This is a genomic window from Actinomyces sp. ICM39, assembly GCF_000282935.1.
Lineage (GTDB): Bacteria > Actinomycetota > Actinomycetes > Actinomycetales > Actinomycetaceae > Pauljensenia > Pauljensenia odontolytica_B.
The window spans coordinates 1-55,243 of record NZ_ALCB01000116.1 but is presented as its reverse complement, the minus strand read 5'-3'; the positions used below and the strand labels follow the sequence as shown (position 1 = coordinate 55,243).

Annotated in this window: 47 protein-coding genes, 1 tRNA gene and 1 pseudogene; 21 read left to right on the top strand and 28 right to left on the bottom strand. The window is 65.8% G+C overall.

Going from position 1 to position 55,243, the window contains the following annotated elements; translation table 11 throughout:
* From HMPREF1137_RS10445 to secA, 3 genes and pseudogenes are all read left to right on the top strand, one after another.
* Positions 1 to 252: pseudogene (locus HMPREF1137_RS10445) on the top strand (competence protein ComF); the annotation flags it as partial.
* Positions 253 to 426: 174 nt separating this feature from the next.
* Positions 427 to 1,071 (top strand): ribosome hibernation-promoting factor, HPF/YfiA family, encoded by a 645-nt coding sequence (hpf, locus tag HMPREF1137_RS07930; RefSeq protein ID WP_009054039.1) that lies wholly within the window; start codon positions 427 to 429, stop codon positions 1,069 to 1,071.
* A gap of 181 nt (positions 1,072 to 1,252) precedes the next feature.
* Complete coding sequence (gene secA / locus HMPREF1137_RS07925; RefSeq protein WP_009053984.1) at positions 1,253 to 4,099, top strand: preprotein translocase subunit SecA; 2,847 nt, start codon at positions 1,253 to 1,255, stop codon at positions 4,097 to 4,099.
* A gap of 86 nt (positions 4,100 to 4,185) precedes the next feature.
* Here the strand turns inward: secA and HMPREF1137_RS10440 are convergent, their stop codons facing one another.
* On the bottom strand, positions 4,186 to 4,680 hold the full coding sequence (locus HMPREF1137_RS10440) for an Rv3235 family protein (RefSeq protein ID WP_196792985.1): 495 nt from the start codon (positions 4,678 to 4,680) through the stop codon (positions 4,186 to 4,188).
* On the bottom strand, positions 4,677 to 5,375 hold the full coding sequence (locus HMPREF1137_RS07915; RefSeq protein WP_009054013.1) for a LysM peptidoglycan-binding domain-containing protein: 699 nt from the start codon (positions 5,373 to 5,375) through the stop codon (positions 4,677 to 4,679). The genes HMPREF1137_RS10440 and HMPREF1137_RS07915 overlap by 4 nt, the downstream gene beginning before the upstream one ends.
* Positions 5,376 to 5,515: 140 nt before the next feature.
* Between HMPREF1137_RS07915 and HMPREF1137_RS07910 the strand changes: the two genes are divergently transcribed.
* Positions 5,516 to 6,082, top strand: coding sequence for a hypothetical protein (locus HMPREF1137_RS07910; RefSeq protein ID WP_009053965.1), 567 nt, complete (start codon positions 5,516 to 5,518; stop codon positions 6,080 to 6,082).
* Here HMPREF1137_RS07910 and HMPREF1137_RS07905 read toward each other — a convergent pair.
* Entirely contained in the window at positions 6,076 to 6,288 is a 213-nt protein-coding gene (locus HMPREF1137_RS07905; protein ID WP_009054023.1) for a helix-turn-helix domain-containing protein, read from the bottom strand. The two genes, HMPREF1137_RS07910 and HMPREF1137_RS07905, sit on opposite strands and share 7 nt — an antisense overlap.
* Positions 6,289 to 6,433: 145 nt before the next feature.
* Between HMPREF1137_RS07905 and HMPREF1137_RS07900 the strand changes: the two genes are divergently transcribed.
* The 3 genes from HMPREF1137_RS07900 to HMPREF1137_RS07890 are packed head-to-tail and all read left to right on the top strand — an operon-like array spanning position 6,434 to position 8,729.
* Positions 6,434 to 7,072: an SAF domain-containing protein gene (locus tag HMPREF1137_RS07900; protein ID WP_231284067.1), complete on the top strand. Its 639-nt coding sequence runs from the start codon at positions 6,434 to 6,436 to the stop codon at positions 7,070 to 7,072.
* On the top strand, positions 7,069 to 8,256 hold the full coding sequence (locus tag HMPREF1137_RS07895; protein ID WP_009054037.1) for a CpaE/TadZ family protein: 1,188 nt from the start codon (positions 7,069 to 7,071) through the stop codon (positions 8,254 to 8,256). The genes HMPREF1137_RS07900 and HMPREF1137_RS07895 overlap by 4 nt, the downstream gene beginning before the upstream one ends.
* Before the next feature lie 2 nt (positions 8,257 to 8,258).
* Positions 8,259 to 8,729 (top strand): DUF6912 family protein, encoded by a 471-nt coding sequence (locus HMPREF1137_RS07890; RefSeq protein ID WP_034497396.1) that lies wholly within the window; start codon positions 8,259 to 8,261, stop codon positions 8,727 to 8,729.
* A 3-nt stretch (positions 8,730 to 8,732) separates the two neighbouring features.
* Here the strand turns inward: HMPREF1137_RS07890 and HMPREF1137_RS07885 are convergent, their stop codons facing one another.
* Both HMPREF1137_RS07885 and HMPREF1137_RS07880 read right to left on the bottom strand, forming a co-directional pair.
* On the bottom strand, positions 8,733 to 11,807 hold the full coding sequence (locus HMPREF1137_RS07885) for an AAA family ATPase (RefSeq protein WP_009054002.1): 3,075 nt from the start codon (positions 11,805 to 11,807) through the stop codon (positions 8,733 to 8,735).
* Complete coding sequence (locus HMPREF1137_RS07880) at positions 11,804 to 13,009, bottom strand: exonuclease SbcCD subunit D (RefSeq protein ID WP_034497389.1); 1,206 nt, start codon at positions 13,007 to 13,009, stop codon at positions 11,804 to 11,806. Before HMPREF1137_RS07880 ends, HMPREF1137_RS07885 begins: the two co-directional genes overlap by 4 nt.
* 101 nt (positions 13,010 to 13,110) lie before the next feature.
* Here HMPREF1137_RS07880 and HMPREF1137_RS07875 point away from each other — a divergent pair, with 101 nt between their 5' ends.
* Complete coding sequence (locus HMPREF1137_RS07875; protein ID WP_034497386.1) at positions 13,111 to 13,839, top strand: glutamine amidotransferase-related protein; 729 nt, start codon at positions 13,111 to 13,113, stop codon at positions 13,837 to 13,839.
* Between the two features lie 38 nt (positions 13,840 to 13,877).
* Here HMPREF1137_RS07875 and HMPREF1137_RS07870 read toward each other — a convergent pair whose 3' ends face one another.
* From HMPREF1137_RS07870 to HMPREF1137_RS07850, 5 genes are all read right to left on the bottom strand, one after another.
* Positions 13,878 to 14,282 carry a hypothetical protein gene (locus HMPREF1137_RS07870; protein ID WP_034497384.1) on the bottom strand — a complete coding sequence of 135 codons (405 nt, stop codon included), beginning with the start codon at positions 14,280 to 14,282 and terminating at the stop codon, positions 13,878 to 13,880.
* 106 nt (positions 14,283 to 14,388) lie between these two features.
* Positions 14,389 to 14,841, bottom strand: coding sequence for a hypothetical protein (locus HMPREF1137_RS07865; protein ID WP_009053976.1), 453 nt, complete (start codon positions 14,839 to 14,841; stop codon positions 14,389 to 14,391).
* Between the two features lie 100 nt (positions 14,842 to 14,941).
* Complete coding sequence (gene rsgA / locus HMPREF1137_RS07860; RefSeq protein ID WP_009054019.1) at positions 14,942 to 16,027, bottom strand: ribosome small subunit-dependent GTPase A; 1,086 nt, start codon at positions 16,025 to 16,027, stop codon at positions 14,942 to 14,944.
* Positions 16,027 to 17,379, bottom strand: a complete 1,353-nt coding sequence (gene aroA, locus HMPREF1137_RS07855; protein WP_034497382.1) for a 3-phosphoshikimate 1-carboxyvinyltransferase — start codon at positions 17,377 to 17,379, stop codon at positions 16,027 to 16,029. Before aroA ends, rsgA begins: the two co-directional genes overlap by 1 nt.
* Entirely contained in the window at positions 17,376 to 17,903 is a 528-nt protein-coding gene (locus HMPREF1137_RS07850; protein WP_009053998.1) for a DoxX family membrane protein, read from the bottom strand. The genes aroA and HMPREF1137_RS07850 overlap by 4 nt, the downstream gene beginning before the upstream one ends.
* Positions 17,904 to 18,101: 198 nt before the next feature.
* On the opposite strand from HMPREF1137_RS07850, the gene HMPREF1137_RS07845 reads away from it, so the two are divergent.
* The 3 genes from HMPREF1137_RS07845 to HMPREF1137_RS10690 all read left to right on the top strand — a co-directional run bounded on the left by HMPREF1137_RS07845 (position 18,102) and on the right by HMPREF1137_RS10690 (position 19,273).
* Entirely contained in the window at positions 18,102 to 18,734 is a 633-nt protein-coding gene (locus tag HMPREF1137_RS07845; protein ID WP_009054026.1) for a sigma-70 family RNA polymerase sigma factor, read from the top strand.
* Positions 18,731 to 19,030, top strand: a complete 300-nt coding sequence (locus HMPREF1137_RS07840; RefSeq protein ID WP_009054029.1) for a hypothetical protein — start codon at positions 18,731 to 18,733, stop codon at positions 19,028 to 19,030. The genes HMPREF1137_RS07845 and HMPREF1137_RS07840 overlap by 4 nt, the downstream gene beginning before the upstream one ends.
* A gap of 168 nt (positions 19,031 to 19,198) precedes the next feature.
* A complete protein-coding gene (locus HMPREF1137_RS10690; protein WP_370465157.1) occupies positions 19,199 to 19,273 on the top strand; it encodes a 50S ribosomal protein bL37 in 75 nt (24 codons plus the stop codon).
* A 385-nt stretch (positions 19,274 to 19,658) separates the two neighbouring features.
* Here the strand turns inward: HMPREF1137_RS10690 and HMPREF1137_RS10530 are convergent, their stop codons facing one another.
* On the bottom strand, positions 19,659 to 20,276 hold the full coding sequence (locus HMPREF1137_RS10530; protein ID WP_225904957.1) for a putative endonuclease domain-containing protein: 618 nt from the start codon (positions 20,274 to 20,276) through the stop codon (positions 19,659 to 19,661).
* Between the two features lie 1,155 nt (positions 20,277 to 21,431).
* Between HMPREF1137_RS10530 and HMPREF1137_RS07830 the strand changes: the two genes are divergently transcribed.
* A complete protein-coding gene (locus tag HMPREF1137_RS07830; RefSeq protein ID WP_009054052.1) occupies positions 21,432 to 22,316 on the top strand; it encodes an alpha/beta hydrolase in 885 nt (294 codons plus the stop codon).
* A 63-nt stretch (positions 22,317 to 22,379) separates the two neighbouring features.
* Here HMPREF1137_RS07830 and HMPREF1137_RS07825 read toward each other — a convergent pair whose 3' ends face one another.
* The 9 genes from HMPREF1137_RS07825 to HMPREF1137_RS07785 form a co-directional block, all read right to left on the bottom strand.
* Positions 22,380 to 23,081, bottom strand: a complete 702-nt coding sequence (locus HMPREF1137_RS07825; RefSeq protein WP_009053956.1) for a hypothetical protein — start codon at positions 23,079 to 23,081, stop codon at positions 22,380 to 22,382.
* A gap of 78 nt (positions 23,082 to 23,159) precedes the next feature.
* The gene (locus tag HMPREF1137_RS07820; RefSeq protein ID WP_009053961.1) at positions 23,160 to 24,029 is read right to left on the bottom strand and encodes a hypothetical protein; all 870 of its coding nucleotides are present in this window, start codon (positions 24,027 to 24,029) and stop codon (positions 23,160 to 23,162) included.
* Positions 24,030 to 24,295: 266 nt separating this feature from the next.
* A complete protein-coding gene (locus tag HMPREF1137_RS07815) occupies positions 24,296 to 24,850 on the bottom strand; it encodes a hypothetical protein (protein WP_009054021.1) in 555 nt (184 codons plus the stop codon).
* A gap of 248 nt (positions 24,851 to 25,098) precedes the next feature.
* Positions 25,099 to 25,905 carry a hypothetical protein gene (locus tag HMPREF1137_RS07810; protein WP_034497371.1) on the bottom strand — a complete coding sequence of 269 codons (807 nt, stop codon included), beginning with the start codon at positions 25,903 to 25,905 and terminating at the stop codon, positions 25,099 to 25,101.
* 36 nt (positions 25,906 to 25,941) lie between these two features.
* Positions 25,942 to 26,652 carry a hypothetical protein gene (locus tag HMPREF1137_RS07805; protein ID WP_009053982.1) on the bottom strand — a complete coding sequence of 237 codons (711 nt, stop codon included), beginning with the start codon at positions 26,650 to 26,652 and terminating at the stop codon, positions 25,942 to 25,944.
* Between the two features lie 7 nt (positions 26,653 to 26,659).
* Positions 26,660 to 27,370 carry a hypothetical protein gene (locus HMPREF1137_RS07800; protein WP_231284066.1) on the bottom strand — a complete coding sequence of 237 codons (711 nt, stop codon included), beginning with the start codon at positions 27,368 to 27,370 and terminating at the stop codon, positions 26,660 to 26,662.
* A gap of 47 nt (positions 27,371 to 27,417) precedes the next feature.
* Positions 27,418 to 28,080, bottom strand: a complete 663-nt coding sequence (locus tag HMPREF1137_RS07795) for a hypothetical protein (protein WP_009053968.1) — start codon at positions 28,078 to 28,080, stop codon at positions 27,418 to 27,420.
* Positions 28,081 to 28,098: 18 nt separating this feature from the next.
* On the bottom strand, positions 28,099 to 28,701 hold the full coding sequence (locus HMPREF1137_RS07790) for a GDSL-type esterase/lipase family protein (RefSeq protein ID WP_009053963.1): 603 nt from the start codon (positions 28,699 to 28,701) through the stop codon (positions 28,099 to 28,101).
* A 51-nt stretch (positions 28,702 to 28,752) separates the two neighbouring features.
* Positions 28,753 to 32,676 (bottom strand): multifunctional oxoglutarate decarboxylase/oxoglutarate dehydrogenase thiamine pyrophosphate-binding subunit/dihydrolipoyllysine-residue succinyltransferase subunit, encoded by a 3,924-nt coding sequence (locus HMPREF1137_RS07785; RefSeq protein ID WP_009054010.1) that lies wholly within the window; start codon positions 32,674 to 32,676, stop codon positions 28,753 to 28,755.
* Between the two features lie 266 nt (positions 32,677 to 32,942).
* Between HMPREF1137_RS07785 and HMPREF1137_RS07780 the strand changes: the two genes are divergently transcribed.
* From HMPREF1137_RS07780 to HMPREF1137_RS07765, 4 genes are read left to right on the top strand one after another with little or no spacing between them, the layout of a single operon-like run.
* Positions 32,943 to 34,271 (top strand): hemolysin family protein, encoded by a 1,329-nt coding sequence (locus HMPREF1137_RS07780; protein ID WP_009053959.1) that lies wholly within the window; start codon positions 32,943 to 32,945, stop codon positions 34,269 to 34,271.
* Positions 34,268 to 35,302 carry a hemolysin family protein gene (locus HMPREF1137_RS07775; RefSeq protein WP_009054045.1) on the top strand — a complete coding sequence of 345 codons (1,035 nt, stop codon included), beginning with the start codon at positions 34,268 to 34,270 and terminating at the stop codon, positions 35,300 to 35,302. The genes HMPREF1137_RS07780 and HMPREF1137_RS07775 overlap by 4 nt, the downstream gene beginning before the upstream one ends.
* 44 nt (positions 35,303 to 35,346) lie before the next feature.
* Positions 35,347 to 36,378 carry a M23 family metallopeptidase gene (locus tag HMPREF1137_RS07770; protein ID WP_009053991.1) on the top strand — a complete coding sequence of 344 codons (1,032 nt, stop codon included), beginning with the start codon at positions 35,347 to 35,349 and terminating at the stop codon, positions 36,376 to 36,378.
* A complete protein-coding gene (locus HMPREF1137_RS07765; protein WP_009054015.1) occupies positions 36,375 to 37,202 on the top strand; it encodes a glycerophosphodiester phosphodiesterase family protein in 828 nt (275 codons plus the stop codon). The genes HMPREF1137_RS07770 and HMPREF1137_RS07765 overlap by 4 nt, the downstream gene beginning before the upstream one ends.
* A gap of 69 nt (positions 37,203 to 37,271) precedes the next feature.
* Here HMPREF1137_RS07765 and HMPREF1137_RS07760 read toward each other — a convergent pair whose 3' ends face one another.
* The 6 genes from HMPREF1137_RS07760 to HMPREF1137_RS07735 all read right to left on the bottom strand — a co-directional run bounded on the left by HMPREF1137_RS07760 (position 37,272) and on the right by HMPREF1137_RS07735 (position 42,217).
* Entirely contained in the window at positions 37,272 to 38,036 is a 765-nt protein-coding gene (locus HMPREF1137_RS07760) for a hypothetical protein (RefSeq protein ID WP_009053979.1), read from the bottom strand.
* A complete protein-coding gene (locus HMPREF1137_RS07755) occupies positions 38,033 to 38,524 on the bottom strand; it encodes a hypothetical protein (RefSeq protein WP_231284064.1) in 492 nt (163 codons plus the stop codon). Before HMPREF1137_RS07755 ends, HMPREF1137_RS07760 begins: the two co-directional genes overlap by 4 nt.
* Positions 38,521 to 38,946: a hypothetical protein gene (locus tag HMPREF1137_RS07750; protein WP_196792981.1), complete on the bottom strand. Its 426-nt coding sequence runs from the start codon at positions 38,944 to 38,946 to the stop codon at positions 38,521 to 38,523. Before HMPREF1137_RS07750 ends, HMPREF1137_RS07755 begins: the two co-directional genes overlap by 4 nt.
* Before the next feature lie 14 nt (positions 38,947 to 38,960).
* Complete coding sequence (locus HMPREF1137_RS07745) at positions 38,961 to 40,034, bottom strand: glycine zipper (RefSeq protein WP_009053996.1); 1,074 nt, start codon at positions 40,032 to 40,034, stop codon at positions 38,961 to 38,963.
* A gap of 520 nt (positions 40,035 to 40,554) precedes the next feature.
* Positions 40,555 to 41,973 (bottom strand): sodium:proton antiporter, encoded by a 1,419-nt coding sequence (locus HMPREF1137_RS07740; protein ID WP_009053974.1) that lies wholly within the window; start codon positions 41,971 to 41,973, stop codon positions 40,555 to 40,557.
* A 168-nt stretch (positions 41,974 to 42,141) separates the two neighbouring features.
* Positions 42,142 to 42,217: transfer RNA gene (locus HMPREF1137_RS07735), tRNA-Arg, on the bottom strand.
* 100 nt (positions 42,218 to 42,317) lie between these two features.
* On the opposite strand from HMPREF1137_RS07735, the gene HMPREF1137_RS07730 reads away from it, so the two are divergent.
* Positions 42,318 to 42,773 carry a ribose-5-phosphate isomerase gene (locus HMPREF1137_RS07730; protein WP_009053994.1) on the top strand — a complete coding sequence of 152 codons (456 nt, stop codon included), beginning with the start codon at positions 42,318 to 42,320 and terminating at the stop codon, positions 42,771 to 42,773.
* A gap of 318 nt (positions 42,774 to 43,091) precedes the next feature.
* Here HMPREF1137_RS07730 and HMPREF1137_RS10280 read toward each other — a convergent pair whose 3' ends face one another.
* Positions 43,092 to 43,559, bottom strand: coding sequence for a hypothetical protein (locus HMPREF1137_RS10280; protein WP_133124165.1), 468 nt, complete (start codon positions 43,557 to 43,559; stop codon positions 43,092 to 43,094).
* A gap of 53 nt (positions 43,560 to 43,612) precedes the next feature.
* The gene (locus HMPREF1137_RS07725) at positions 43,613 to 44,872 is read right to left on the bottom strand and encodes an Nramp family divalent metal transporter (RefSeq protein ID WP_009054050.1); all 1,260 of its coding nucleotides are present in this window, start codon (positions 44,870 to 44,872) and stop codon (positions 43,613 to 43,615) included.
* A gap of 170 nt (positions 44,873 to 45,042) precedes the next feature.
* Between HMPREF1137_RS07725 and argS the strand changes: the two genes are divergently transcribed.
* The 4 genes from argS to HMPREF1137_RS07705 all read left to right on the top strand — a co-directional run bounded on the left by argS (position 45,043) and on the right by HMPREF1137_RS07705 (position 55,194).
* Positions 45,043 to 46,722 carry an arginine--tRNA ligase gene (gene argS / locus HMPREF1137_RS07720; RefSeq protein WP_009054043.1) on the top strand — a complete coding sequence of 560 codons (1,680 nt, stop codon included), beginning with the start codon at positions 45,043 to 45,045 and terminating at the stop codon, positions 46,720 to 46,722.
* Between the two features lie 4 nt (positions 46,723 to 46,726).
* The gene (lysA, locus tag HMPREF1137_RS07715; protein WP_009053972.1) at positions 46,727 to 48,127 is read left to right on the top strand and encodes a diaminopimelate decarboxylase; all 1,401 of its coding nucleotides are present in this window, start codon (positions 46,727 to 46,729) and stop codon (positions 48,125 to 48,127) included.
* Between the two features lie 376 nt (positions 48,128 to 48,503).
* Positions 48,504 to 50,618: an N-acetylmuramoyl-L-alanine amidase family protein gene (locus HMPREF1137_RS07710; protein ID WP_034497365.1), complete on the top strand. Its 2,115-nt coding sequence runs from the start codon at positions 48,504 to 48,506 to the stop codon at positions 50,616 to 50,618.
* Positions 50,619 to 50,856: 238 nt separating this feature from the next.
* Positions 50,857 to 55,194, top strand: coding sequence for a S8 family serine peptidase (locus HMPREF1137_RS07705; protein WP_009054041.1), 4,338 nt, complete (start codon positions 50,857 to 50,859; stop codon positions 55,192 to 55,194).
* The last annotated feature ends 49 nt before the right edge of the window (positions 55,195 to 55,243 follow it).

Here is a 55,243-nt window from a genome sequence, read left to right as displayed (position 1 = left end):
GGCGTGCGCGTGCGGGTGGTGGACGCGGTGCGCCTGCGCATCGGCGCAACCTCCCAGTCGGGCAAGGCCGGGGCGCAGCGCACGGTGGGGCGCATGGGGTCGATGCGCGCGCTCGCGGTTCCTCCGCGCGGTGTTCTTGTGGTGGCGGTGGATGACGTGGTGACGACGGGGGCGACGATCCGGGAGATGGAGCGTGTGCTGGGTGGGCTCGACGCGGTTGTGGCGATCTGCCGACCCGGACTTATCACATGACGCAGGTCACCGGCTGCGGTATGATGTGGCTACAGACTTTCGATAGCGTGAGCAGCAGGGACGCTCCTCACGTCAGTGCGGGAGGTGATAGCTCAGACCACGGTTCGGGCAGTGAGCACCGAACAATCCCCACCTGCGGGCAACGATGCCCGCCGCACACCATGGAGGAAACACATGGACATCACCGTCGTCGCACGTAATGCCGAGATTCACCCGAATTTCCGGGAATACGTGGAGGAGAAGGTTTCGAAGATCACTCAGTTCTACCCCCGCGCTCAGCGCGTCGATGTGGAGCTGACTCACGAACGTAACCCCCGCCAGGCCGACACCGCCGAGCGCATCGAGCTGACCGTTTACGGTAAGGGCCCGATCATTCGCGCTGAGGCTCAGTCCGCTGATCGCTACGCGGCCGTCGACATTGCCGCCGGCAAGCTCTACGAGCGCTTGCGCCGCCTGCGTGATCGCGTGAAGGACCACCGCCGTCGGTACCCGCGCGACCTGGCCGAAGCCGAAATCCTCGAAGCTCCCGTCGTTGAAGAGGTGGCTGCACCCGAACCCGAGGCTCCCAAGCCGCTGCGCAGCGCTGAGGACCTGAAGGTCGGAGAGGCCCGCGAGGAGCAGTGGGGTGATACCCCGATCATCGTCCGTCAGAAGGTGCACGAGGCCCCGCCGATGAGCGTGGACGAGGCCCTGGACCAGATGATGATGGTTGGCCACCCCTTCTTCCTCTTCGTCGACAAGGACACGAACCAGCCGTGCGTCGTCTACCACCGCCACGGGTGGACGTACGGCGTGCTTCGCTTGAACACGACAATCTGACGGTTGAAGGACCGCGGCGCCCCGGGCACCGTGCCCGGGGCGCCCCCGTGTGCGCTGTGAGCGTTAAATGCGTCCATGTTCGCGCGGGCGTTTCCACTTTGGGCAGTTAGTTCGTAAACTAATGGGTGGATTTGACTGTCCGCTCTACAAGGGGGCGGGCTATAGACGTCAGGAGCTATTCGTGTCGATTATTGACAAGATCCTTCGCGCGGGCGAAGGACGTATGCTGCGCAAGCTGGACCGGCTTGCGTCGCAGGTTGATGCCTTGCAGGAGGACTTCGAGGCTCTGACGGACGAGGAGCTGCAGGCTAAGACCCAGGAGTTCAAGGACCGCCTCGAAGAGGGCGAGACCCTGGACGACATCCTGGTCGAGGCGTTTGCGACGGTCCGTGAGGCCTCGTGGCGCATCCTGCGCATGCGTCCCTTCCACGTCCAGGTCATGGGTGGTATCGCCCTGCACCAGGGCAAGATCGCCGAAATGAAGACCGGTGAAGGTAAGACCCTGGTCGCGACCATGCCCTCGTACCTGCGCGCGCTGACCGGCAAGGGCGTGCACGTCGTGACGGTCAACGACTACCTGGCGAAGTACCAGTCGGACATCATGAGCCGCGTCTACAACTTCCTGGGCCTGACCTGCGGCTGTATCCTCGTGGGTCAGACGCCTGCCGAGCGCCGCGAGATGTACGCCTGCGACATCACGTATGGCACGAACAACGAGTTCGGCTTCGACTACCTGCGCGATAACATGGCGCAGGTGCCCGAGGATATGGTCCAGCGCGGCCACGCCTTCGTCATCGTCGACGAGGTTGACTCGATCCTCATTGACGAGGCCCGTACCCCCCTCATCATTTCGGGCCCCGCGGATGGTGACCTGAACCGCTGGTACGTGGAGTTCGCTCGCATCGCGCGTCTGCTGAAGCGCGACGAGGACTACGAGGTCGACGAGAAGAAGAAGACCGTTGGCATCCTGGAGCCGGGCATCGACAAGGTCGAGGACCAGCTGGGCGTGGAGAACCTCTACGAGGCCGCGAACACCCCGCTGATCGGCTTCCTCAACAACGCGATCCGCGCCAAGGAGCTGTTCTTCAAGGACCGCGACTACATTGTGGACGGCGGCGAGGTCCTCATCGTCGACGAGCATACGGGCCGTGTCCTGCCGGGCCGCCGCTACAACGATGGCATGCACCAGGCGATTGAGGCGAAGGAAGGCGTGGAGATCAAGGCTGAGAATCAGACGCTCGCCACGATCACGCTGCAGAACTACTTCCGTCTGTACCCCGAGGGCTCCCGCTCGGGCATGACCGGTACGGCCGAGACCGAGGCCGCGGAGTTCGCGTCGACGTACAAGATCGACGTCATCCCGATCCCCACGAACAAGCCGATGATCCGCAAGGACCAGTCCGACCTCGTCTACCCGACGGAGAAGGGCAAGCTGAACGCGATCATCGAGGACGTCGTCGAGCGTCACGAGGCCGGCCAGCCGGTTCTCATCGGTACCGCCTCGGTGGAAAAGTCCGAGCTGTTGTCCCAGATGCTCAAGAAGAAGCGCATCCCGCACGAGGTGCTCAACGCTAAGCAGCACGCCCGTGAAGCCGCCATCGTCGCGATGGCAGGCCGTAAGGGTGCGGTCACGGTGGCCACGAACATGGCCGGTCGTGGTACCGACATCATGCTGGGCGGTAACTCGGAGGTCATCGCTCAGAAGAACCTGGCTGCGGAGGGTATTGACCCGAAGGAGAACCCGGAGGAGTACCGCGAGGCGTGGCCCAAGGCTCTTGAGGCCGCGGAAGAGGCCGTCGAGGCCGAGCGCGAGGAAGTGCGCGAGCTGGGCGGCCTGTACGTGCTCGGTTCGGAGCGCCACGAGTCGCGTCGTATCGACAACCAGCTGCGCGGACGAAGCGGCCGTCAGGGCGACCCGGGCGAGTCCCGCTTCTACCTGTCGATGGAAGATGACCTGATGCGCCTGTTCAACTCGGGCATGGCCCAGCGCATCATGGCCTCGGGCGCATACCCGGAGGACATGCCCCTGGAAAACCGCATGGTGTCGCGCTCGATTGCGTCGGCCCAGCACCAGGTGGAGGCCCGCAACTTCGAGATCCGTAAGAACGTCCTGAAGTACGACGATGTCATGACGGGTCAGCGTGAGACCATCTACAGCGAGCGTCGCAAGGTGCTCGAGGGTGAGGATATGGGGCCGCAGATGCGTGCCTTCATGGAGTCCCTCGTGACCGGCCTCGTCGACGAGGCTATTGCCGACAAGGCCGTGGACGAGTGGGATCTGCCCACCCTGTGGGAGCACCTGCGCGCCTACTACCCGCCGTCGGTCACGATCGAAGAGGTCGAAGAGGAGCACGGCGGCGCCGCGTCCCTCGTGCGCGACGACCTGGTCAACGAGCTGGTCGGCGATATCCACGCCGTCTACGCGGACACCGAGGATCGCCTGAACGCCAACCCGCTGGCCCAGGCGCAGCTGGGCGATGAGCCCATGCGCACTCTCGAGCGTCGCGTTGTCATCTCCGTGGTGGACCGCCTGTGGCGCGAGCACCTCTACGAGATGGACTACCTGAAGGAAGGCATCGGCCTGCGTGCGATGGGTCAGCGTGACCCGCTCGTCGAGTACAAGGACGAGGGCGCGCAGATGTTCCAGGCGATGGTCGAGCGTATCCGCGAGGAGTCCGTCCAGCAGGTGTTCTCCTACGCCAAGCAGTTCGAGCGTGCGCTGGCGGCCGCTGAGGAGGAAGCCGGTGGCTCGATTGCCTCCGCGACCGTTGCTCCCGAGCAGGCCCCCGCCTCGTCCGAGACCGCCGAGCCCAGCGTTGAAGAGGTTGCTGCCGCCGAGTCCGCTACCTCCGAGGCCGCGCGCGAGGCCGTGGCTCACGCCCGTTCCGTCATGGGTAACGTGGGCCGCGCGAAGGCGCCGAGTCGCGTGAGCTACAGCTCCGCCGAGGGCACCGAATCGGCCGGGTCGTCGTCCGGTGGTAACCGCGCCGAGCGTCGTGCGGCCGCCAAGAAGCGTCGCCGCCGCTGAGCTGATTGCTACAGCATACGGGTGAGGGGTTCCTGCGGGAGCCCCTCACCCGTTTCTGTGCCGAAGGCCCGGCCTCGTCGCCTTGGTTAGGCGAGCTCGAGTGCCGTCATCATCCAGCGCCCGCGGTATTCCTCGAGGCGCAGGGCGAGCGCGTACGTGCGAGACGCGGTGGACACGATGACGGCTGCCTCGGTGGTTGCCGCATCAATCGGACACGTGCGCACATGGATTGGCCGTGTGCTGCGCGCACAGGGGGAGAGGTGGACGGTTGTGAGCGCGCCGTAGAGCTCGGGGAGGAGCCAGCGTCGCAGCTGCGGAGCCTGGCGTGCCCCAGTGACCACCTCGATGATTGCACGCGCAAGCGTGGCGGCCCACTGCTGGGCATCGGGCAGATCGCGCGGCGTGGGCGCATCCGTGCGCTGCGGCGTCTGCGAGAGTGAGTGACCGTGGGGAAGCGCCTCGTTACGACTCCAGCGGAAAGGCGCGGGCTGGACCGGACGGGTGGGGCTGGGACGCGTTGACGCCGCCCGTCTCAACCTCGGCTCGATGCTGCGAGGCCGGGGTGCGATTTGTGCGCTCATGGCAAGTCCTGGGGGAGTGTGAGTTGTTGGCCGGGATGGATGAGGTCCGGGTCGGGAATCGTGCCCGCGTTGGCCTCGTGAATAGCGCGCCACGTTGCGTCGATGCGGGTGTCGTCAGCTCCGGGATGCAGGGACGCGGCAATCGACCAGAGGGAATCGCCCGGCGCGACTGTGATCGAATCGGGGGAGGTCGATGCCGGTGCGGTGGAAGAATCCGGCGAGGCGCGCGGCGGCTCCTGGGTGGGCTCGCAGGGGTGTGGGCTATCCGCCCACGTGAGCGAAAGCCCCGGTGATGAGCTCTCTTGCGGAGCCGCTATCGAAGCAGCAATCGGTGCGGCGCTCACTAGCGCGGACCCGATGAGTGCGCTGGCACCTGCCCGGGCGAGCATCGAGCGCGCCAGCCTGGTTCCGCAGCGCGCGACGAGCGCGTGCGCGATGCGACGCACGGCCGGCGGTGCACCACGCAGCAGTGCGAGGTGGGCGCACGCCGAGCTGAGGAGGCTCCAGATCAGCAGGAAGAGTGCAAGCACACCGAGTATCCAGACAACCAGAGTCTCCGGGTGCTCGGGTTCGAGGGGAGGGGCGAGTCTGGTCAGGTAGAGCGAATCAAGGAAGGCCAGCGGGGTACCGACCAGCCAGAGAAAAGCATCGGACAGGTGTTCCTGACCCAGGGGAGTGCGTGAATCATCAGTCATGGTGAACTCTTCATCGAGTGAGACGGATTCGTTGCATCCAAGTATCCGCTTCGTTTCAGTATGTGTCAATACGTTTATTGAAATGATATAAAAATGTGATGTGGAGCGCTTTGTAGGCGGGGGTGTGGCATCGTAGGGGCATGGATATGTCAGCATTCATCGCCGAGCTGGAAGCGCGCTTCGACGAGCAGCGCGTGCGCGACCTTGAAGAACTTATCGATGAGCTCACGGATGCTGAGCGTGCGTCCGTGACCCTGTCGGCGCGGCTCGCTGGTGCCTCGGGCATCGTTACCCTTGCGTTGCGTGGCGGACGGGTCGTGTCGGGTCAGATCCTTGACTCAACACGAACGTGGGTGCTCATGCGTGGAGAAAATGGCGACAGCCTCGTCATGCTGTCTGCCGTCGTCGGCGCCTGGCCTCTGGGTCGTAGTGTCGCCCGAGAATCATCGATCAGGGGTGGGGTCGGTGTCGGGCATGTGCTACGAGAGCTGAGTGCGCGCGGAGTCGGTGTCGCCATTGAGTCCGACGGTGGGGACCACAGGGGGGTCATCGACGCGGTCTATGCGGACCACGTCGATGTCGCCCTGAGTGGGGCGGCCGTCAGCTTTGACGGCCGCGATGAGCAGGAAGGGGTGACCGTCTCGCTGGCACTCGCGGGGCTTCGTCGACTCCGCGTCATCGGCCAGCGATGGTCGACCGATTACTGAGTGTTTTCCGCCTTCTGACGCTCGCGCGTCGCGACGTATTGATCCTGGATGAACTGCTCCAGGACCGATTCTTCGATCCTCCACACGTGCTTGCCGCCGACCTGAATGGCCGGGAGCTCGCCGGAGGAAACGAGGGCGCGGGTGGCTGACATCGTGAGATTCAGGGTCTCGGCGACATCAGCGAGAGTGAGGAATCGTGTTGCCATGGCAACATGCTATCAGTTGACGTTGCTTCGTTTGATTGGTTTGAGTCGGCAATTTTTTACGTGTCATGTTGCCGATCAGATCGGTTGGTTGTGATGAATAGTGGGCAACCTACCGCTTTTTCGATTGAGCGTGCATCATAGAAGAGTGAAACGCGTCTCAGCTTCAGTGTCGATTCCGACGCGCGCCCCCGGCAAGGTGGACCGCCGATTCATTATCGGAGTGGTCCTCGTTATCGCGTCCGTGATCGCCTTCAGTGTCCTCAGTGGCTTCCTCCGGGGAGGAACCCGCGTCTACACCGTGACGACCACGATTGCGCCCGGCGATGCCATCACCGCCGACAACGTGCGTGAAACCGTCCTTCGCGTGGATGCCTCCGTCTATGCCCCAACATCCGAGGCTCCCATGGGGTCCGTCGCGACGCGTCAGCTTGCGCCCGGGCAGATCCTCATGCGCTCCGATATTGCGCAGGAGACAGCGGAAAGCGCGGGAGACACGGTTCGTCTTGCGGTGACCGTGACCACCGGCCTTCCGGATGAGGTGGCGGACGGCACCAAGATTCGTCTATGGACGGTGCCGACGCGAACGCAGGCCCAAGGAATCGCACCGGCGCGCGAAATCGAGGGAACCTTTACCTTCGTGCGCACGATTGAGGCGACCTCCTCATCCCAGACGAGGAGGGGACAACGCATCGAGATTCTCGCTAATTCCCAGTCTCTTCCGGTTCTCCTGGCCGCTCAAAGTTCCGCGGATGGACTGGCTGCAGTTCCCGTCGGTGCGCCATGAGTTCGGTTCACGGGGTCGTCATACTGGCTGATCAGAGATACGAAGCACCCCTCATCCAGGCGATACAGCGCCACGGCGATACCCTGGCGATTGTTCGACGCTGCGCCGACCTCGCCGAGGTGATCGCAGCGGCCCGCGCGGGCGTTGCGGACCTGGCCGTCATCGACGGCAGCGATCCGGACCTGACGGCCGAATCTATCCATGCGCTGCGCTCGTGTGGCATGGCGGTCGTCGCTCTAGCAGCGCACGCAGAACGGTCTCGGCTTGCGTCCCTCGGTGTCGCCTCCGTTGCGGCCCCGGGAAGTCCCGAACAGGTCGTCAATTCGCTCATCGCGGCCACGCGCAACGTCCGTGTTCATACCGCTGTATCCGACGAGCAGCCTCCGCCTCCGCCTCCTCCCTCGTCTCCGGGGACGGTCGTCGCCGTGTGGGGCACCAGTGGGGCACCCGGACGCACAACCATCGCGTGCGGCCTCGCGGCGATTCTTGCGCGCAGCGCACCGACCCTCCTCGTCGATGCCGACACCGCCAACCCGACGATTGCGCACCTCCTCGGGATGCCCGTCCAGGCCTCGGGCCTGTCGATCCTGGCGCGTACAGCCTCGCGTGGGCCCCTCACACCCCAGGACATCAACGTCGCCAGCGTCCTTCGCTCCGAGGGGCTGCGCGTCGTTACCGGCCTCGTGACCCCGCACCGCTGGCGCGAAGTCAGTCGTCCGAGCATCGAAACGATCGTCGGCGCACTGCGTCTGAGCGCCCGCTACTGCGTCATTGACGTTGCCTCCACGTCCCTGGAAAAAACTGCTCGGGGTGCCAACCGTGACGACGCTGCCCTCGGGGTGCTCGAGCGTGCCGACCGACTCGTGATCGTCGCGCGAGGGGATATCGTCGGTATCAACCGCCTCTCCTTCGTGGCGCGTTGGTGGGAGGATCATGGGCGTGATCTTCCGGTCGATATCATCGTCAACCGCGTGAGTACGGACGCGATCGGCCCGCACCCGGTCCCATCCTTACAAGCCGCGATCGGTGCCTTCATGCCTCATCGTCTCTTTCATGTCGTCGATGAAGACGCGGGCGTCGGGCGGGCTGCTCTGCGGGGCAAAGCGCTCGGCGAGAACGGCACGCGTTGCACCGCCTCCGACGCGTTGGAAGCCATTGTCGCGCAGTGGATGCCTACACTGTGATCATGCGCGTCTACGTTCCTGCCGTCCTGTCCGACCTGTCCGTCCTGCTGCCGCCCGTGCGCAGCGGGGTCCTGTGTGTGCCCGAGGCCGGCATGAGCGGCGAGGACATCGAGGTCCTCGAGGACGACGCCATTACCGAGGCGGCGCTGTCCTCCCTTGAGCTGGCACGCGAGACGGAGGGGGCGGGGCTGGCGCGCGTCGTCCTCGCCGTCGACACGCCGACCTCGACGACGCTGACTCCCGGCGAGCAGATCGAACCCCACATCTTCGAGGCCGCGGCCTTCGAATATACCTGGTCGGACGTGGCCGCTATCCTCGCGGACCTGCCCGACGCCTCGCCCGCGGTCCAGGCCGTCCTGGATGCTGACACCCAGGACGACGCCGACGAGGCCGTGGCCGCCCTGTGGGAGTCCTCCCTGGCGTGGTTCGACCGCTCCGAGCGCCCCGCCGTCCTGGCCCTGCACAAGGGCTGATACCTACGCGCGTACGCGCAGGGTTGATCCCCCCTCCGGCAGGGGCCGTACCTGGATCTGGTCCGCGATCTGGGTCGCCATCTCTTCCACGTGTGAGATAACGCCGACCGTTCGGCCCGCGCAGCGCAACGCCTGGAGCTGTGCCATGACGAGGCTGAGCGTGTGCGAATCCAACGAGCCAAAGCCCTCGTCGATGAACATCGTGCGCAGTTCGATGCCACCGGCCTCGGCTGAGACGACGTCCGCGAGGCCAAGCGCCAGCGCAAGAGACGTGTAGAACGTTTCCCCGCCCGACAGCGTGCGCGGGCTGCGCAGCGCATCCGTGTCGTGATCGATGATCGCCAGGCCAAGGCCAGACTTGCGCGAGGCGGTGCCGTCGTCGGGGACGGACACGAGCTCGTAGCGTCCCGACGAGATTGCCGCCAGACGCGGGTTCGCGGCCGCTAGGACCTCCTCTAGTCGCGCGATGAGCACCCACGCCGACAGGGGAGTGGACGCCAGGTTCTCCGGGCCCGATGCGGCAGCGATGTCTGCGAGGCGTCGGATGGGGCCCGCCTTCTCCCGTGTGCGGGCAAGCGCTTCCAACGCCTCTTCGAGCGAGGCACGGGCGGCGTCCAGCTGAGCGCAGTGCTGCTCGAGGATACCTGAGGCCCGAGAAGCCGCAGCGGCGTCCTCCTCGGCCTTGCGGGCGGTCTCAGTGAGAGCCTCAAGGTCCGGTGCGGACGCTGCTGCCGCGCGGGTTAGGCGCTCCGAAGCAAGCGCCTCGCGCGCCGCGAAAAGTGCCTTCTCGTGCGCGGCCACGCGCGCCTCGAGAGCCTCGACCTGGGGGAGTGGAAGCAGAAGCGTACGCCACGAGTCCGCCCCAAGGCCCTGTTCCGTCAGCGCATCCGCGAGGGCGCGGTGTGCCTGTGCGAGCGCGGCGCGGGCGTTGTCCCAATCGGCGCAGGCACCGGCCAAGGCTGCCGACCGATGTGCGCGCTCATCCAGGGCTGCAGCGCGCTCGTCGAGTGAGTTGTAGTCGGCGCGCTCAGTCTCCACGCGAGCCACAGCCGCAGCCAGGGCGGATTCGCGCTCCTGCAGGGTGGAGGCGAGGGATGCGGCACTCTCGCGGGCACTCGCGAGGGCATCCGTCAGTCCGTCGAGGCGGGTACGCTCCTGCGCGAGGGCCGCCTCTATCTCGCTGATCTGTGGGGTGAGCGCCTCGAGCTTTGCGACGAGTTCGGCCGCCCGATCCCTCTCGGTCTCGAGCGTCGGCGTGGGGGCACCGGCCACCTCGTTGAGCTGAGCGATACGGCGTACGAGGTCCTGGTGGCGCGCCTGCGCATCCCGCAGCTCGCTCTCCGCGCGGTCTCGCGCCTGGTCCAGCTCGGCGACCTGCTCGCGCGTGATCTCCCCGTCCGCGGCAGGTGCGGGAGCCGGGTGAGCGGTGGACCCGCACACGGGACACGGCGTGTCCTCCTCGAGTTCGCGTGCGAGGGCCGACGCGCTCTGTGCGATCCACAGGTCGTGGCCGTCCGCAGCTGCGGCGTTCGCGAGCTTCGCTGCGACTGTGGCCTCGCGCAGCTCGTCCGATGCGCCGAGGAGGGCCGAACGAAGCAGGTCCGCCTGCATCGAGGCGTCGAGACGCTCGTTGAAGGCGCGCAGCGTGGACGCGGCCTCGGGCAGGGTGTCGGCGTCCGCGCGCATGAGGCGTAGGGCCTCGGTGGCCTGCTCGATGCGCAGGGGCAACGTCTCGCGCTCGGCCTCGATGGACGCGACGCGCGCCGAGGCCTGCTCGCGGCGGGAGCGCAGCGACTCGATCTGAGCGCGTGCCTCGGGCAGCGAGCGCTCGACGGTAAGGGCCTCCTCGAGCGAGCCGCGCGTGCGCGTCGCCTTGTCGCGCAGGTCCTGCGCCCGCGCGCCGATCTGGGCTACGGCCTCGGGCGTGAGGGAGGAGGGATCGATGGCATCCCCGTCTCCGAGGGCGGGGGACAGAGCCGCGACCTGGTCTCCTGCGGTCTCCAGGCGATCGCGTGCCGAGGCCTCGGCCGCGTCGAGGGGCGCCACGGCCAGCGCTCGGCGGGCTTGACCCGCGCGCTCACGGTCGGATGCGATTGCTTCCTCCGATGCGGCAAGCTCGGCGAGCGTCGCGCTCACGCGCGCGTGCTCCGCCCGGGCCTCCGCCAGGGCACGCCCCTCAGACAGGGCGCGGGAAGCCTCCCGCGCGGTTGCCGTGGCCGCCTCGGCAACGCGCAGGGTCTGCGCGTGCGCCTCTCGCGCGCGATTGCATGCTTCCTCAGCCCAGCGTGTCACGGTGCTGGAATCCTCCGCGCCCGCGTCCAACTGAGCGGCCTCCTCGGCCTCGGCTGAGCGCTCCTGCGCGCCGGGTGCATCCGTGTGCACGTTCTCGCTCAGGGCGTCATCCAGTGACCGCACGCGCTCGAAAGCGCCAACGGCGGCGAGGCGCCGCTCCTCGATGCCGCGCTTCGACGAGGCGGCCGCATCGACGAGGGCCTTCGTGAAGTCCACGTAGATCTGCGTGTCGAAAATGTCGCGCAGGATCTGCTCGCGAGCATCCGACGTGGCGTTGAGGAACTGGGAGAACTTGCCCTGCGGGAGGACGATCGTCTGCAGGAACTGATCCTTGTCCAGGCCCACGATTGCCGGAATCTCGGAGCCCACGTCGCGCGGACCCGACGCGATCGGCTCGACCGTGCGCCACCCGTCCGGAGCGTCCGGGTCCTCCACGACGCGAGTGAGCGTCGACTTCGAATTGCGCTGGGATTTCTTGCCCGCCGGGGTGTACGCGGGGGTGCGCGTCACCCGGTAGATGCCCGTCGCCACCTCGAACACCAGGTCCGCCTCCGACGGATCCGAATCCGAGATGTGGTTGGAACGCAGCCGGTCCTTCGACGCATCCTTCGTGCGCGCCACGTCGCCGTACAAGGCGAAGGTGATCGCGTCGATGAGCGTGGACTTTCCCGCGCCCGTCGGCCCGTCCAGCAGGAACAGGCCCGAGTCCTCGAAGGCCGAAAAGTCGACCGTGTGCTCGCCCGCGAAGGGGCCGATGCCCACAATGCGCAGCCACCGAATCTTCACTGCATGTCCTTTCCTCGAAGCCCCGCCCACACATCCAGGGCGAGCTCGCGCTCCTGAGCGCTCAGCGCCCGCCCACCCACGGCCTCGTAAAACTCCTCCGTGACCTCGCGCGGATCGCGGGACGCGCGCACGGCCATCGCGGGAGCCAGCGAGGGGGCCTGGGAGGGACGGTGAACGACGACGAGGGCGTGCGGGTAGACCTCGCGGATGCGCGGAACCATGCGCTCGGGGCGCGCGTCGTCCGTGACCGTGATCGACAGGTACGAGGCCGTGGTGGCCTCGTCGGGATCCGCGAGCAGCTCATCCATGGTTCCCTCGAGCACCGCGACGGCGCGCAGCGTCGGGATGGGAACCACCTCGATGTCTGTCACCGAGGTGGCGTCCGTGGTTACGAGGGTGATCGACTTGGCGGCCCCGGCCTCGGAGAAGGAATACGCGATGGGGGAGCCCGCGTAGCGGATCGGGACGGATGCGCCCGAGATGTCCTGCGGGCGGTGCAGGTGCCCGGCGGCCACGTAGTCCAGGCCGTGGGCCAGCGGCTCCTCAGCCCCGAGGGTGTCGAACAGGTCTGCCGATACGGAGGGCACGCCGCCCACCTGGATGTCGCGCTCGGAGTCCGAGGCCTGGGCGCCCGTCACGAAGGCGTGCGGCATCGCGATGGCCGGACGCTCGTCGCCCGCGTCGCGCCTGTCCGAAAGGTCCGCGCGCACCCGGCGCAGGGCGGCCGCCAGGACCGCCTGGTGGGAGCGGGGCAGGGGAGCGGGCAGGTCGTCCTCGCCCCGCACAGGCAGGTCCGACAGGCTCTGGCGCACGAGGTCGGGCTCCAGGTAGGGCATCGGGTAGACGAGGGCGCCCCCGGCCTCGACGGGCGTGCCGATCGCCTCGGGGTCCGTCACCACGTGCAGCGAGGGGGTCAGCATGTCGGCGAAAAGCCCCAGGCGCGCCGCCCCATCGTGGTTTCCCGAGGTCAGGATGACCGTCGTGATCTCCGTCAGCTCGCGCAGGGCGCGGCGCATCCGCGCGAGCGCATCCACGGGCGGGACCGCACGGTCGAACACGTCGCCCGAGATGAGCACGGCGTCCACGCCGCGTTCACGCACCAGGGCCACCAACCACTCGATGAACGCGTCCGCGCTGTCGCCCAGGGACGCGCCGTGCAGCGTGCGCCCCAGGTGCCAGTCGGAGGTGTGCAGAATCAACATGTCTCCAGTGTGGCAGAGGGCGCCCACATCTGCGTCCGTCACACACGCTTGGAAGGCGGACACCTTCTGCATGCGCGCAGGTAGTCGATAGCATTGTGGGCATGACCAAGCCCTTCCTCATGCTGACCTCGCGCGATGACGGCCCCGTCCTGGCCGCGGAGAGCGCCGACCTGCCTCGTTTCTCGGGACTGACCCCCGACCAGGTCCGCCAGGTGCGCATGGAAAGGGAGCTGCCCGACCTCGACCTGTCCGAGTACTCGGGCGCCTTCGTGTGCGGGTCCCCGTGGGACGCGAACGCCGACGACCACCTGAAGGAAGAACGCCAGGTGCGCGCCGAGGCCTGGCTGCGGTCCTTCTACGACCGCGCGCTCGGCGAATCCTTCCCGATCCTGGGCCTGTGCTACGGACTCGGTACCCTCACCCTGCACCTGGGCGGCGTCATTGACACCCATCACGGTGAGGAAATCAGCGGCATCGCGCTGACGAAGACCGACGCGGGGCGCGAAGACCCGCTCCTGGAGGGCACGCCCGACCGCTTCTACTCCTACGTCGGCCACCACGAGGCCGTGCGCGAGCTGGCCCCGGGCATGCAGGTCCTCCTGGCCGGTGACGACACCCCGATCCAGATGGTGCGCGTGGGCGAGGCCGCGTGGGCGACCCAGTTCCACCCCGAGATGGACCTCGAGGGTGTCAACGTGCGCATCGACCAGTACGCGGGCCGCTACTACCCGGTGGAGAAGGCCGAGGCGATCCGCGCCCAGGTCGCGACCGTGGACACGGATCCCTCGCGCCTCGTGCTCCAAAACTTCGTGCGCCGCTTCCAGCGCTGACCCTCGCCCGACGCGCGGGGCCGCGCTGCGCGGTGCGGTTAGCGGGCCTTGCGGCGTAGGTAGAAGAAGATCACCATGGTGACGATGGCCAGGACGGAAGTCGTCATCATTGAGTGGCGGTAGGCCGTCATCTCGCCCGTGCGCGGCACGAATGCGCTCACCATTGCTGTGATGACGCACAGACCCGCGCAGACGAGGCCGATGCGCTCGACAACGAAGTTAGCACGGGTTGGCGCGTAAATTTTGCGCGCAGATCCCGGCAGCTGCATGCCAAAGGTGGTCGCGCAGACAGCCAACGTGAAGGAAGAAGTCCTCAAACGGCCAAGTTCGGTGAATGAGTACACCATGAGAAACACGATGGCGATGAGAGCAACAATGAAGACAACGCGGATCATTTGCTCGCTGTCAGGGCGCTCCGGGGAAGAGTTTTCGGGATTCGACATGCCCACCACTCTAGCGGGACGCGGCACGAGGCAACCACCCCTCGCCAGCTAGCGGGCGAGGGGCACCCTCGCCGCGGACTCTTGCCGTGGGTGCCTGTCTGCGTGTCTAGCGGGCGGGGGGAAGAAGCCCGCGGCGGCGCGCACGCTCCTTGGAGACGAGGAGAATCGTATAGAAGCAGAGGGCAACGAACACGGCCCCCATGGCAACGTTCCATGGTGTGTTGTAGGGTTCGGGGTCGACGCCCCCGTCCGTGATATCGCCGACGATGACAGCGGCGGTGCATACGAGGGCGCAACCCATCACCGCCCACTCGCAGGCTCGAAGGACAGGATGAGCGCCAGGAATCGCGCGCGAATATCCTGGCATTTGAGAAGCGAGGCCCGCCACCGCCGCAGCAAGCGTGTAGTCCCTGAGCCGATTGTCTATCCCGAAAAAGGTGCCGCCAATCGAATAGACTACTGTGCCGATCAACAGCGCGAAGAAGAAGTAGCGGAGGGCCTTGTCGACACGCGAAAGCCCCGCGGTGTTGCCGATGAGGTTCTGCTCGATGGTGGACATAGCGATCACGACCTTGTGAACCAGAGATAGCGACCATCGCTATATACCCATTGTCCACGCAGAGGGGGCGGTGTCAAGCGCTTTCGGCACACATTTTTGCTTACCGGGCTGCCTTGCTGGCAGCCTCCGCCGTCGCCACGGCCTCGAGGAGCCTGCGCACCGACGCCACGCGGGAAGCGCGCTCGGAGCGCACCCGATCCGCATCCTCATCCCCGGCCTCGTCGATGCTGAAGGGGCCGGTGGCGCGCGCGTAAGTGTCAAGTGCGCACGAGGGCTCCTCCTCTCCGTGCGAGCACAGTGGCAGGCACCAGGCGGCCGCCTCCGCGACGTCCGGGAAAACACCCAGCACGTCTGCGACGCTCACGTGCCCCAGCCCGAAAGAACGCACACCGGGCGTATCCACGATCCAGCCGCCCTCGTCCAGCTCGAAGGCCTCCGAGGACGTGGAGGTGTGGCGTCCCCGTCCCGTCACCTCGTTGACGTGCCCCGTCGCGCGGCCCGCGCCCGGCACCAGGAGGTTGATGAGCGTGGACTTTCCGACCCCCGAATGCCCCACCAGCACCGACCAGTGGCCGGCCAGCAGGTTCCGCAGCTCGGCGACGCCCGGATCGGCCTCCCCGGCCTCGGCGGTCGTGAGCACGACGCGCACGTCAAAGTCCTCGTAGGCGGCGATCAGCTCGTCCGCACTGGCCAGGTCCGCCTTCGTCAGCACGAGGACGGGGTCCAGGCCTGCCTCGAAGGCGGCGACCAGGCACCGGTCGATCATGCCGGTGCGCGGAGGCGGATCCGCCAGCGCCACGACGATGCACATCATGTCCGCGTTCGCGACGATCGCCTTCTCGCCGCGCTGATCCGGCGCGTCCTCGAGGGAGCGGCGCAGCACCGAGGATCGTTCCTCGACGGCGACGATGCGCGCGAGCGTGTCGGGGCGCCCGGATAGGTCGCCGGTCAGGCGCACGCGGTCGCCCATGATGACGGAGCCTCGCCCCAGTTCGCGGGCGCGCACGGCGACCACGCGGGTGCCGTCAGCCTCCAGGCTCACCTGGTAGCGGCCGCGGTCGATGCCGATGACGCGCCCCAGCGGCTTCGAGGACCAGTCGGGCCGGTCCTTCGTACGCGGGCGCGAACCCTTGCCGGCGCGCACGCGCACGCGCGGGTCGTCGGTTCCGGTGTCGCGGCGGGCCATCACTGTTCCTCCTCGATCAACGAGGCCGGGGCAGTCGGGGGGCTTGCCTCACCGTTTTCGCTCACGAGCGTGGCCCACATGGCCTCGAAGGTGGGCAGGGTCTTGGAGGTGCACGCGATGTCGTCGACCGTGATGCCGGGCGTGATGAGGCCCAGGATCGCGCCGAAGGTCGCCATGCGGTGATCCGCGTACGAGCGGATCTGTGCGGCGTGGAGCGGGCGCGGCGTGATGATCAGTCCGTCCTCGGTCTCTTCGGCCTGCCCGCCGGCGCGGTTGATCTCGGTGACCAGGGCCGCCAGGCGGTCCGTCTCGTGTCCGCGCAGGTGCGCAATCCTGCTCAGGTGCGAGGGGGTCGAGGCGTAGGCGCAGATCGCGGCCAGGGTGGGGGTGAGCTCTCCGACCTCGGCCATGGTTGCCTTGATGCCCGGGTAGTTGCCGGCGCCGGGACCCGTCAGGGTCAGGCCCTCCTCGTCCAGGGTGATGGTCGCGCCCATGTGACCGAGCAGTGCGCGCCAGGCGTCGCCCGCCTGCGTCGTCGCCCCCGGCCATGCCGGGATGCGCACGCGCCCGCCCGTCACCATCGCGGCGGCCAGGAAGGGGCCGGCGTTGGACAGGTCCGGCTCGACGGTGACGTCGCCGCCAACGGGGCGCGACGGGAAGATATGCCAGGTGGAGAGGTGCGCGCGCCCCTCGTCCACGACCTCCAGGTCGATGCCCGCGCCCGCGAGGGACGCCAGCGTCATCTCCACGTGCGGCATCGATGGGACGACGCCCGGAGCCGACACGAAGAGGGGATCGCCCACGAGGGGAGAGACGAGCAGCAACGCGGAGAGGAACTGCGAAGAGGAGGAGGAGTCCACCCAGGCCTGTGCGCCCAGCGGCGTGTGGATCGGGCCCTGGATCGTGAAAGGCAGGTGCCCGCGCTCACCGTGATACGTGACGGTCGCGCCCATGCGCACCAGGGCGTCCAGGAGCGGCCCCAGCGGGCGCGCGTAGGCCTGCTCGTCCCCGTCGAAGAGCGTTTCTTCGGGCGACAGCGCCGCTAGGGGAGGCAGGAAACGCATGACCGTGCCGGCCAGGCCGCACTCGATGCGACCGCCGCGCGGCGGCAGCGTCATCGGCGTGACGCGCAGGATGCCCACGCCCTCGTCCTCGACGCGCGCGCCCATCACCTCCAGGGCAGCCGCAAACAGGCGCGTGTCGCGCGCGTCCAGGGCACCCCGAATGACGGAGGGAGAATCGGCGACGGCAGCCAGGTACAGGGCACGCGCCGTGATCGACTTCGAACCCGGCACCTCGACCGTGGCATCCACGGGGGAAGTAGCCAGGGGAGCGGGCCAGGGCGCGCTCACGAAGCGGTGCCGCTCAGACGCTCCACGACGGCGGCCTCTGCCGCGGCTATCGCGCGGCGCTGGTCGCGGCGCATCGCGTGGGCGACGAGGGCCGAAGGCTGGCCGACGCGGTCCGTCGACGCGAGGAGGACGCCGGCGGCCAGACCCGCCTTATTCAGCGTGCGGTAGCGGCGGCGCTTGATCTGCTCCTTGGACAGGCCTCGCGTCGTGCCGGGCAGGGGAGCGTTCACGAGGGCCATCGGCGCGCCGATTGCAGCCAGGGTCAGGGCGGCCACGCGGGGCTTGCGGCCCAGCGCGAAACGCAGGCCTGCGACGACCGTGACCGCGCCCGTCACACGGGTCGCGACAGCCAGCTGCTGATCCGTGAGCGGCTCCAGGCCGACCGCGTCGGTCGCCTTGGTGATGAGAGGACGAACGCCCGCGGCGCGCTCCACGTGGAAATGCGGATGCATGAGGGCATCAACCCCGTCAGCGATGAACGGGGCGGCGAGCAGGGGACGGGCAACAACGCGCAGCAGATTCATACCCCTATTGTTCGACACCTTTGCCCTCGGGGGAAGCCGAACGGCCCGGCTACTCCCAAACAACGGGATGAAAGTGGCGCAACGCACAGTTAGTGGGGGTTGTGGAATAAAGAGGGGCGTGAGGCGTTGCCCTCAGTATGACCACTCATCGCCCACTCCCAGTCGCGCCGCATGCCCGCGCGACTACGCTGGGACGCGATGGATACGACAACCCCCTCACCGACGCCGCAGGCACCCGAGCCTGCCCCGGCCTCGTCCGCCCCGGATGGTGCCGAGCTCGAGGCGCGCTTCATGGATGAAGCGATGCCCCTCATGAACCAACTCTTCGGCGCGGCACTGGGCATGACCCGCAATCGCGCCGACGCGGAGGACCTGGTTCAGGAGACCTACCTCAAGGCCTACCAGAAATTCCACCAGTACCAGCCCGGCACCAACATCAAGGCCTGGCTCTACCGGATCCTCACCAACACCTACATCACCAGCTACCGCAAGGCGCAGCGCTCTCCCAAGCGCGCCTCCAGCGACACCGTCGAGGACTGGCAGCTGGCCGACGCCGCCTCCCACTCGGAGGTCGGCCTCAAATCCGCGGAAGTCGAGGCCCTCGAGGCGCTGCCCTCCTCGCAGCTGCGAGACGCCCTCGATTCGCTCTCAGAGGAACACCGGATGGTTGTCCTCATGGCTGACGTTGAGGGTATGAGCTATAAGGAAATCGCCGAAGAACTAGGAGTTCCCATGGGGACCGTCATGAGCCGACTGAACCGGGCGCGCAAGAACCTGCGCTCCGCGCTGGCCGACGTCGCCGCGGAATACGGGATCGGAGGAGCCAAATGACCACGCACATCACCTGCCAGGATGTCCAGGACGCCCTGTACGAACTGATCGACTGCGAGGAATGCGACCGCCGCAGCGGCCTCATCGACGCCGGATCCGTACCCGGGCCCGATGCCCGCGCCCGCGCCCTCATGATCAAACACGTCGCCACCTGCGCGCACTGCACCGACGCCCTGGACGCCGAGCGCCACGTGCGCGCCCTCATGCGCGGCTGCTACGAGACCGAGCAAGCCTCGGAAGCGCTGCGCGCCCGTGTCGTCGCCTCGATCACCAGCGTGTCCGTCACCTGGCGCTAAGCGCGTTGCGGTAACGCGCGGCCGCGTGGCGTGACGCCGGCTGACGAGGTCGGGGTTGCCGCCCGTTTTTCGGTGACCTTCGTCGCCGCGAACGGCCTGTGCCTTGGTGGTTTGGGCCAATGTGTGCAAAAATGCTTCAGTCTAGACAACAAACCCAAGGAGAATGACATGTCGAAGCGGGGTCGTAAGCGTCGCGATCGTCGTAAGAACGGCGCGAACCACGGCAAGCGTCCTAACGCCTGAGCCGAATACGTTGCGCGCCCGGACCGGTTGGTCCGGGCGCGTTTTGTATGCGCGTTGTGTATGCGTTTTGTTTGCGTCACCGGCGGGAGCCAGGTGCGGTTTCGCGAGGCACGCGTGGCATGCGGGGTGCGCGCAGCTTGGTTTGCGTCCCCTGTGCGACGGAAAGCGACGTGCGGCGGGCTCATCCGCCGCCGATCGTAAGCGCGCCCGCTCATGCGAACAGGTTGTCCGTGTACTGGGCTGACGCCGAGAGCGCGCGTGGTAGCGTGAGCAACCCATCTATGGGTGGTGTCAATCCACCGGCCCTCGTTCTGGATAGGAAACGCTGTTCTGGATAGGAACTACTCATCTGGATAGGTTATTAAGCTATCCAGAACGCGATAACCTATCCAGTACGCTGTTTCCTATCCAGAACATGAACTCCTTGTGGGGTGCGTCCGATCCGGAAACGTCTATTTCGACCATCACAACGCTCGGTGGGAGGGCTCCATAGAAGGCGATGATCGAGTGATGAGCTCGTACGCCCTAGCGCTCTCATGAGCCTCAACCGTAGACCCTCCCAGTCGTTGTAGTCCGGCCAGCTGACACGAACAATGTTCCACCCTGCATCGCGAAGATCCTCATCCCTGCGGATCCACTCCCGTTTTGCACGCGCAAGATCGGATTGGTTGTCGCCTAGTTTTCCGATGCCGTCAAATTCAATGATGATTCGAAGATCTGCGATGACAATATCTGCGTAATAGTGACGACCCCGGACCTCGATATGTACTTGAGTCAGTGACGGGAATGGGCTGATCGAGCGCACAAGCCAAAGCAAGGCTGCTTCAGCAGGATTTTCGCATCCAGGATCAATCGCGTGAAGAATGGCACGTGCTCGGCGTAGTCCTCGTTTTGTGGGGGAATGTTCGAGGCGCTTGAGGAGCGCTACGCGGATTTCTTCTGCCCGTTCACGTGATTCCATCTGCTCAAACATTGAAAAGTTGCTCCACTGATGCAGTGCCATGCATCCGAGGACGAAAGCCTCCAATGGCTCCTCTTGCTGAACGCAACGGATGAGTGCATCGTACGGGTGTTCCGTTTCCAATCCGTTAGTGCGTCTGCGTTCCTCGGAGAGCGGGGGGATGGTGGAACAGGTGACACATGTTTCGGGTACTGTCGTTGAGCCGATCGAACACGCTGGAAGTCGGGAAGTAGATCGTCTTGTCGGCCTGTAGATGGTTATCTTTGGATTCGCGGACCATCCCTGAATTCCGTTGAGTAGAAGGCAACTACGTCCTACGTACAGTGCTTGGTGCTGCAGGGATGCACTCACTACATGGATTCGGGCGAGGGCAACTGCGTTCCATATTTCCCATGGAGTTGACTTGTCTGGATGGAGTGGGAGAGCAGCTGCAATGCCGCGCATGATGCGCACGGTGACGGGCGAATACGCTTGGCTCTTTGGCGTCTGGAAGATATCGGTGACGACAACAGGTACCTGGTTCATGCATCTAGCTTCGAACAGAGCCTCGAGTTGGGCGTAGTCGAAAAGGAGGGCCTGTGGATAACCGGCTCTCTTGATTTACCCCTGTGCATAACGGCAAGGAGTGAGGTGTTGGGAGTCGTCTGTCAGGATGGGTGGCTGGACTCGCGTGCGGAGAGCTGTTAGCGATGGGGTGTATGAGGGGGCTGACATCTGATTGCACGCTGTTGGCGTGAGGAGCATCCCATAGAGATCAACGAGGAGAAGCCCCGCACACCATCTGGATAGGAAACGGAAATCGGGATAGGTTATTGCGTTCTGGATAGCTTATTTTCTTATCCAGATGAGTAGTTCCTATCCAGAACGACGTTTCCTATCCATAAGCCAACGCAACTATTTCCAGTGAGCCGAATACGCGCGCGAGACACCTGGACGAGGAACCAGATATCGGCCGATGTACTCGTGGCGATCCTGAGACAACAGGGTCTCGTACTCCTGTGGGAAACACAGACGCCTTGGCTTCGGCGCGGATGATAGTGAGTGCCCCTGCGGCTGACGTTGGACTCGTGCCCTGTGGAGCAACGACGAGCCTGTGCGAGAGGCAGGAAACCTCCCTCGCAGCGTATCCTGGTACATGTTGGCGCGCGGGTGCGTCCCGGCGCGCACAGACTGATTCGTCGATACGAAAGAGGCCCCATGTCCCTCCAGATGCGCGTTGTTCACTTCTGTATGGGTCTTGTGCCTCCGTTGCTCCACAGCGAGACGGCAACTGAGCAGATGGCGCTCCACGCCCCGAAGCCGCATCCGATGCCTCGACGCATGCGTGCGCGTTTCACCGCGACGAGCGAAAATGGCGTTACCCGCGTGTTTCCGAAGCGGGGCCTGCGTTCGGGCGGTGCACTCATCTATCTGCATGGCGGAGCGTACGTGTACCCGATGGTCGTGGGCCAGTGGGGCATCGTCGAGGGCCTTATCGACCGCACGGGCCTGCCCGTCATCATTCCCGACTACCCGCTCGCCCCCAAGCACACCGCGACCGAAGCTTTCGACTTCGTCCAGCCCATCGTCGACGAGGCCCAGGCTGAGTTCGGCCGCGTCGTTATCTTCGGCGACTCGGCGGGTGGAGGCCTGGCGCTGTCCCTCGCCATGCAGCGACGCGACGCGGACAAACGTCAGGTGGACGGCCTCGTCCTGTACGCGCCGTGGGTGGATGTGACCATGACGAACCCCGAGATCGAGAAGGTGCAGCTCCGCGACAAGATCCTGCGTGTCCCCGGCCTGGCGTGGGCGGGCCGCGCGTGGGCGGGCGACCTGGATCCGACCGACTGGTGTGTCAGCCCCCTGTATGGTGACCCGGCGGGACTGCCGCCGATGCGCATCTTCCAGGGAGACGCGGACATCGTGGGCCCCGACGTGATCGATTTTGCGCGTAAGGCCGCTCGCGCCGGCGTCGACGTGCGTTTGCGGGTGGAGCCGGATGGCTTCCACGTGTATGTCCTGGGCGTTCCCACCATTCCCGAGGCCGAGGCCGCCCTCGACCACAGCGCGCGCTTCATCTCGGGGATCCTCACCCAGGCGTAGTCCCGCCCGTTTCACGCGCTGTTTCACGGCCTCGTCGATTGAGGACGACGGTTGCGGGTAGCCTCAGTCGATGCGCGCCTCGACGATGGACCACGTGTGGGGGTAGACCTCCATGGTCATGGAGGCGGACCCGGAGCGCCGAGCGCAGGCCTCGTAGAGAACTCCCGTGAGACCGCTGCGCGAGGCGATGTCGTCAGCGTTGTCTGTTTCGATGACCGTGGCGCGCTTGGTGCCGTCAGCGAGGGTCATCGTGAAGGTGTTGTCCCATCCGTTGTCGGGCGCACGATCAGTGCGCGTCTTCGAGTTTGACCGCGGCATCTGCTGGAAGCTGCACGAGGTGACAGTGACGGTGGTGGTGCCCTCCTTTAAGTCGCGGAAGGCGGGAAGGCCGCGGCTGATCGACTGGAACCCCACGAACAACGCGATCACGCACAGGACGACGATGGCGAAGGAACGCTGGTTGTACTTCTCAATATCGATGTCGCGCTTGGCGCGCCGAACACCGAGGTACGTGAACACACACGCGATGAGGAGCCCCGCGACGAGGACGAGCCCAACGCCGCAGGCCTGCGCTTTCCACACGACGCGATCGCGGCCGAAATCCGTGTGATCTCCGATGAACCAGAAGAGGGAAATGGCAGCAATGACCAGAGCCACGAGGAGGGCCCCGATGGCGGTGGCGACCTTCTTGAGGACGCCTGCGCCTGTCGAGCCTTGCGCGGGTGAGGACGCCCGACGAGGAGAGGAAGCGGGGTTGCGTGACATGGGTTCCCTTTCGGGTCGCAGTGGTTGGGACGAGGCCGGGGCCCGTGCGCGGGCCTGCCGCGCGTGCGGGCCGACCGATCAGTTGTTGATCCTCGCGCTCGCGACGACCCTCGAATGCGTGTAGTAGCCGATGGTCATGGTTGCGTTGCCGGAGCGCAGGGCGCAGGCCTCGTAGAGGACGGCCGTCACGTCCCCTTGCCTCGCAATCTCATCCTTGTTGTCTGTCTCGACGGTCTGCGTGTGGGTCGAGCCATCCTCAAACGTCATGATGAACTGGTTCTCATACACGGTCGAGGTGCCGCCGCGGGCGCGTGACCGACTCGTCTTGTACTGGTCGAAGCTGCATGACGTGACCGTGACGGTGTGTGGGCCGTCGGCGACGTCAAGCACCGCGGGAACGCCGTTCGACAGCGCGTATAAGCACAGCCCGAGGCCTAAGAGAGATGCCATGACCTTGCCGAGCTGCCGTGTTTGTGCCAGTTTCTCGTCGCCCTGTGCGCTCGCCATGAGGGCATTGCGCCGTGCACCAGCATAGAGGGGGATCGTGGCGAGGGCGAAGACGAGTGCGACGGCGCACTTGATGAGGGTCCAGACGATCCGTTCCGTGCCAAAGTCGAACATCTCGCCGAAGAAATAGAAGACCATGCCGACGGGGAGTCCCACGAGCGCGAGCAGAAGCCACCACCCCGTGTGCTTCTTCGGTGCTGTGTCCTCGCTGGAAGGATCGGTGGGGGAAGGAACACTCTGAGAGGCTGTATCAGTGTCCGACGACGCGGCATACGCCTCCCCGTATGGGGACCCCTGGTATTCCCAGCCCTGGTATGACAGCGGCGGCAAGGAAGGCTGCGCGTCGCCCGCTTGCGGCTGCGGCACCTGCGGCTGGTTGGCGGGTTGACTGCCGTCAGTGGACGGATCGTAGGGGGAGAGATAAGGGTATTGATTGCTCATGGCTGCTACCTGTCGGACGGGTGCGTGACGACGAGCCTAGGGTGTTTCCTCGGGAACGGGTGCGCTTCCGGGAGAATCCCGGTGTGCGGTTGTGACCAGGCACCGACTTGCTCGTCAGTCTTCACAGTACCGCTCGCGGCCTCGATGAGGGCGCGCATCTCACCCAGGTGTGAGCCGACCCGTTTCACGCGTCGTTTCACGGCCTCGTTGATCGAGGACAAGAAGCCGCCGAAGGGTACGTGTGGACGGAGTGACGGCGAGCCTCGTCAGTCTAGCCTGGCGCCGGTAATCACCCAGGAACGGTAGTAGACGTCGAGTGTCATCGAGGTCTCCCCGTCATGCGTGACGCACGCTTCGAACAGAGGTTTCTCGATCTTAGCGGCATGCCCGAACTGGCGAAGCCCGATCACTGTTTGACGGGTGGTTCCGTCGGGAAGAGTCATCGTGAATTCTCGACTGAACGTCGGTCTGCCTCGGTAGTCTCCAAATTTAATCTGGTGCGTACGCATCTCGTGGGTGCAGGATGACACGGTGACGGTGCGAGGCCCCGTCATGAGGTCAACGACGACGGGCGTTCCGTGGGCCAGAGCAATGTATGCGCTCGGAACGAGGAGGAAGACCGACAACGCGAGGGCTGCGGGCCGCTTGCGATGGCCGGATGCCGATCCTGCCCGACGGGCCCGTCGAAAGCGGGGCAGCTGCCAGATGATCGCTGCCAGACACACGAACATGATCCGGAACGCAACACTGTATGCCAACGCGAGCGACAGGATCCTGGTGAAGCCATAGGTCGTGGTGCTTACCCACAGGAAGATCGCCATGCACTCGCTGATGAATACAGTGATGACAAGCGCGACGATACCGCGAGCCCTTCCCCTCGAGGGGCCTTCTGGCGTGCGCGGGGGCGGGGGCGTCGCGAACACGTTCGTCGGTGACACCCGCGCCGCTGTACTGGGGGAGAGTGGCTCCCGGGCCGCCGGGGGCTGAGAGAGGTATGGGGAGAAATCGTTGCTCATAGGGACCTTCTCAGATGGGGCAGACCTGGACGAGGCCGGGGACCGTGCGGCGACTAGTCGTCGATTCGCACGTCCGCGAGGATCCACGTGAAGGGGTAGTAGTACACCGTTATCTTGTCGGGAGAACGATGTGCGCAGGCTCTGAGGAGATCGGTGCCCACGCCCGGCTTACCCCCGATATCGTTTCTGCCGGAGGTTGTCAGCGTTGTCGTATGCGACGTGCCATCCTCGAAGGTGAGCTCGAAGATATTGTCGTAGGAGGTGCGGGTCCCGTATCGACGAGTCTTCTGGGTGATCTGGTTCTCCGAGAAATGACACGAGGACACTGCCTTGGGTTGGGGACCTACTGCGGCATCGATGACCGCGGGTACTCCGGTGACCAGCCCGTACAAGCACAGCGCGACTCCGGCGATGCCCGCAATGACACGCATGCCCTGGCGTGTGGACGGCTCCTCGACGTGAGCCTCACCCCGAAGCTCCCGTTCCAGAAACTGTTTGAGCGCTCGGAAGGGAAAACAGAGAAACGCCGCGATCAGTGCAGCGAGGGACTTGACGAGTGTCCAGACCAGGGCCTCGAGACCGCTTTGAAAGAGCGCGTTGAAGACGCCGGCGGACACAAAGAAGATCAGAAACAACGCTGCGAGCGAGAAACCCACAAAGAGAGCGAGGGGGCTGGCCTTTTGAGTTGGCGTCGATGCTCGGGTTCCTTGGCCGCTGGAGAGCCTCGAGGACGTGGGCGCAGCGCCGTGGGACGATGTGCCGTTGGTGGTGGGAGTCGTCCCGGCTCCGCTCGCAGAAAGCGGAGGGTCGACCTGGATAGGTTCGCCGGACGGGGCTGGGAGGGCGTCGGAGGGCTTCATGGTCTCTCTTGGTGGTTGGGATCGACGAGGCCGTGGCTAGGCAGGTGTGTCCTCCGCGGCGGGTATGTGCGCGGTGAGCGACCAGGCACCTACCTGCTCGTTAGTCTCAACACTACCGCTCACGCTATCGATGAGGGCACGGATCTCACCCATGCGACGCGCGCCCAGGACGGATGCCTCAGGCGTGAGGGCGCTGATGGTCAGCGTCAGCGCCCCGTCCATCGCGGACCCGGTGACGGTGACCGAGGCGTTCTTGTCGAGCTCGGCGATGTGGGAGAGAACCAGGTAGATGATTTCCGCGCCCACGGCCTCGCGGAAGTCGTTGAGCGGCGTGTGCTCGGCGAACAGGTTGATGATGGAAAAGCCGGATTGCTGCGCGTAGCTGATGGCACCGTCGATGGTCGCAAAATTGCCGGGCGGTGTGGGAGCGGCCGGGCGCTCGCGGCTGGCCGCCTGGGCGCGGGCAGGGGTCGGGGTAGGCCCAGTGAGGTTCGCGGGCAGTGTCGCAGATGGGTGGCCGACGCCGTGGCGGGGAGGCGTCTTCCAATCCCTGTACAGGAATCGGATGCCGGCGGCGGCTGCGACCACGATGAAGATAATCAGATAGGAGGCCGCTGCGGTGACGACGGCCGGTGCCCATGAGCGAGGTGAGAAGAAGGACCCTAAGACGATGTTGAGGGACATGAAAGCGATGATGATTGCGCAGACGAGCAGATTCTCGCGGGTGGTGGTTTTCTCCTTGGTCATGTGCCGCTCATTTCACCCGCGCGTCGACGATGATCCAGCTGTGGCTGTAGACATCGACGGTCAGGGAAGTCGCGCCGGAACGCGCCTTGCAGGTCTCGTAGATGGTTTGAGAGACACCGCCCTCCTTGGCGAGGTCATCGGAGCTCTCGGTCTCGAGCGTCAGTGTGCGCGTTGTCCCGTCCTCCAGGGTCATGGCGAAGTGATTGTCGTAGTAGTCGATGACCTTGCTGTAATCGTCCGATGACTTGTAGTGCTCCTTCTGGGTGAGCTGACACGAGGTGACTTTCATCGTGTGTGGCCCCTCCACGAAGTCCCGGATCACGGCGATCCCGTAGACACCCGAGACAACAACGACGACGGTTCCGATAACACCCACCGCGATTGTGACAATGGCGTAGAGCTTGCCGGAGGATGCGTTCCCTCCGGCCTGCGCGCGGCACCCACGCCTGCGCAGATAGGTACAGAGGAGCGCGCACGCGATCGCGGCAATCAGGCCAATGGTGCACCATGCGGCCACCCACACGAGCCGCCAGAACCCGAAGTGCACGTACTTGCCGAGCGACGCGAAGGCGTAGGCAATGGTGCCGAAGAAACCGATGACGACGAACGCGATCAGGTTCGCGCGCGTCGAGAGCCGCGGCATGTGCCCGAGAAACGATGAGGCCTGGCCGTGGCTGGGGAAACCGCTCGAGGGAAAGAAGGGGGACTGGTTGCTCATGGTCTCACTGACGTGTTTGGGATTGACGAGGCCGGGGTGCGTTCGGCTCACGCCTCACGGATGGCCTTAATGATCCCGCTGCGCGGGTAGACGTCGACGACGATAGACGTTGTGAAAGGGCGGACGACACAGGCCTGATAGAGGGCATAGTAGGGGCTCGTCGGCTGTGCGAACTCGTCTTTCGTGTCCGTCCTGATCTCGAAGCGACGCGACTTTCCGTCGTCAAAATGGAGAGTAAAAGTGCTGTAGTAGCGTATGGTGCCGCGACGCCCTCGCTCGGTCTCAGTACGGAATCTTTCGCAGCTTGTGATGGCCTTCGTCTGGGGGCCGGTCCGGGCGTCTTCGTAGCCTTCCGCGAAGGCCCCACCTCCCATGACGGTGCACGCGGTCGCGACCAACGCGATCATAGCAATGCAGAAAAATGTCTTGATGGCGGGGCCTGCGTTGCCAGGTTGATCCAGTTGTGCGCGCATCGTGCGCACGAGCATCGGAAGGAGCGACAAGAGACAGATGCCGAAGACAACGGCTGCGCCAGAGCCGATGAGTGAACAGACCAGCTGACGGACACCGAAGTTCCCGGCTAGCAAAAACGCGCCGAGCATGACGACCGCGGATCCGATGAGCACGCAGGCCCATATGGTCATGCTGAGCTGTTGCCGGGCGGTGCCCGGACGTATCTCTGGGGAGAAACGCGAACGACGTGGATACATGCTCAATTCCTCCTGCTCTTAGACGTCCGCTGGGGTCGCTCCCGTCCACTCGTACCAGCCCTGGTGCTGGACGATCCAGGCCATGAGGGCGTAGCCGGCCTGGCCGGGCAGGGTCTGGCCGTCCCCGCCGCGCGCGAGGGAGGCGGCCATGTCCTCGAACCACTGGTCGTGCGCGACCAGCGGCGTATAGCAGTCAACGAAGGGGATTCCTCGGCGCGCGCACACTTCGGAGCACGAGGAGGACAGTGCCTTGAGGGACCCGGAGTCCACACCAGCCAGTGGCGGGGGCCCCACGACGAAGCTGGGGATGCCCAGCGCGGTCGCCCGGTCGGTGATGTTGGCCAGGTTCAGGCGTGAGCGGGCCGTCGAAATACCCGCCGCGACGTCGCCCGGACCCACACCGATGACGAGGCCGTGGGGCTCGCTGTCGGCCAAGCGCGGCAGGACCTCGGCCTCCCAGCGCGCGGCCATCTGCTTCGTCGTCTCAGAGGGTACGGCCAGGGTTAGGAACGTGGCGGGCAGATCGAAAGTCGAGTGCGCATTGACGCGACCGACCCAGCCCAGGCCGCGGGGATCGCCGACGCCCGCGACGAGCTCGTCTCCGATGAAGCAGATGCGCATGGTGTTCCTTTCCGGTGCCTCCCGCGCCCCCGGTGGGAGCGCCGGCCCTCGTTAGCCTTCGAAGGCCTGCGCAATAAGGGTAGCTGCTTGCTCCTTGTGAAGCGAGGCACGTCCCGCTGCGGTCGTCGCGGACTCGGGTCGAGAGACCACGCGGACCGGGCGTCCCAGAGACGGGAAGAGGTTGAGCGCCAGGTGCGGCCACGCGCCTTGGTTGCGAGGCTCGTCCTGCACCCAGGTCACCGACGCGTTCGGGTACTGGGCCAAGGCCTCGGCAACCTCGGCCTCGGGCAGCGGGTAGAGCTGCTCCAGGCGAATGATCGCCGTCGAGGTGTCGCCGCGGTGCTCGCGCTCCTTGACGAGGTCGTAGTACAGGCGGCCCGAGCACAGCAGGACGCGCGTCACCGATGCCGGATCGGTGACGGCGTCGTCGCCGATGACGGGCTGGAAGGCGCCCGAGGTGAACTCGTCGAGGTGCGAGGATGCGGCCGACAGGCGCAGCAGCTGCTTGGGCGTGAACGCGATGAGCGGCTTGCGCGGGCGCTTGTAGGCTTGCGTGCGCAGCATGTGGAAGTAGTTCGCCGGCGTGGAGGGCTGGACGATCCACATGTTGTCCTGGGCGGCCAGCTGCAGGTAGCGCTCGATGCGCGCGCTCGAGTGGTCGGGTCCCTGACCCTCGTAGCCGTGGGGGAGGAGCATGACGAGCGAGGAACGCTGTCCCCACTTCTGCTCGGCCGAGCACACGAACTCGTCGATGACGGTCTGCGCGCCGTTCGCGAAGTCGCCGAACTGCGCCTCCCAGATCGTGAGGGTCTCCGGGCTCTCCAGCGAGTAGCCGTAGTCGAAGGCCAGCACGCCGTACTCGCTCAGCGGGGAGTTCCACACGTCGAAACGCGCCTGGTTCTCGGTGAGGAAACGCAGCGGCGTGAACTCGCGCCCGTCGTTCGCGTCGTGCAGGATCGCGTGGCGCTGGACGAAGGTCGCGCGGCCCACGTCCTCGCCGGACAGGCGCACGCCGGTACCCTCCATGAGGAGCGTGCCGAAGGCCAGGAGCTCAGCGAAACCCCAGTCGATAGGCTTGTTGCCCAGCGCCATCTCGAGGCGGCGCTCGCACAGCTGACGCAGCTTCGGGTGAGGCTCGAAGCCCTCCGGGAAGCGCGTGTGCGCGCGGCCGATGCGGCGCAGCTGCTTGGCGGGGGCAGCAGACGTCCAGCCGATCATCATGCCGATGCCGGGCATCTGGGACTCCGGCATGGTCCATTCCTCGTCGCCCGATTCCCCGGCCTCGCCCACGCCGACGGTGAGTGCCGGGTCGTGCGTGCGGCTGCCCGGGTTGATCTCAGACACCGAGGAAGCGCCACCCGCGCGGGTCTCCTCGAGGATGCGCCCGAGCTCCGCCTCGTACTGGGCGATCGACTGGCGGGCCTCGTCCTCGGTGAGCTGGCCGCGACCCACGAGGCCGCGGATGTACACGGCGCGCGTGGAGGGGATGCGGTCGATGAGGGAGTACATGACGGGCTGGGTCATCGACGGGTCGTCGCCCTCGTTGTGACCGCGGCGGCGGTAGCACACCATGTCGATGATGACGTCCTTGTGGAAGGCGTTGCGGTACTCGAAGGCGAGGTGTGCGCAGCGGATGACGGCCTCGGGGTCGTCCGCGTTCACGTGCAGGATCGGGACCTGCAGGCCCTTAGCCAGGTCGGTTGCGTAGCCGGTGGAACGGCCCTGCGTCGGGCCCGTCGTGAAGCCGATCTGGTTGTTGACGATGACGTGGATCGTGCCGCCGGTCTTGTAGCCCTCCAGCTGGGAGAGGTTGAAGGTCTCCTGGACGACGCCCTGGCCGATGAAGGCCGCGTCGCCGTGGATGAGGATCGGGATGATCGGCAGGTCCGGGTCGCCCAGGTGCTCCTGCTTGGCGCGCACGATGCCCTCCAGGACGCCGTCGGCGGCCTCCAGGTGCGAGGGGTTGGCGGCCATGTAGACCTTGGTGGCCAGGCCGTCGTCGAGGGAGTACACGCCCCATGTGCCCAGGTGGTACTTGACGTCGCCGGAGCCCTGGACGGAGTTGGGCATGTAGTTGCCCTCGAACTCGTCGAAGATCTGCGCGTAGGACTTGCCCGCGATGTTGGCCAGCACGTTGAGGCGGCCGCGGTGCGCCATGCCGATGGCGACCTCGTGGATGCCGGTGCGCGCCGAGTCGGCCAGGATGTGGTCGAGCAGCGGGATCAGGGACTCGCCGCCCTCGAGGGAGAAGCGCTTCTGGCCCATGAACTTCGTCTGGAGGAACTCCTCGAAGGCCTCGGCGCGGATAAGCGTGCCCAGGATGTGGCGCTGCGCCTCGGGGGAGGGGGCCTCGTAGGGGCGCTCGATGCGCTTCTGGACCCATGCGCGCTGCTCGGGGTCCTGGATGTGCATGTACTCGATGCCGACCGTGCGCGTGTAGGTGTCGTGCAGGCGCGTGAGGATGTCGCGCAGCAGCATCTGGTCGGAGCCGCCAAAACCACCGGTGGGGAAGGGGCGGTCCAAGTCCCACACGCTCAGGCCGTAGGACGACAGATCGAGGTCGGGGTGGCGCCGCACGCGGTAGGCCAACGGGTCGGTGTCGGCGGCGAGGTGGCCGCGCGAACGGTAGGCGTGAATGAGCTCCGCGATGCGCGCGGGCTTGCCCTTTTCGTGGTTCGGGTCGTAGTCGTAGTCCGCTTCCCACGCGTAGGGGCGCGCGGGGACGTGCATCGAGGTGAAGACGCGCTCGTAGAAGCCATCGCGGCCCGAGAGCTTGGCGTCCACGAGGGCCAGGAGGCGGCCCGATGCCGCGCCCTGGATGATGCGGTGGTCGTAGGTGGAGGAGAAGAACATCGTCTTGCCGATGCCGAGGGCGGCCAGGCGCTTGGGGGAGACGCCGCGGAATTCCGCCGGGTAGTCGGTGGCGCCCACACCGATGATGAGGCCCTGGCCGACCATGAGGCGGGGCACGGAGGTGGTGGTACCGAGCGTGCCCGGGTTGGTCAGGGTGACGGATGCGCCCTGGAAGTCGGCGGTCGTCAGCGTCGCCGTGCGGGCGCGCGCCACCAGGTCCTGGTAGGCATCGACGAACTCAGCGAAGGTGAGCGTGTCGGCGTCGTGGATGACGGGGACCTTGAGGGAGTGGTTGCCCTGCGCGTCGGCCACGTCGATGGCCAGGCCGAAACCGATGTGCGCGAGCTGCTCGACGGCGGGCTTGCCGCCCTCGATCGTGTAGCGCACGTTGAGGTCGGGCATCTCGCACAGCGCCTCCACCAGGGCGTAGCCGATGAGGTGCGTGAAGGAGACCTTGCCGCCGACGGTGCGCGCCAGGTGCGCGTTAATGAGGGCGCGGTTTTCGATGAGGAGCTTGGCCGGGATCTGGCGCTGGGAGGTGGCCGTGGGGATGGAGAGTGAGGCCTCCATGTGCTTGGCGGTCGCGCGCGCCGCGGACTTGAGGATGTGGAGCTCGTCGTGCGAGGGGGCGCCCTGGAAGAGCGTGAAGGCCGCGCGCCCGTGCTGCAGGCGCGTGTAGGGGCTCGTGGCCTCGGCGACGGCGGCGGGCGGCGCGGGCGGCAGGTCCGAGCGGGTCACCGAGACGACGGGTGCGTGCTCGGTGGTGGCCGCCTCGGGCCCGTCCTCTTCGATGTCGAGGGTGGGCGGGGTCACCGCCACGGGGACCGCAGGGTCTTGGGTGACCGAGGCCGGGGGAACCTCGGTCGACGAGGCCGGGGCCGGCTCGGGTGTCTCGGGTGTGCCCTCGGGGATGGAGGGGCGCTTGGCGCGTAGCTGTGGGGGAGCGGACTCGGTGGAGAAATAGGCGCGCCAGGACGGGTCCAGGAGCTGGGGGTCACGCTCGTAGAGGTCTCGCATCTTTGCGATGTACCACTGCGGATCGGGCTGGGAAGCGGTGGGAGTGGGCACGTATTCCTCCGTAAGTGTCATGCCGCGCGCATGGGCCGAATCCTGCGCGGTCATACCTCGTTAATTCTACCGCCGCGTGATGGTCTTCACGAAACCTGGTAGACCTTTGGCGTGTACTTCAAGGGCCTTTGGTCCGTTGAAGAATGATTGTTGGCACATGCGTCGTGGTGTGTGGAAATGCGCGCTGGGGGAGTGGGGCAGGCCCGCTAGACTGTAACCATCATGGACTGCGACACTGCTGGCTTTCCCGCCGCTCTTTCTCACCCCCTGCCCGCGCGCGTGCGCACGGCCCGCCCCGGCCTCGTCGAGGGGGCCACGCGATGACGACCGCCCTCATGCTTCTGCTCGGCGTCGTCCTGACAGCCGGTACTTTCATCTTCGTCTCCGCCGAGTTCTCTCTCGTTGCGGTTGACCAAGCCGTCCTCGACAAGAAAGCCGAGGAAGGGGATCGTGGGGCAGCCTCTGTCCTGCGCGCGACCCGCACGCTGTCAACCCAGCTGTCGGGCGCTCAGGTGGGTATCACGCTGACCACGATCCTGCTCGGCTACACGACGCAGAGCGCGCTGGCCGACCTGCTGGAGGACCTGCTCGGATCGGTCGGCCTCGCGTGGGGCCTGGCGACCGGCATCGCGGCATTCGTGGCAGCTGCGTTCGTCAACGTCTTCTCGATGCTCTTCGGCGAGCTCGTCCCCAAGAACCTCGCCCTGGCACACCCCCTGGCGACCGCCGTGCGCGTCGTCCCCTTCCAGATGGCCTTCACCGCGATTGCCCGCCCCGTCATCTGGGTGCTGGGCGGGACCGCGAACTGGGTGCTCGCCCGCATGGGGATTGAGCCCCAGGAGGAGATCTCCTCGGCGCGCTCCGCTTCCGAGCTGGCGGCCCTCGTCGAGCACTCCGTCGAAGAAGGTACCTTCGACATGTCCACGGCCGACCTCTTCGTCAACACGATCCGTATGTCCACCCTGAGCGCCGCTGACGTCATGACCGACCGGGGGCGCCTGCACACCCTCAGCGAGGGTGACAGCGCCCAGGACGTACTGGACCTGGCCCGCGAAACCGGACACTCGCGGTTCCCTGTGATCGGCGACGACTCCGACGACATCCTCGGCCTGGTCTCGCTGCGCCGCGCGGTCGCTGTGCCCGCCGACCGTCGCGCCGAGGTTCCCGTCATCTCCTCGTCCCTCATGACCGACGCGCCGTCGGTTCCCGAGACCGTGCCGATCGGTCCCCTCATGGTCCAGTTGCGTGACGAGGGCCTGCAGATGGCCGTCGTCGTCGACGAGTACGGCGGTGTCTCCGGCATCGTGACCCTTGAGGACGTCGTCGAAGAGATCGTCGGCGAGGTCTCCGACGAGCATGACCAGCGACGCCTCGGCATCCGCCCGCGCCCCGACGGCACGTTCCTCGTGCCCGGCACGCTGCGCCCCGACGAGCTCGCGCGCCGCACGGACATCAACCTGCCCGAGGACGGCCCCTACGACACCATCGGCGGCCTCGTCATGAACGAGCTCGGCGAGATCCCGGTCGTCGGTTCGCGCGTGAGCGTGGACGGCATCGGCATCGAGGTCACGCAGATGCAGGGACGGCGCGTCGCCCAGGTGGCGATCACGCCCGCCCCCGAGGCCGAGGTTGAGGAGGTGTCACTGTGAGCGTGGGAGTGGGTCTCGGTATCACCGTGGCGCTTCTGGCCGTCAACGCGTTCTTCGTCGCCGGCGAGTTTGCCGTCACCTCGACGCGCCGCTCGCAGGTCGAGCCTCTCGCCGACGAGGGCGCGCGCGGCGCGGCCGCAGCCCTGTACGCGCTGCAGCACGTGTCCCTCATGCTGGCGATCTGCCAGCTGGGCGTGACGGTCGCATCCACGACCCTGGGCGTCGTCGCCGAGCCCGCGATCGCGCACCTTGTCGAGTCGCCACTCGAGCGCCTCGGCGCCCCCGAAGCGACCAGCCACGTCGTTGGCTTCGCCGCCGCCCTCGTCATCGTTCTCTTCTGCCACGTCGTCTTCGGCGAGATGGTCCCGAAGAACATCTCGATCGCCGCGCCCGTGCGCATGCTGCTGATCCTCGCCCCCGTCCTCGTGCGCCTGGGCCACGTCCTGCGCCCGATCATCGAGGCTATGGATCGCTTTGCGAACTGGTTCGTGCGCCTGGCCGGTTACGAGCCGCGCTCGGAAATCTCGGCCTCCTACACGATCGAGGAGGTCGCCTCGATCGTCGTCGCCTCGCAGGAGGAGGGCGTGCTGACCGACGAGCTGGGCCTTCTCAGCGGCACCCTGGAATTCTCCGAGGAGACGGCCGGGACCGCGATGGTCCCCCTCGACAAGCTCATCGTCCTGCCCGAGGGTGCCACTCCGGCCGACGTGGAAGAACAGGTCGCCCACACAGGCTACTCGCGCTTCCCGATCGCCGGCGACGACGGTTCCATCGTCGGCTACGTGCACCTGAAGGACGTCCTGTACGCCACCGGCGAGGATCGCGAGCAGCCGATCACCCCGTGGCGCATCCGACGCCTCGAGGCCGTGTCCGCCGACGACCAGGTCGAAGACGCGCTGCGCCACATGCAGCGCACCGGCGTGCACTGCGCACTCGTCCGCGATGCGGGAGCCGTCGTCGGCATCCTCTTCCTCGAAGACATCCTCGAGCTGCTGGTCGGCGAAGTCCGAGACGTTCTCCAACGCCCGTGACGAGCCGCGATCCGCAAGGTACATTAGATCGAGGTCGAAACTTCGTGACGAACACAGACGAGGGGGAGAGCGTGAGCGACACCGAGTGCCCGCTGCCGAAGCGGTCGCAGCTGCGCGCGGCGCGCTCCGAGAACGGGGACGACTCCCAGGAGAACCCGATCACCGCGGCGATCCCGGTTGGCGAAGAGACCGTTGCCCCTCCGCCGCCTCCCGCCGCGAAGAAAACGGTGGAGGAACCTCCGGCCCTAGCCTCGTCTCCTGAGACTGAGCCTGACATCGACGAGGAAGCCCCGGCCTCGTCGTCGAGCAAGCGACGCCGTAACGTCCACCCCGTCGGATACGCGCTGCGTGCGCTCCTCGTGCTGGGGTTGGCGGGCACGACGATCGCCGTGCCCATGACGGGGCGCGTCGGCTCCGACTCCTCGCTGACCGTGCCCGCGCGTGCCTTCGGCGCCTCGGTGGGTGGGCCCAGCTGGGCCGTGTCCTCCGCGCTGCCCCAGGCGACCGCCCTGGACGGCACCCTCACCGCGAACTCGCGCGCCAAGGCCCAGGCCCCCGTGTCCATCACCGGCTGCGCGTCGGGCAATGGCGCGGACGGAAACCGCAACGTGCGCGTCGTCGCCGACACGATCTACTGGCCGCTCCCGCAGGGCACCTACACGGTGACCTCGCCCTTCACGATGCGTATTTCGCCCGTCTCCGGTCAGCTCCTCGCCCACGAGGGCATCGACATGGCCGCCCCGCTCGACACCCCCATCACCTCCGTATACGGCGGCGTCGTCGAGGAGGTCGCGGAGAACTCGCGCTCGGGCGCCTACGTGCAGATCAAGCACACGAAATCTGACGGCACCGTCTTCCACTCCGCCTACCTGCACCAGTACATGAACAAAATTAAGGTGAAGGTCGGCGATACCGTTACCGCCGGGCAGGTCATCGGCGCGGTTGGCAACAACGGCTGGTCGACGGGCCCGCACCTGCACTTCGAAATCCACGACTCCTCGGATACCCCCGTGGATCCGGACGCGTGGATGCAGGCAAACAAAGCTGTTTATCTCGGACAGGAGTCTTGCTCATGATGCCCGTCACCCTGCGTCAGGGACCCATCGTTTTCGCCCACCGCGGCGGCAGCGAGGAGGCCCCCGAAAACACGATGAGCGCCTTTGCCTACGCCTACGAGGCCGGGATCCGCCACGTGGAGACCGACGCCCACGTCACCGCCGATGGCAAGGTCGTCATCTGCCACGACGAGACCGTGGACCGCTGCTACGACGGTACTGGCGTGATCGCTCAGATGACGTGGCGCGAGCTGTCCAAGCTGCGCCACCGCGACTCCGGGGAGCAGATGCCGCTGCTCGCTCAGGTCCTCGAGGCATTCCCCGACATGTACTTCAACATCGACGCGAAGGAGCCGGGCGTCGAAGGCCCCCTCCTCGAAGTCATCGCCGACCACGGCGCGGCCGACCGAGTGCTCGTGGCCTCCTTCTCCGAGCCTCGCCTGCGTGCTGTGCGCGACATCGCCGCATCGGATCCTTCCCGCGCGGTCGCCACGTCTCTGGGCACCGAGGCCGTCGTGCGCCTCGTGGGTGCCGCGAAGAGCGCCACGAACCCCGCCTGGTGGCACGTGCCCGGCCCGCGTCAGGGTGCCATCGCCGCCCAGGTGCCCATGCACCAGGGCCCCATCCGCGTCGTCGACGAGCGCTTCGTGGCCACCGCCCACACCCTGGGCCTGGCCGTCCACGTGTGGACCATCAACACGGTGGCCGATGTGCTGCGCCTCCTCGAGGTCGGCGTCGACGGCATCATCACCGACCGACCCGTCTTCCTGCGCGACTTCCTGGACCAACGCGGCCTGTGGACCCAGCCCCCTGCCCCCGGTTCTGTTTCGGGCCCCAGGGACTGAGGCTATTGCTTGAAAAGGCGGGCGCGCACCGGAATTTTCCTCGTGTAAAGCGAGTATTTCAGGATTGCTCTAGCCGCTAATAAGCCCCATCATCATGGCCCAGATTGCCGCGCGTGGAGGTGCGTCTAGCGCCGGATGGGACGCCATGTGTGCAAGGGCTTTTTCGTTGAGTGGGGCGTGGATTTGTGCGTGCATGTGGTTGGTGACGAAGCAGTCGAAGTGTGGCCCTGTCTGCCACTGTCGACGTCGTATCTGCTCGCCCACGCAGGTCACGACGCTCCACCGCCCGGAGACGCAGTCCTGGGCAAAGTGCGACTCAGCGGGACCATATGTCACGAGATCGTTGAGTACATCCTGAGCGCGCTGTGCATCCAGGGAACGAATCGCAGCGACGAAATCCGCGGGAATGTAAGGAGGCCCGTCGTGGATGGTAGGTCCGGCGTGCAGCAAGGAAGCTAAGGCCAGGATATGGGGGACCTCGAAGAAATCGACCTGGCTGAAGTGTACGCCGTCCACGTCGGAGCGCATGATGACTGAGCGAGGTGCTGTGGGCCAGATCTTCCAGTCGCGTACGATGCCGCGCATGCTGGGGGACACGACGCGGATACAGATGCGGGTGTGGGCTGCGTGCACCGGCTCGAGAATACGTGCGGCTTCGCCGGCTAAGCCGTTGGCACCGGCGAGTCCCTGCGCGACCAAGCCACTGGTGAGAGCGGCGCTTGAAATGCGCCCGGCATTCTCGTCACTGGCAATCATCTCGAGCAGGGCATCGGCCTGCTCGACGGTGACGACGAGCTGATCCGAGGTGTCCGGTTCAGCTGTGTCGGTGCTCACGGTGTCACCTCCAGGGTTTGAGCCATCGTGATGAAATCATCGATGACGGTTGGGAATAGGACACTGGGGCACGTACACGTCGCGGTCCACAGGAAACGCTGCGGAGATTGCTGTGTCGCGGGCGCAGTGCGTGTGATCCACGTGAGCTGGCTGAGGGTCAGAGAGACATTTTCGAGAATGTACACGCCGGTGCGCCAGCGGGCGCCGTGCGGTGCAACCGGCCACGCGAAGTCGTCAATAAGGTGGAATCCAGGCAATGCTTCCTCCACCTGCCTGACGCTGTCCGCGTAGACTTCGTCGTCGCTCGCGTCGGTGTTGAGCGCTCCGCCGGTGACCACGAAGGTCGGAACGTTTCCCTCATCTTTCGTCTTAGCAACGGCGACGAGGCGAACGCTGGGATCATCTGCCAGGGGACCGAGCTGCGCGTATTCCTCCGGGGTGAGGAACCTCCATCCCGAGGCAAGGGTCATAGTGGCGTGTTCGTTCACCAGAATCCCTTGCCTTTTGTGTGTTTCTCGTATGCCTCCTGATCGATATTGCCATCGTCGTCTAAGAGCCCATGGCGCTTGGCGTACTGCCAATCGGCGTAGACCCACCGGGGAAACTTGATGGGCAGAAGGCTAATGAGGAAGAAAGATAGAAATACGAGGATTGAAATGGCGGCAATGCGCGATAAAATCCCCGGTAGTTGAAAGTAATTGATCAATCCTAGGATGCCGCCGAGAAGAAAAATGCATGCAAATGCGGGTGCTCCGATAGCAGCATAATTTCTACTGATTCTTCCTTTGCCGTTCATTCGGCGCCACAGGTTCGCAGCCTTTGAATCTGTGAACATCTCGGCGTACCACACCGCCGCTCCGAAGAATCCCATTCCGATTCCGATAATAGTCAGTGTAATGTTCTCGTTCATGCGATTGTCCATTGTTAATTGAGTGTCGCGTCATTGATTGCGTCACCTGTCATTTCGCCAAAGTAATGGCCGGCCACCCCGCCGATGACGCCGCCGACAATACCGCCAACGACAGCGCCAACGGGGGCGAAAGGACCCGAGACAGTAGCGCCGATGGCGGCACCGCCTTTGGCTCCTAGCCAGGCGCCTGCCCAGGTAGCTCCCCCTGTCACAGTGCCTTTCACGCCCGCTCGTGCTACCTTGTGGCCCTCGCTCCATTCGGGGTGCTGCTGGGTATCGATTTGGTACGTGTCGTAGGCGGTAATGCCGCCGTCGACGACCGCCCCCGCAACGCCGGCAACCTTTCCGGCCTTTCCCAAGACGGGGGCTATCGTTCGGGTTCCAACGGGTTCCGTTACCTGTGTTCCTGTCGGTATGAACTTCCAGTTCGATAGGTCGCCCGCGGCGAAAAATTCTGCAGGCGGCTGGTAGAGCCCTTTGTTGAACTGAATCGTGGCCGCGGATGCAGTCTGACCGAGAAGATCGGTGGCTCCCATTGTGTAGGGAAGTAAATTGGCATATGGGTGCTCATTGTCCAAAACGAACTGGCTTTTGAGTCCGTTGAAAACCGGTTCAATCCATTGCTCATAGGCGTCTACTTTGAGACTGTCTAGCGCGAGTGAAAACACGTGCTCGGCGCGTTCATAATTCAACCGCTGGACCTCAGCTTGCGCTTGCAGCTCATTAAAACTATGGACAAGGTCATCGTCCGACTCATCGAATAGGGTCACTGTGTCGCCTTCGACGATCAGACCACAGTCTTGGGCTTTCTGCGCGATTCCCTTGTACTCCTCACGTACTGACTTCATCGACCAGGCGAGTTCGGATACAGCGTTCGTGAGTGCTTTCAGATCGTTGGAGATTTCTTCACACACGTCCGATGTGATTTGTAAATCGTGCTGACATGGGTCGACAAGAAGTGCCTCCTGCTGGCCGACAATGGAGGAAGCGCGCACTGTATCTCCGTCTGCGGTATGCAATGCGCCGGAAGCTTGTTCACATTGATCCTTGAACGTGAAGAGATTGTCGACGTTAATCGGGAAAGGCATGGAAAACCATGCTCCGTGTTGGCGTGTATCTTCGTCGGTACTCATCGTGGCCCCCTGGCGCGCAGATATTCTCCTGTTGACTGAAGACTGGCAGCTTCCTGATTATCGGTGGTTGCAAAATTCTCGGATGCTGCGGTCAGTCCGCGAGCGATAGAATAAGAACAAAAAGATGCCTTCTGTATAACACGATTGATTCTCTCGATCTTCGCTGTCAGATCTGCTTCATTACTCCCAGCGCCACTAGGTGCTTCGAGAGTCTCAGAGGCGACTCTCTCGCTCGAGTACTCCAGGATGTTGATGGCACGCGAAACAGCGTCCGCGTCCCACACGATTCCACTAGACAACTATCTCCCCTTACAACGTGGTCAGCAGTAACAGATTAGGATAGCCCTCCGTCACAGTGATCGTCAAGTCCTCATTGAAGAGATTAGGTTCCTCCAGAACCTTGAGATTACAGTAAAAAATGGGGGCGGAGCCGCTTGGCTCCGCCCCTCTCGACACATGTGTCAAGACCGCTGACTCACTCGTCGCCGCTGAAGTCGGCCACGGCCTCGTCCAGGCCCGCGCGGCGGATGCGCACGAGCGACAGGAACACCAGGCCGGCAGCCAGAGCGATGCCCAGGCCTCGAACCAGCCAGGACTCGCCCACGAAGATCATTGCCATGGCAGCCAGGGTCGGCACCAGGAGCGTGAACGCGTAGCCGATGTAGCGACCGAACGACGGCATGGGCACGCCGTCGGACTCGGCGACCGACTTGACCATGAAGTTCGGGCCGTTGCCGATGTACGTGATCGCGCCGCAGAACACGGCGCCGAGCGAAATCGGGATCAGGTAGTACTCGGGCACTCCCGCGACCAGAGTGCCCTCGCCTCCGGAAGCCTTCGCCATCTCGAAGAACGTCATGTACGTCGGGGCGTTATCCAGGATCGAGGACAGGCCGCCCGTGAACACGAAGTACGTCATGCGGGTCAGCGGCAGCGACGGGGCGATCTGCTCCAGGTAGCGCAGCGCCGGCGCCATCGTCGAGAAAATGCCGATGAACAGGGTCGCGACCTCCATGATCGGCGCCCACGTGAAGGCGTTCTCCTCGAAGCGCACCTTCTTATCCGAGAGCTTGTAGGACAGGCCCGCGACCGTGAACATGATGATCTCGCGCCACGGCACGAAGCCGGTCCACGAGTGCACGTGGCCCTCGGCCAGGGCCTCGCCGTCCCAGGACGGAGCGAAAGCGACGGACAGGATGATAATCGCGAAGAACAGCAGGTTGATCTTGCCGTGCAGGCTCAGCGGCTTGACCTCGCGGTCGTCGGCCTCGATGGAGGCAGTGTCCTCGGAGGCGTAGCGCACGCGGTCGATCGAGTAGTACGACAGGAGCAGCAGCACCAGGACGAACAGCCATTCCTTCCACAGCGCGAACGTCCACGCGAACGGCACGCCGTGCAGGTAGCCGAGGAACAGCGGCGGGTCGCCGAGCGGAGTCAGTATGCCGCCACAGTTCGCCACAATGAAGATCGTGAACAGGACCGTGTGCACGCGGTGCTTACGTTCCTTGTTGGTCTCCAGGAGCGGGCGAATCAGCAGCATGGCTGCGCCGGTCGTCCCAATGAACGAGGCCAGGAGGCCGCCGATCGCCAGGAAGATCGTGTTGTTACGCGGGGTCGCCTTGATGTCGCCGGCCAGGTGAATGCCGCCGGAGACCACGAACAGCGCGAAGAGCAGCGCGATGAACTGCACGTACTCCACGCCCGTGGCGATAAGCGGGCCGGTGCCCGCCTTCATGAACATCCAGATCGTCGTCGGCACGCCGAGAGCGAGCGCGACGGACAGCTGGGAGCATTCCTTTTCCCACCAGTGCGCGGTCTTCGGGATGATAGGCAGAACTGCGATGCAGCCAAGCATCGCGATGAAGGGGAGCAGACTCCACCAGGGGTAGGTCATCGGCCAGTCCTTGGTTGACGATAAATACGCTCACTATTTTATGGGGTGGGGGAGCGGGGTGTGGAGTGTTCCAGGAGGTGGGAGTGGCCTCATCGACGAGGCCGGGGCGTGTTCGCTCGCGGGTTTTCGTTGGGTGGCGGCGGGCATTGCGAGGTATCTGGATATGAGTGGCACCCCGAACAGGACTCGAACCTGCGACCTCTTGCACCGGAGGCAAGCGCTCTATCCGCTGAGCTATCGGGGCAGCTCGGTCAGTTTAGCAGGGTTTCATACAACCACGCGTGACGGTGATGTGTGCCATACTAGTGGACGTTGCTTGTTTGAGAACTCTTCAGGAGGATCCCATGCGCGTTCATATCGGCACCGATCACGCCGGTTTCGAACTCAAGGAAAAGGTTGTCGCGCACCTGCGCGAGGCCGGTCACGATGTCGTCGACCACGGCGCCGACACCTACGATGCGCTCGACGACTACCCGCCGTTCTGCATCGAAGCCGCCCAGGCGGTCGTCGACGAGCCGGGCAGCCTCGGCATCGTCATCGGCGGTTCCGGCAATGGTGAGCAGATGGCGGCCAACTGCGTGGAAGGCGTGCGTGCCGCCCTCGTGTGGTCGGACGCGACCGCGCGTCTGGCCCGCGAGCACAACGACGCGAACGTCGTGGCCGTCGGTGCCCGCCAGCACAGCGAGGAAGAGGCTCTGGCCCTTATCGACGCGTTCCTGGAGACCCCCTTCAGCGGCGACGAGCGCCACCAGCGCCGCATCGACCTGATGAAGGACTACGAGCGCTCCGTGCGCGCCTGATACCTCAGGCGTTGGTGCATGCGCTCCTAGCGCTGATACACACGAAGCGGGGCCGGTGAATGATCACCGGCCCCGTTTTGTGTGCTTGCTGTGCATGCCGTCTTTCTGTTGCCTCCGCTGGCGTTGTTTCGTGCGATGTGTGTCGGGGCTGCGGCCTGACAGTGAAAGAAACATCGCCCCAGCACGCCGCTGTGCTGAGAGTGCGGTAGCTCCCGTGAAAGAAAAACCACCCCAGCAGGTCACTGTGTTGTGTGTTCGATGGCCTTCGTGAAAGAAAAACCACCCCTGCTCGCCGAAATAGGGGCAAAATCAGTGGTTTTAGGCGAGCAGGGGCGATTTATATTTCATGCCGGCAGGCGCAATCCCAAGCAGGGGCGATATTTCTTTCAGAGCATCCCAATCACCATGCGACATGGTGGACATGAACGCCGTGTGAGTGCCAGCGCGAGCTTTCCGTGGCCCAAGCAGGTGGTTGCGATGAAGATGAAGCGCTCCGTGAGCGAAACCGCCGCTGGTGGCGCGACACAAGTCGCCCAGCTTCGATTGCTCAAACCCACAGCGAGAAAAAAGTCGCCCTGCTGCGAGTGCCTGCGCAGAAAGCGTGACAATTTTCGCCCTGCGTGCCGAAAATGGCTCAAAAAGGGCGATTTTTGCGGTACAGGGCGAGTTTTGTACCGGTTCGGACAGACCAGCATATGTGCCGGGTGAGTTTTGTCCCGGTTGGCGCGCGACAAGGTCCACCGGGGTGCCCAGGTTGCTGACCTCCTCGCAACCAAGCGCTGCCATATCTGGCCCAGTGGCAGCGCCCCGCACGAACAACCTGGCCCAGGCCTCGTCCCTTATCCCTGGCCGGTGAGGGTGAGATACACGAGGAACAGGTTGAGCGCAACGATGACGGCTGCGATAAGGAAGCCGGTGACACGCAGGGGACGATTGTTCGCGTAGCTGCCCATGACCTCGGGCGAGGCGGTCAGGCGCATGAGCGGGATGATCGCGAAGGGGATGCCGAATGACAGGGCGACCTGCGAGACAACGAGGGCCCACGTGGGCTCGGCGCCCGCGCCCAGAATGATGAGCGCCGGGATCAGGGAGATGAGGCGGCGCGCCATGATGGGCACGCGAATGTGGAGGAGGCCGTTCATGATCTCGGAGCCAGCGTAGGCGCCCACCGACGTGGAGGCCAGGCCCGAGGCCAGTAGGCCGACCGCAAACACGGTGCCGACGATGGGCCCGAGCGTGGAGGAGATCGCGGCGTGCGCACCCTCGATCGTGTCGGTGCCGCTCTGGCCGGCCAGCGCCGCGGCCGCTAGGAGCAGCAGGCCGATGTTCACCAGGCCCGCGATGCTCAGCGCCCAGTAGATGTCGATGCGGGTCGCGCGCAGCAGGCGCGAGAGGTGTCCCGAGGAGTGTCGGGCGTCGCCGGTGGAGGGGCCCAGCTCGTGGGCCTCGTGGTCGTTGACGAGGGAGGAGTGCAGGTAAACAGCGTGCGGCATGACGGTTGCGCCCAGCATGGATGCGGCCACGAGGACCGAGTCGGTGCCCTGGAAGCGGGGGAGGAGCCCGCCGAGCATACCCGAGGGGCTGGGCGGCGCGACGAAGAGACCCGCGAGGAAGCCGAGCGTGATGATGATGAGCAGGCCGACGATGATCGTCTCGAACTGGCGCTGTCGCCCGCCGCCCTGAACGAGCAGAAGGGCCATCGACACGACGCCGATGATGACGCCGCCCCACAGGAGGGGGACACCGAACAGGAGGTGGAGGGCGAGCGCGCCGCCGATGACTTCGGCCAGGTCGGTCGCGGCGGCCACGATCTCCGCCTGGAGCCAGAACGCGATGCGCCCGGGCTTGCCCATGCGCGCGCCCAGCAGGGCGGGCAGGGACTGGCCGGTGACGAGGCCGAGCTTGGCGGAGAGGTACTGGATGACCATCGCGAAGATGTTTGAGGCCACGAGAACCCACACGAGCAGGTACCCGTAGCGCGCGCCCGCCGTGATGTTGGCGGCGACGTTTCCGGGGTCGACGTAGGCGACGGCCGCGACGAAGGCGGGGCCGAGGAGGGGGATGAGCTTGTGGCGATGCTCGGTGTCCGTGGCGCTCACGGGAATCCTCACTATAGGTAGAAAAATATTCGGCTACCCGAAATATTACTCGCCTCGCGTCCCTCGCGGCGGGACGAAAGCCACCCAGGCGCGCCTCGTGTGTCCAGGTTTTCATTCGCGGACCCGGGGAGAGTTCGCGGATGGGAGCAAAAACCCCGTAGTCTAAAGGGGTGACTCCTGAAGAACTTGCTACTCTCATCCGCGCGACCCTGCTGGACGCTGCTGCCGCCGGTCGCATTTCGATCGACCCTTCGCTGGTCCCCGACCCCGTGACCGTGGAGCGCCCGCGCGTGCGCGAGCATGGCGACTGGGCGACCAACGTCGCGATGCAGCTCGGTAAGAAGGCTGGCATGGCGCCGCGCGAGTTCGCGCAGATCCTCGCCGACGACCTGGCCGCTGCCGACGGTATCGACTCCGTCGAGGTCGCTGGCCCTGGCTTCATCAACATCCGCCTGGGTGCGGGTGCGGCCGGCGAGCTGGCTCGCACGATCGTCGAGGCCGGTGCTGCGTACGGCCGCAACGAGACCCTCTCGGGCCGTTCGATCAACCTCGAGTACGTGTCCGCGAACCCGACCGGCCCCGTGCACCTGGGTGGCGCCCGCTGGGCCGCTGTCGGCGATTCGCTTGCCCGCCTCATGGCCGCCTCCGGCGCAGCCGTGACCCGCGAGTACTACTTCAACGACCACGGCTCGCAGATCGACCGCTTCTCGCACTCCCTCTATGCCCGCGCCATGGGCCGCGAGGTCCCCGAGGACGGATACGGCGGCCAGTACATCGCCGACATTGCCGACCAGGTCCGCGCCGACGCGCGCGCGGCCGGCGAGCCCGACCCGATCACCCTGCCCGAAGAAGAGGCCATCGAGGTCTTCCGCGCTCGCGGCGTCGAGCTGATGTTCGCGGAGATCAAGGAGCGCCTGCACACCTTCCGGGCAGACTTCGACGTGTTCTTCCACGAGGACTCCCTGCACGCCTCCGGCGCGGTTGCCGCGGCGATCGAGCGCCTGCGTGAACGCGGCGAGATCTTCGACGAGGGTGGCGCGGTGTGGCTGCGCACGACCACCTACGGTGACGACAAGGACCGCGTCCTCATCAAGTCGGACGGCCAGGCCGCGTACTTCGCGGGCGACGTCGCCTACTACCTGAACAAGCGCGAGCGTGGTGCGGATGCCGCCATCTACCTGCTGGGCGCCGACCACCACGGCTACATCGGCCGCATGATGGCGATGTGCGCCGCGTTCGGTGACAAGCCGGGCGAGAACCTGCAGATCCTCATCGGTCAGCTCGTCAACCTGGTGAAGGACGGCGAGCCCGTGCGCATGTCCAAGCGCGCCGGCACGATCGTCACCCTCGATGACCTCGTCGATGCCGTGGGCGTGGATGCTGCGCGTTACGCCCTCGTGCGCGTGTCGATGGACACGCAGGTCGACATTGACCTGGATCTGCTCTCGCAGCACTCCAACGACAACCCGGTCTACTACGTGCAGTACGCGCACGTGCGCACCTGCAACGTGGCTCGTAACGCCGCCGAGCATGGCGTCACTCGCGACGCTGGCTTCGACCCGGCCGCCCTCGACTCCGAGGCCGATGAGGCCCTGCTGGCCGCCCTCGCCCAGTTCCCCGCGCAGGTTGCGCAGGCGACCGAGCTGCGCGAGCCGCACCGCATCGCCCGCTACCTCGAGTCCCTGGCTGCGACCTACCACGCCTGGTACGGCCAGTGCCGCGTGACGCCTCGCGGCGACGACCCGGTCGAGCCCGGCCACATCGCACGCCTCTGGCTCAACGACGCGGTCACCCAGGTGCTGCGCACCGGCCTCGGCCTCCTCGGTGTGAGCGCCCCCGAGAGGATGTGACTCGGTGAGCGAGACGGCAAGCGTCGGTACCCTCACCTGCCCGACCCCCGATGAGCGCCCCGACCTGTGGCCGTGGAGCGCTTCTCGGGAGGGTGGCGTGCTGCGCGTGGGAGGCGTCGACCTGACCAGCGTCGCCGCCGACTTCGGCACGCCCACCTTCGTGCTCGACGTCGAGGCCATGTGCGGCCGCGCCCGCGTGTGGGCCTCGGCGATGGCCGAGGAGTTCTGGGACGGCTACGGCATGAGCGGCGGCGACGCCTTCTATGCTGGCAAGGCCTTCCTGAGCGCCGACGTCGCGCGCCTCGTCGCGGCCGAGGGCCTGGGTATCGACACCGCCTCGCTCGGCGAGCTGAGCCTCGCCTTGCGCGCCGGGGTGGACCCCGACCGCATCGGCCTGCACGGTAACAACAAGTCGGATGCGGAGATCCGCCTCGCCCTCGAGGCCGGTATTCACCGCATCTTCATCGACTCGATGGACGAGGTCCACCAGATAGAGCGTATCGCGGCTGACCTCGGCGTCGTCGCGCCCGTCATGGTGCGCCTGAAGTCCGGCATCCACGCGGGCGGCAACGAGTACATCGCGACCGCCCACGAGGACCAGAAGTTCGGCCTCTCCTTGGCCACCGGCCAGGCGTACGAGGCCGTGGCCGCAATCAAGGATGCGGCGCACTTGGACTTCCGGGGCCTGCACAGCCACATCGGCTCCCAGATCTTTGGGACCGAGGCCTTTGCCGAGGCCGCGCGCATCGTCATCGACTTCGCGGCACTCCTCAAGGCCGAGCTGGATCTCGACGTTCCCGCGATCGACCTGGGCGGCGGAGTGGGCATCGCCTACACGGGCCAGGATCCGATCCCGACCTCCCCGGTCGAGGTCGCCCGCGCGCTGGCCACCGTGGTGCGCGAGCGCTGTGCCCACCATGGCCTGCCGATCCCGCACGTGTCCGTGGAGCCCGGCCGCTCGATCGCCGGCCCGTCGATGGTCATGCTCTACCGCGTTGGCGTCGTCAAGGATATTTCCCTGAAAGACGGGGGAGTGCGCCGCTACGTGGCGATCGACGGCGGCATGTCGGATAACATCCGCCCGGTCCTCTACGACGCGGCCTACACGGCGACGCTCGCTAACCGCGATCCCGCCGATGTATCTGAACTCGTGCGCTGCCGCATCGTCGGCAAGCACTGCGAGAGCGGTGACATCATCATCCGCGACATCGACCTGCCGGCCGACATCACGGGAGGCGACCTGCTGGCCGTTCCTGCTGTCGGCGCGTACGGCTACTCGATGGCCTCGAACTACAACATGCTGACGAAGCCGGGCGTGCTCGCCGTCGAGGACGGATCCGCCCGTTGGTTTATCCGTCCGCAGACGGTCGACCATCTGCTGGCCCTCGACGCAGGCCTGGAGTAAACGTCGGCCCGGAGTAACCGCCGACCTGGAGTAAACAAAGTGCGAGACGGGGAGTGCCTACGGGCGCTCCCCGTTTTGTGTGCACTCCCCGTTGCCTGCCCTATCCCCAGGGGAGTCTTTCCCCCACAAATCCGCATGCAATTCCCCCATGAGTATTTCATGATTTGAAATCTGATCGTTGGTATTCTGCGGTTTTCGCGGGGTAGTGAAAATAGGGGTTGGGGGAATTGCATGCGAAATTGGGGGAGGGTCCGCAAGGTGAGTAGTCCGGCTTAGGTAAGCCTAGGTTTTGTTGTTACTGACAAACTCTAGGATGATGGGTGCAGCTGTGAATGCAGTCGAAATCCTGACAGTGACAATCGAAAGTCGAGGAACCATGCGCCGCACTGCCGCACGCATCGGCGTCGTCGCTGCTCTCGCCCTGTCCATGGGCGTGGCCGCGGTGAACGCCCCCTCCGCCCGAGCCGAGGAGCCCGGACTCGTCTCCGCCGCCCGCGCCGACAACGATGAGATGAACTACGCGATCAACCTCGCGGGCACGAACCCCGAGGACCTCCAGCGGGCCCTCGCCCTCGTCCCCGGAGCCGGTGGCGCCGCCCTGGCCTCGTACCCGGAGATTGGTACCTTCTTCGCGCAGAGCGCCACGCCCTCGTTCGCGCCCGACCTGGCCGCCGCCCTGCGAGCGGCCGGCATCTCCATCCACTCGATCGGTCCGACGCGCGTGGCCCCCGTCCTCTACTACGAGCGCGTCGATCTGCCCACCGACAAGAAGGACGAGGCCCCGCAGTCCGGCGCGGCAGGCGGCCTGAACTCCATGCGCGATGAGACCGCGAGCGCCGCTCCCACTGAAGCGAACGAGGAGATCTTCAACTGGGGTGCCGTCGCCATGCACGCGCGCGAGGCCGAGGCAGTCAACGTGAAGCGTGCCCCTGTGACCGTCGCGGTCGTGGACTCCGGCGTTGAGGACACGCATCCGGATCTGGAGGGACGTGTCGATACGTCGCGTTCGGTGAAGTGCTCGGTGAATGGTGTCGCCACGCAGGACTTCTATGGGTGGCGCGACGAGTTCTACCACGGCACGCACGTCGCGGGCATTATTGCCGCCAACCACAACGATATTGGTATCGACGGCATCGCCCCCCAGGCGACAATCGTCGCCATCCAGGCCACCAACGACAACCGCCTCATCTACCCCGAGTACGTGACCTGTGCGTTCATGTGGGCGGCGAGCCACGGGGTGGACGTCGTGAATAACTCCTACTCGATGGACCCGTGGGTCTATTGGAGCCCGACTGACCCCGAGCAGGCTGCGGGCCTCGAGGCGGCCACGCGGTCGATTAAGTACGCGCAGGACAAGGGCCTGGCGGTTATCGCGGCGGCCGGTAACGAGGGCGTCGACATCGACAATCCGTGGATCGACAACGGATCGCCGACCGATGTTCCCACGCCGACGAAGAATCGTGCGGTGGAAGGCAGTATCCGCGTTCCCTCCATGCTCGACGGCGTCGCCCAGGTCAGCGCGGTCGGTCAGGCGTACAACGTGAAGCCGGGCCTGTCTCTGGGCCGCGCCGAGTTCTCCAACTACGGTCACACGATTGATTTTGCCGCGCCGGGCGACCAGATCTACTCCACGGCCACGACGCTCTTCTACCGCAGCGGCTACGCGGTCGCCGACGGCACCTCCATGGCGACCCCGCACGTGTCGGGCGTCGCGGCCCTCATCAAGTCGGTGCACCCGGAGCTCACGGGCGCCCAGGTCATCAAGCTGATGGAGAGGCAGGCCCTGGCTAATTACGGACGCCTCAATGAGCCGATCGACGGCAGGGAGTACCGAGGCTACGGCTTCCTCGACGCGCTCGACGCGGTCGGCGAGGCCAAGGCTGGCACGTGGGTCAAGGATTCGATCGGCTGGTGGTACCGATACGAGGACGGAACCTACCCGGCCTCGCAAGCGGCTGAGATCGGCGGGGCGACCTACCGTTTTGACGCGCGTGGCTACATGGTGACCGGATGGGTGCTCGACGACGGCCGGTGGTTCTACCACGAGGCATCGGGGGCCCAGGCGTCGGGCTGGGCCAATGTGGACGGCGCTTGGTACTACCTGCAACCCCCCACGGGCATGATGGTCACGGGCTGGGTCAGCTGGGGCAACGACTGGTACTACCTCACTCCCTCCGGTGCGATGGCCACGGGCTGGGTGCAGGTTGGGGGCGTCTGGTATTACCTGACCGCCTCGGGTTCGATGGTCACCGGCTGGCTGAATGACGGTGGCACCTGGTATTACCTGGACGCGTCCGGAGCGATGGTCACCGGCCCACTGAATGACGGCGGCTCCTGGTACTACCTGGACGCATCCGGAGCGATGGTCACCGGCTGGGTGAACGACGGCGGCTCCTGGTACTACCTGGACGCATCCGGAGCGATGGTCACCGGCACTCGGCAGGTGGATGGTACGACCTACAACTTCGGTCCGGACGGTCGCATGCTGTAGGTTTTCGAGGCTACTTGTCAAGGCGGGGCTGCACACCCTCAGGTGTGCGGCCCCGCCTTGCTGTCATGAGGGCGTGGGGGTGGCGGGTAGGGGAGTGGTTACATGTAATTCTTGCCTCTGGCCAGGTGTTGACCAATTTAAGCGACGCTAAATTGTGGCGAGTGACAAACTAAAGCATGATAGTTCTGATGGGTACATTGTCGTACTCGCTAGACCCACAACTGAAAGTCGAGGAACCATGCGCCGCAATGTTGCACGCATCGGGCTCGTCGCCGCCCTCGCCCTGTCCATGGGCGTGGCCACAGCGACCGCCCCACCCACCCGGGCCGACGATCATACCGGCCTCATCGCGCCCGCACGCGCCAGCGCCGGCTTGATGAACTACGCCATCAACCTCAGCCCTCAGGCCAGCGCCGAGGACCTTGCGCGCGCGACCTCGCTCGTCGCATCCGCCGGTGGCGTCACGCTGGCCTCCTACCCGGAGCTGGGGACGTTCTTCGCCCAGAGCGAGTCGGCCTCGTTCGCCCCGGACCTGGCTGCAGCCCTGGGGAAGGCCGGAATTTCCGTGCACTCGGTGGGCCCGACGCGCGTGGCCGCCGTGCCCGAAGGGGAGCGCCAGGCATCTCCCGACCCGCAGCCGGCCCCGCAGTCCGGCGAGGCGAGCCCGGCTCAGTCCGGAGCCCAGTCGGGCGCTCAGTCCGGAGCGCAGTCGGGTGGCCCGTCCTCCATGCGTGGACAGAGTGCGACCGAGGCCGATAAGCCCGAGGAGGTCGTCAACTGGGGTGCCCAGGCGATGAGCGCCACCGATGCGGCGGCCGTGCCGATTGCGCACGCGCCCGTCACCGTCGGCGTCATCGACACCGGCATCGACGACACGCACCCCGACCTCGTGGGTCGCGTCGACACCTCCCGTTCCGTCTCCTGCGGGCACAACGGCATCCCCTCGCAGGCGTACGGGTCCTGGCGTGACGACTACTTCCACGGCACGCACGTCGCGGGTATCATCGCTGCCAACCACAACGGCATCGGCATCGACGGCATCGCGCCGACCGCGACCCTGGTGTCCATCAAGGCCTCCAACGACGAGCAGCTCATGTACCCCGAGTACGTGACCTGCGGCTTCATGTGGGCCGCCAGCCACGGCGTCGACATTGTCAATAACTCCTACTCGATGGATCCGTGGGTCTACTGGAGCCCGAGCGATCCCGAGCAGGCTGCCGGCCTCGAGGCTGCGACCCGAGCCATCGCCTACGCGCAGGGCAAGGGGCTGGCCGTCATCGCCTCGGCCGGCAACGACGGCATGGACAACGATAACGTCACCACCGACAGTGGATCGCCGACCGACCTCGACACCCCGATCAAGGACCGCCCCGTGAAGAACGGCGTGAAGGTCCCCGCCATGGTCGAGGGGGTTAGCCAGGTCAGTGCCGCCACGCGCACCAACGTCGAGACCAAGCCCGAGTGGGCGAACCTCAAGCGCGCCGACTTCTCCAACTACGGCAAGAGCGTCGACTTCACCGCGCCGGGACAGGACATCTATTCCACCGTTCCCACGTCGATCTTCTCCTCCGGCTACGCCAAGACCAGCGGCACCTCGATGGCCACGCCCCACATCACGGGCATCGCTGCGCTCATTAAGTCGATCCACCCGGGCTTCCAGGGCAAGCAGATCACCGACCTCATGCGCAAGCAGGCCGCCATGGAATACACGCGCCTGGAAGCACCCGAGGATGGCAAGGAATTCCGCGGCTACGGCTTCATCAACGCGCTGACCACCATGCGCCGCGACCAGCCCCAGCCGACCGTCCAGACCCTGCAGTACCGGGTCGGTAAGGGTGAATGGAAGGACGTGCACGGCGCGACTCTGCCGGCCGGTCCCGTCACCTTCTACACCGAGGCCATCGCCCCGATCAGCCACCTGCACATGGACGTCGCCGGCCTGGCTGCCGTCGACCGCGACGGCTCGGGCAAGTACTTCGACACGGCACTGGGCGTCTCGATTGAAAACGTGGACCTCAGCGCCCTCCTGCCCGAGGGAACGGACTCCGTGACCGCCCGCGTCCAGGTCAGCGCCACCGGCATCAACTTCGATCGCCAGGCCGATGACGACACGGGCCGCGAGGCCGTCTTCACCGTCGCGCGCGACCCGAACGCCGCCGTGACGCCGGCCCCCGCGCCCGATGCTGACGCGACGCCCGCGCCGTCGGGCCCCGCCAAGGCCGGTATCACCGCCCCTGCGCGCAGCACCGACCAGCTGCCCGCCAACTACGCGGTCAACCTGCCCAAGGGCACCGATAACGCCACCTTCCAGCGCGCGGCGGCCCAGGCCTCGTTCCTGGGAGGACTCGTCCTGGCCCAGTACCCGGCCTTCGGCACGTTCTTCGTGCAGTCGGCATCGCCCACCTTCTCGCCCGACCTGGGCGCGGCGCTCGTGAAGGAGGGGATCAGCTACGACTCGATCGGCCCGACCCGCCAGGCGCCCGTCGGCGGTAACGAGGCCGTGGTTCCCATCTCCTACGAGACGCGAGTCGCGGCGGACGCGGCGATCGCGGCCGCGCCCCGCTCCCAGGGAGCGCAGGGTGACCAGGATGCTGCCCTCACCCCGGACCCGCAGACCGGCAACGGATGGCACCTCCAGGCCCTGCGCGCCCTCGAGGCGCAGGGCGTGGACGTCATGCGCGCGCCCGTCACGGTGGGCATCATGGACCAGTCCGTCGATGACACCGTGCCGGACCTGGTCGGACAGGTCGACCACGACAAGTCCGTGTCCTGCTCGTTCAACGGCATCCCGAACCGCGACCCCGCCGCGTGGCGCTGGGACGACGCGACCCACGGCACGCACGTGGCCGGCTCGATCGCCGCGAAGCACGATGGCGTGGGCGTGGACGGCGTGAACCCGACCCTGCGCATCGCCGCGATCAACGTGGCCTCGCGCAACGGCGGATTCTTCTACCCCGAGTACATCGTGTGCGGCTTCGTGTGGGCCGCCGACCACGGCATCTCGGTCACCAACGGTTCGTACTACGTGGACCCGTGGAAGTACTGGCTCCCCAACGATCCCGAGCAGGCCGCGGGCCAGGAGGCCGTGCAGCGCGCGGTTGACTACGCGACCTCGAAGGACGTCATCAACGTGGTGGCCGCCGGTAACTTCTCGACGGACCTGGACAACCTGCCCACGACCGACGACTCGGCTCCCGGCGATACCTGGGGTGCGCACGAGCGCGACGTGACGGGCGCCGTCTACATGCCGCCGAAGCTGCGCGGCACGCTTTCGGTGTCCGCGCTGCAGCTGCCCGAGGGCGCCGACCCAGCCACCGGCGTGCTCGAGCCGGCGTCCTGGTCGAACTGGGGCGCGACGAGCGTCGACTTCGCTGCCCCCGGCGCGAAGATCTACGCGCCGCTGACGAGCTGGTACGGCAAGGCCTACGGCAACCTGTACGGCACGTCGCAGGCCTCGCCCCTGGCGGCCGCCGTCATTGCGACGCTGCGCCAGGTCCACCCGGAGATGAACGCCGAGCAGATTATCGCCCTGGCGAAGAAGCAGGCGGGGGATCCGTCGAACTGGGATCGCCTCAAGCCCGTCGAGGGCCGCGAGTACCGGGGCGCGGGCCTGCCCAACGCCCTGGACGCTGTCCTCAAGGATCAGGCGAAGCCCGTCATCGGCAGCGTCGAGTACTCCACCGATGGCACCACGTGGCAGCCACTGGCGGGGGAGAGCGTGGCCGGACGCGTCTCCATCCGCGTGACCGTCACCGGTCCGGTGACCTCCGCGCGTCTCCTCGTCGGTGAGCGCGAAGTCGCGATCGGCGTGGGCAACGGCGCCTTCGAGGGTAACTCGGTGACGCTGCAGGCCGACGGCGTGGATGTGTCCCACCCGAACGGCACGGGACGCTTCGCGGGCGCTGCGACGGTCACGGTCGAGGCCTCCGGGCGCAACGCTGATCCGCGGGCCGACGACGACGCGACGCTCCAGGTTCCCTTCACCGTCAGCCCCGACCAGGTCGGCCCGGACGAGGCCCGCTCGGGTCGCTGGGTGTCCGGCGCGTTCGGCTGGTGGTGGCGCTACGAGGACGGCACCTACCCGACCTCGACGCAGCTGCGCATCGACGGGGCGATCTACCGCTTCGACGCGCGCGGCTACATGGTGACCGGCTGGGTCAGCGAGGGCGGCCACTGGTTCTACTACGGACCCTCCGGTGGCCAGGCAGCGGGCTGGGTGAGCGTGCGTGGCACCTGGTACTACCTGGATCCCATCAGCGGCGAGATGGCGAGTGGTTGGACCAAGGTGCGCGACACCTGGTACTACCTGGGCTCCTCGGGCGCGATGCGCACCGGCTGGATGCGCGACGGCTCCACCTGGTACTACCTGGCTGATTCTGGTGCGATGGCCACGGGCTGGGCGCGCATCGGTTCCTCCTGGTACCACTTCGCCACCTCCGGCGCGATGAGCACCGGCTGGGTGAAGGACGGCGGCTCCTGGTTCTACCTGTCTTCCTCCGGGGCGATGGTGACCGGGGCACGCTGGATCGACGGCACGCGCTACGTGTTCGACGACGAGGGACGCCTCCAGGAGTAGGCATCACGAGGCCGGGGCTTCCTCCCGGCTGAACGCTCAGGGGCCGCGC

Excerpts from the sequence above, each read along its gene's own strand:
- hpf (WP_009054039.1), top strand. The coding sequence starts at position 427 with ATGGACATCACCGTCGTCGCACGTAATGCCGAGATTCACCCGAATTTC.
- HMPREF1137_RS10440 (WP_196792985.1), bottom strand. The coding sequence starts at position 4,680 with ATGAGCGCACAAATCGCACCCCGGCCTCGCAGCATCGAGCCGAGGTTG.
- HMPREF1137_RS07915 (WP_009054013.1), bottom strand. The coding sequence starts at position 5,375 with ATGACTGATGATTCACGCACTCCCCTGGGTCAGGAACACCTGTCCGAT.
- HMPREF1137_RS07910 (WP_009053965.1), top strand. The coding sequence starts at position 5,516 with ATGGATATGTCAGCATTCATCGCCGAGCTGGAAGCGCGCTTCGACGAG.
- HMPREF1137_RS07905 (WP_009054023.1), bottom strand. The coding sequence starts at position 6,288 with ATGGCAACACGATTCCTCACTCTCGCTGATGTCGCCGAGACCCTGAAT.
- HMPREF1137_RS07895 (WP_009054037.1), top strand. The coding sequence starts at position 7,069 with ATGAGTTCGGTTCACGGGGTCGTCATACTGGCTGATCAGAGATACGAA.
- HMPREF1137_RS07890 (WP_034497396.1), top strand. The coding sequence starts at position 8,259 with ATGCGCGTCTACGTTCCTGCCGTCCTGTCCGACCTGTCCGTCCTGCTG.
- HMPREF1137_RS07880 (WP_034497389.1), bottom strand. The coding sequence starts at position 13,009 with ATGTTGATTCTGCACACCTCCGACTGGCACCTGGGGCGCACGCTGCAC.
- HMPREF1137_RS07875 (WP_034497386.1), top strand. The coding sequence starts at position 13,111 with ATGACCAAGCCCTTCCTCATGCTGACCTCGCGCGATGACGGCCCCGTC.
- HMPREF1137_RS07870 (WP_034497384.1), bottom strand. The coding sequence starts at position 14,282 with ATGTCGAATCCCGAAAACTCTTCCCCGGAGCGCCCTGACAGCGAGCAA.
- HMPREF1137_RS07865 (WP_009053976.1), bottom strand. The coding sequence starts at position 14,841 with ATGTCCACCATCGAGCAGAACCTCATCGGCAACACCGCGGGGCTTTCG.
- rsgA (WP_009054019.1), bottom strand. The coding sequence starts at position 16,027 with ATGGCCCGCCGCGACACCGGAACCGACGACCCGCGCGTGCGCGTGCGC.
- HMPREF1137_RS07850 (WP_009053998.1), bottom strand. The coding sequence starts at position 17,903 with ATGAATCTGCTGCGCGTTGTTGCCCGTCCCCTGCTCGCCGCCCCGTTC.
- HMPREF1137_RS07845 (WP_009054026.1), top strand. The coding sequence starts at position 18,102 with ATGGATACGACAACCCCCTCACCGACGCCGCAGGCACCCGAGCCTGCC.
- HMPREF1137_RS07840 (WP_009054029.1), top strand. The coding sequence starts at position 18,731 with ATGACCACGCACATCACCTGCCAGGATGTCCAGGACGCCCTGTACGAA.
- HMPREF1137_RS10530 (WP_225904957.1), bottom strand. The coding sequence starts at position 20,276 with ATGGCACTGCATCAGTGGAGCAACTTTTCAATGTTTGAGCAGATGGAA.
- HMPREF1137_RS07830 (WP_009054052.1), top strand. The coding sequence starts at position 21,432 with ATGTCCCTCCAGATGCGCGTTGTTCACTTCTGTATGGGTCTTGTGCCT.
- HMPREF1137_RS07825 (WP_009053956.1), bottom strand. The coding sequence starts at position 23,081 with ATGTCACGCAACCCCGCTTCCTCTCCTCGTCGGGCGTCCTCACCCGCG.
- HMPREF1137_RS07820 (WP_009053961.1), bottom strand. The coding sequence starts at position 24,029 with ATGAGCAATCAATACCCTTATCTCTCCCCCTACGATCCGTCCACTGAC.
- HMPREF1137_RS07815 (WP_009054021.1), bottom strand. The coding sequence starts at position 24,850 with ATGGCGATCTTCCTGTGGGTAAGCACCACGACCTATGGCTTCACCAGG.
- HMPREF1137_RS07810 (WP_034497371.1), bottom strand. The coding sequence starts at position 25,905 with ATGAAGCCCTCCGACGCCCTCCCAGCCCCGTCCGGCGAACCTATCCAG.
- HMPREF1137_RS07805 (WP_009053982.1), bottom strand. The coding sequence starts at position 26,652 with ATGACCAAGGAGAAAACCACCACCCGCGAGAATCTGCTCGTCTGCGCA.
- HMPREF1137_RS07800 (WP_231284066.1), bottom strand. The coding sequence starts at position 27,370 with ATGAGCAACCAGTCCCCCTTCTTTCCCTCGAGCGGTTTCCCCAGCCAC.
- HMPREF1137_RS07795 (WP_009053968.1), bottom strand. The coding sequence starts at position 28,080 with ATGTATCCACGTCGTTCGCGTTTCTCCCCAGAGATACGTCCGGGCACC.
- HMPREF1137_RS07790 (WP_009053963.1), bottom strand. The coding sequence starts at position 28,701 with ATGCGCATCTGCTTCATCGGAGACGAGCTCGTCGCGGGCGTCGGCGAT.
- HMPREF1137_RS07785 (WP_009054010.1), bottom strand. The coding sequence starts at position 32,676 with ATGACCGCGCAGGATTCGGCCCATGCGCGCGGCATGACACTTACGGAG.
- HMPREF1137_RS07780 (WP_009053959.1), top strand. The coding sequence starts at position 32,943 with ATGACGACCGCCCTCATGCTTCTGCTCGGCGTCGTCCTGACAGCCGGT.
- HMPREF1137_RS07765 (WP_009054015.1), top strand. The coding sequence starts at position 36,375 with ATGATGCCCGTCACCCTGCGTCAGGGACCCATCGTTTTCGCCCACCGC.
- HMPREF1137_RS07750 (WP_196792981.1), bottom strand. The coding sequence starts at position 38,946 with ATGAACGAGAACATTACACTGACTATTATCGGAATCGGAATGGGATTC.
- HMPREF1137_RS07745 (WP_009053996.1), bottom strand. The coding sequence starts at position 40,034 with ATGCCTTTCCCGATTAACGTCGACAATCTCTTCACGTTCAAGGATCAA.
- HMPREF1137_RS07740 (WP_009053974.1), bottom strand. The coding sequence starts at position 41,973 with ATGACCTACCCCTGGTGGAGTCTGCTCCCCTTCATCGCGATGCTTGGC.
- HMPREF1137_RS07730 (WP_009053994.1), top strand. The coding sequence starts at position 42,318 with ATGCGCGTTCATATCGGCACCGATCACGCCGGTTTCGAACTCAAGGAA.
- HMPREF1137_RS10280 (WP_133124165.1), bottom strand. The coding sequence starts at position 43,559 with ATGGCAGCGCTTGGTTGCGAGGAGGTCAGCAACCTGGGCACCCCGGTG.
- HMPREF1137_RS07710 (WP_034497365.1), top strand. The coding sequence starts at position 48,504 with ATGCGCCGCACTGCCGCACGCATCGGCGTCGTCGCTGCTCTCGCCCTG.
- HMPREF1137_RS07705 (WP_009054041.1), top strand. The coding sequence starts at position 50,857 with ATGCGCCGCAATGTTGCACGCATCGGGCTCGTCGCCGCCCTCGCCCTG.